Below are 57,671 nucleotides of genomic sequence, written 5' to 3' on the forward strand. Positions count from 1 at the left end.
AGCTCTGAAAGATCACGAATTCATTTGGACAAAAGTGAGACCTGGGCACTACTTCTGGCGGGTCAAAGCGCTGGGTTCTAACGAAAGTATTTTAGATACCAGTCCAATTAAGGAGCTCATCGTACAGCTTTCTCCACCTGAGCTAGATCCTATCAAATTAAGTGACGAGAGCACTGATCTCATCTCAAAATTAAATCAGGAAAAAAATATCCCTATTAGCTGGGCCAAAACTCCCATGGCAAGTGGCTATCGCATTATCTTGGGTGAAAGAAGCATATTAACCAGAAGAAGCGATTTCTTTCTGCCCCTGCCCCCAAATCAAGAACGGGAAGTTAAAATAGCTGCTGTCGATGAAAGCGGAACTGTTATCAGTGATTTTTCGACGAAACGTCTCTATTACCGGCGCAGTCTTCTCTTAAAGCCCCCTGTGCTTCTGCGACCTGCACCTGGAACAATTCTGCTCTCCTTTGACCCACAGCAAGCAACTCCTCTTCTCTTTTCCTGGAAGAAAGTTCCACAAGTAGAAGAATACGAGATTCAGATGGCCCGAGATCCACTGTTTGAGAAGATCATCTTTACCACAAAGACAATGACAAACAGGCTGATTTTCAACGGCATCCTGTCTGAAAGTGAAACCTATTGGCGCATAAGATCTCTGTTTGAAGCAAATGTCTCAAACTGGTCTGAAACGAACAGTTTTCAGGTTCAAGGATCGCTCTCAGAAGGCATTTAGAGTCAATCTAAAATCAGAATTGGATATGGAAATCTCAATAGGATTCAATTTATTCAAGAAAACTTCACCGTGTTTACGTCTTCTCCAAAATGGTCTTTGGTCCGATAAATTAATATGTTTAGAGTTTGGATCGCCTTCTTTTTATTTCCACTCTTTGTTTTCGGCTGCAGCGCCAACAAAGAAATTGCAGGCTTTTTGGGTGACGCCGCGCCAACGACCGAGCCGACAACCGGGCCGACTCCCGTGATTTTGGGAAACTTTGCAATTACAGGAGTCTCCGGCGGAACTGATGTGACAAAAGATGCTTGGCTCAATGGCAACAGTGCCAATCCTTCCATCTCTTGGACTACTTCCTCAAACGCCTCGTCGTATGACATCACCGTTTATGAATACGATGGCAGCACGACCAAATGTAGCTTGGTCAGCGTTTCGACTCTAAATAATGACTTTACCTCCTGCGGTCTGACAGACCAAACTTCCTACAAAATAAAAGTCACAGCCAAGACGTCAGGAGCTTCAATAAAGCAAGCAGATAATAATTTCTATATCTTCACATATTATTCTTTACCGGCAGGAGATAATAGCGTCTTTTCTCCTGCGACAGTTCCCGGAAATATCGAGGCAACATTTGATACAGCCTCGGTTGAATTGGGAATGAAGTTTCGGTCAGATATCGATGGCTATATTCTTGGTGTGAGATTTTACAAAGGAATAAATAACACTGGAGTTCACAGCGGCACTCTCTGGAATAGCACAGGAACTGCGCTCGCCACTGTGACCTTCACGGGAGAATCCGGCTCGGGTTGGCAACAGCAGCTATTCTCCAGTCCTGTGGCTATTTCAGCTAATACGACCTATGTCATCTCCTATCATGCCCCTGTTGGTCTATATTCTTATGACCTCAACTACTTTACTTCTGATGTCGCAAATTCTCCCTTGCGGGGGCTCGCAGATGGATTCGATGGAGACAATGGACTCTTTTTCTACGATCCCTCTCCGGTTTTTCCGACCAACACTTTCAATAAAGGCAATTACTATGTCGATGTTGTTTTCGGTCTGCCTTTCAACGCAGCTCCACTGCCTTTTTCGATCACCGGAATCACGGGAGGCACTGACCTTGTTCCTGACGATCAACATCAAGACGCAGTCGCAGGCCCAATCTTGAACTGGGCTGATACCTTGGGTGAGACTTCCTACGACGTCGCTATTTTTGCTGACGATGGAACAACCGTGATCTGTGCCACGGTGAATGTTGCTGCGGATGCCACTCAATATAATTTTGATTCTTGCAGTCTGCCTCGAAATACCTACTACAAAGCCAAAGTTCTGGCGATTGATGCGGCTGGAGCCACCAAAATGGCGACCAATGGTTTGTATCGATTCTTCGCGCCACCCTGAGACTCTTTCCCACCAGGTATTGGAAAATATGAACCAGTCGCGGTCTTGCAGGATCAATGATCAACGACATATGGATCAATGCTCTGCGAGTTGAAATTCATTTGAATTTCGGTGTAGTGTCCCCCACTCAATTTTATGTTCTCAATAAAAAGGGGGTAGACCATGGACAAAGCCTATAAACTCGTTTTACTTCGTCACGGTGAAAGCACTTGGAACAGCGAAAACCGTTTTACGGGATGGACCGACGTAGACCTCTCTGAAAAAGGTCGGGTTGAAGCCAAACAGGCTGGCCAGCTTCTCAAGAGCGAAAAATATGAGTTTGATTTTGTATTCACTTCAGTTCTGAAGAGAGCCATTCGCACTCTATGGACCGTGCTCGATGACACCGATCAAATGTGGCTCCCCGTTGTCAAGAGTTGGCGTCTGAATGAGCGTCACTACGGCAGCCTACAAGGACTCAATGTGGATCCCTACGCCTGACCCAAGGACAATAAAATGGTGACCAATGGTTTGTATCAATTCTTTGCTCCACCCTGGCCCCAGGTATGAGAAAATGGGAATTGGTATGGCGTCCTGATCTGGTCAGGTTCAATCCCGAAAACTGAAAGCCAGGAACTTAAACACAAAATTTGGGAACTTAATTCTCAATCAGCGAACGGACACAATCAATCACTCAATTCAAAATGAACCCTACTGGCCATGGACCAAACAATTTTGCGGACATGGTTGATCAAGTCTTGATCGATTTCTAGGTTTGGCACTTCGCTTCTTGCAGCCGCGTTCAAAGAAAGTTTATCCAAAGCCATTTTTAGCTCTGCTATCTTTAGTAGCAAATCCCGTGTGATTTCTCGCAGTGCTGGATGACCTTGCAGAATAGCTAATTTTTCCTCAAAGGCTCTCGCATACTTATACATCTGGTTTATTTTGTAAAAATTGAAACCTGACATCTCAATGATCTGCAATTGAGGTGGGAATGTCGAAACCGCGTACGTATAAAGTTCCTCCGCGCTGACGTCCCTGAATCTAATTCTTAAAATAGGATACCTATCAAGGGTCTTCAGAGATAAATGCGACAATTCATGTTCAATAATGGGAGATCGCCCATACGTCTCCAAATCCTGTATAGCACTCCTTCCAACAACTATCCTATAGCGATCACCAGAAAGACTCTCAATGTATCCGCCTTGGCTTTGCGAGTCTAGGTTTGAATTGACTTCAATGCGAGTATCTCGATCCTTCTTGATGGTCTCGTAAGCTGGGTCGGTGGGGCCTTTCAAGGTATCAAGAACATTTTGAACAGACCATGTCGCCCTTACCATACCTGTATCAAATGAAATCCCAGGAACACTTTCGATAATTGATACAGATTGACGGCATCCAGCTGCATCTGCCCCAGATGGACCCTGAAATGCAGCAACATTTAAAATAAAAAAAGACATGATCTTGCGGGCCATCATGTTAATATCCAGTGCAAACCAAGCGCCATTAGCCAGTCCTCGTTTTTATTGCCAAAACCATCAATACTTGTCCAAGCTTCGGTTCAAAACTGACAATTAATGGCCCACCCGCTCTACTCAAAAGTTAGAGAGCCCCAGAATCAATGCTCTGCGAGTTGAACTGTATACTATTTTAGGTGTACTGTTCCGCGCTCCAAAATATATATTCTCGATAAGGGGAGGTAAACCATGGACACCACCTGTAAACTCGTTTTGCTTCGTCACGGTGAAAGCACTTGGAACAGCGAAAACCGCTTTACGGGATGGACCGACGTAGACCTCTCCGAAAAAGGTCGGGTTGAGGCCAAACAAGCTGGACAGCTTCTCAAGAGCCAAAAATATGAGTTCGATTTTGTATTCACCTCAGTGCTGAAGAGAGCGATTCGCACTCTATGGACCGTGCTAGATGAAACCGATCAAATGTGGCTCCCCGTTGTCAAGAGTTGGCGTCTGAATGAACGTCACTACGGCAGCCTCCAGGGACTCAATAAGATCGAAACGACCGAAAAATATGGAGAGAATCAAGTTTTTACTTGGAGAAGGAGCTTTGATATCCCTCCCGATGCCTTGGTTCCCTCGGACCCCAGACACCCCTCTCAAGATCGCCGATACAAAGACGTTGATCAAAAGGATTTACCGGCCACAGAAGCTCTCAAAAACTGCCAAGACAGGGTCCTGCCTTTTTGGAATTCAGAAATCGCCCCAGCTATCAAAAGTGGGAAAAGAGTTCTCGTCGTGGCACACGGAAACAGCCTTCGAGCTCTGGTTAAACACCTCGACAAAGTCTCTGATGAGGCAATAGCCGATTTGAATATTCCAACGGGCATTCCCCTTGTTTACGAGCTAGACAAAGGTCTTAAGCCACTGAGGCACTATTACCTCGGAGATCCCGAAGCAGCCGAAAAGGCCGCCAAAGCCGTTGCCAATCAGTTCAAAAATAAAAAATGCGGAGTGTACGTGTCAAATCGGGTGGCGTAGGTGTCTTTGGGCGGGTGGAGCCGTACGCCCCTGACCCAAAGACAAAATGGTGACCAAAATAGCGAAAGACACCAAAGTAAGCCAAAATACACCCGCCGCCCCCCAGTTTTCAATTTATTTGGCCAAGCGTCGTCGGCGCAGCACCAAAGATAAACTTTTTTTAAAGGAGGGGGTTGTCCCGATTTGGTGGGTCATGTTATTCCTCCTTCTGTAAGTAGAACGGCTTCTAAATGACAGTCCTGGCAATGGTTGCCTTGGTCCTCTTTAGTGGCGCACCCGGCATTAATGGAGGCTTTATGGGTAAAAAACTCTACGTTGGCAATCTTTCTTATTCAACAACTGACCAGGAGTTGGCTGATCTTTTTTCTCAGTGTGGAAATGTTGATTCTGCTCGTGTGATTATGGATCGTGATTCTGGTCGCAGCAAGGGTTTTGGGTTTGTCGAAATGTCTAGCGACAATGAAGCAAATTCGGCCATCGAGAAGCTGAATGGATCTGACTTCGGCGGACGCAATTTGACTGTTAACGAAGCTCGTCCTCAAGCTCTCCGCAGCGGCGGTGGTGGCGGCGGTGGCGGTTATGGAGGCGGCGGCGGACGCGGTGGACGCGGCGGCGGTGGTGGCGGTGGACGCTACTAAATCTTGACCAAATTGATTGTTTAATTCGTAAACCCCAGAGTCATCTGGGGTTTTTTATTCCAATTCATTCGAGATTTTTTTGTCTAGTTGGAAATTGAATCTATTCCAAGTGTCTTATCTGCACGAATTTGGAAATGCAGCTCCACTTTATCAGCAACACTTGCCAAAATACCCATGCCTAGCTTTGGGGGAGATATTCCGAGTTCGGTAAATTTCCTTGTGACCGATCCGTTTGCAATATGGATCTTATTTTTAGAATCCAAAGTGACGTTTGCTGACACGGGATATGAGGAGCCGCCAATATCCAAATTCCCGTCTAACAAAAAGACCTTTTTATCCAACAAGGCCTGCCACTCTGACTTGGAACGTCCTGAAGTTTTGAAGCTAATTTGCGGGAAACTCTCTGCCTTAAGAATTTTTTGAACGTCTTTATCTCGTTCGCTTTCACCCGATTCAAAGCCGCGGGCCTGAACCTGCATCTCGAAATGATACTTTTCGTCAACTTCAGGAACAATCTGCGTAGACACCTGGCAATTATATCCGACAACATTAACGCGATGTATCATCAGGATTTTCTTTTTTGTTTTATAGGCCACACAGTGGGAGGCGTCATCAAAAAGAGAATCATTTGCCAGCGCAAGTTCCGATCCAATACTAAGAGTGGATACTGTGGCCCAAATAAGCTGTACTTTGATCAGGATATCTAACACAGACTACTCCTCAGGATTTCTCAGCGCAATAATGGCTATTGGACATTTTTAGATTCAAGCTTTTTGCTATCCACTTTTTGTTGCGCTTCTATGTCGTGTTTACGTGACGCCATTGCAGCATCACAAATATCGATTTTTTCGCTGTACTCATCTTCACGCTTTTGCAAGATCTGTTTGTATTCCTGAAAACGCTTGATTCGATCTTTGATAAATTCCTCGGATACCGCGACAATTTTTTTCTTTTCATCAATGCCGACTTCATACTCAGCTTCTTTGTCGGACACGCGGTCCATGGGTTCGGTCCAAATTAATTTCCCATCGCCCCCATAGGCTTTTGAGGTCAGTTTTATTCTGCACTGTTTTAAAACCCCATAGAGTCCCTCTGAACCGAATTTTCGGTTTCCATAAACACGATCTTCGGTTTCAAAAACTTCGTTTTGCAAGCGACGCAGTTGACGACAAGGTTCCCATCTTTTACTCCAATTTGTTCCTCTCCGCCGACGGAGGAGTTATTCTCAATCTCCGTGTCAATTTTTCTTGCACGATTTGGGTTGCTTGCACAACCAAATACCAAACAACAGGAAGCGAGAGACAGGATAATAAAACGCAAATTCGTCATTGAATTCCCCTTCATATTTTTCCATTTATTCGAATTCCCCAGTCTCACATGGTACCCTAGCCTAAAAATACTGGGAAAGTTCTTTTTCCCTATAATACCAAGCATAATTTACTTGAGCTTTTTCTGTTTAAAGTTAATCTTGAAAGCGTGCCCAGGCACTAATTTTCTCATCATTTGCATTGAGAACAGCTACAGACACTGTGACGCCTGCCCCTACCCAGGCGGCTGGGGGTGATATTTGAGTCCTCTATCTCTAAGTCTACAAAACCAGAAGTTTTTTTTCCAAGCGGGAAAGACACTTGATCTCAATTTTCGTCAAGAACAACTTAAAAAAATGGAAAGAGTTCTGATTGCCAATGAAAACCGTCTGCTAAAATCTTTGCATCTCGATTTAAAGAAGTCCGAAACCGAAGCCTGGTCCTCGGAACTCGCAGTGATCCTGAAAGAACTCCGATTTGCCCAATCAAAATTACGATCTTGGGCTCGGCCTCGAAGAGTTGCCATCAGTCCGTTTCTTCAACCAGGGAGGGGATATGTCCATGCCGAACCCTATGGCCAGGTTCTTATCATGGCCCCCTGGAATTACCCCCTTCATCTTTTGTTGTTGCCTGCTGTCGGAGCTTTGGCCGCAGGAAATGTTTTGACTCTTAAACCGTCCGAACTGGCCCCACACACCTCGAAGATCATTCGTGAGATCATTCAGGAAAACTTTCCCAGCGAATACATTTTAGTCTTGGAGGGTGACTTGGATTTCAGTCAAAAACTCCTTGAGCACCCTTTCGACTATATATTCTTTACGGGAAGCTCGCGGGTCGGAAGAATGGTCATGTCTGCAGCCGCTCATCACCTCACTCCAGTTACTCTTGAATTAGGGGGAAAAAGTCCCTGTATAGTCGATGCCAACGCAAATCTTAAGGTCGCGGCGCGGCGAATAGCCTGGGGAAAGTTCTATAATGCAGGGCAAACTTGTATCGCTCCTGACTATCTTTTAATTCACAAAGATGTGAGACGCCCGTTTCTTCATCTACTCGCCGATTCAATTGAAGAGTTTTACACAGTTCGTCCAAAAGAAAGCCCAGATTACGGGAGAATCATAAACAAATCTCACTTAGATCGACTCCTTGCTTATCTCAAAGACGGCGAAGTGCTGCTGGGCGGAGAGTTTGACCAGGAATCGAATTATCTTGCACCGACGATCATCATCAATCCAAACCGAAACTCCCCTCTCATGCGAGAGGAAATCTTTGGTCCCATCCTGCCCTGTCTCGAATTCTCTCATATCCAAGAGGCTCTGGAACTGATCCAAACCTGTCCAAAACCACTCGCTCTGTATTTGTTTTCCAGAGACGTTTCTTTACAAAAAAAGATCTTTAGCCAAGTGCAGTTCGGCGGAGGCTGCATCAATGATTGCCTTGTTCAAGCACCATCGCCTTCACTTCCTTTTGGTGGGATAGGTCCCAGCGGCATTGGCCAGTATCACGGGAAATACACATTTGAAACCTTCTCTCATCTCAAAAGCGTGCTAAAGAAATCCACCTGGTTGGATTTCTCCCTTCGGTACCCACCCTATAAAGACAAGTTAAAGTGGTTTCGGTTTCTTCAGTGAATCCAAACAAAAAGTTCTCGAGAGGCCTGAATCTAAGATAACAGGAGAGCGGCAGACGCCCCTCTTTCTACCTCAACAAACGAGTTTTTGCGCGTCTCGCGCACAACCAAATAGGAAAACCGAGATCCCCAAATAGCCCGAAGCGCTTCGCTCCATTTTTCAGTGAGAACTTCTCCCGATGTGTTGCCCAGCATATCATTGAGATAAGTCAACCCATAAGGTTCAACAACCTGCTTTCGAACAGTTTCATCCATCTTCCCCCGATTCATGACAAGTTCTGTCTGAATATCAGCGGCTCCCTCCACTGTTACTTCGATCGCGTATTCATGTTCATGAAGAGCTGAACACTTATTATAAAGAGATAGGTTTTCCTCCCAGCTCAAATTAGGATTATGATGGCGATGGACTGCCTGCAAGGAATAGGCCCTGGTGAGCAGCAAAGTTTCTTTGGTCTCCTCAACCAAAATGTCGACCCATGTCTTCTGTCCTTCGCAAAGCCGAAGTCGTGTCAGCCGCGCTGAGATCCCCATTTCGTTCAAGGTCCTCTTCATGTTTCTGAAAAGGAATTCAGCCAAATTTTCCAAAGTTGGATTCAACTCTCGAAACTCCGGAATCGTTTCATGAATGGATTGATGATCGAAAACTGCCGCCTGACCCCAGAGCAGCCGATGCATCTCCTCCTCAGATAGGATCCACCCCGATTCCGAATGGATATCGCCTTCCAGACTGATCCAGAGTTCAAAATTAAACCCCGCACCCTTTTCTGCCCCACTTGGACCAAAATGGAAGATATGATCCGCATGGCTCAGGTTCGCATTTTTGCAACGAACTGCCGCGCTAAAAAACACTCGATGACTCTTTACTGATCTCACTGGAGTGGTCCCATTTTGTGACTGTTCAAAAATCACTTTCTTCTGTCTTCAAGGCTCTGTCTTATCACTTTGATTTTCTGGTTCCAATCAGCCACGAGTATTAGCTGCTCTGTGCCATGTCGTTTTTGTTTTCGCTCATCCTGGCACATGGTAGTCTCTCCGGATTGTTACACATACAATTGGACTCAACAGATTTTCAAGAGGTTACCGCTATGGAAAAGTGCTGGTTGAAAAATTACCCTAAGGGTGTGTCTCCCGAAATAGATATCTCCCGGTATCAGAGCATTAACCAAATGTTCGATGAAAGTTGTCACAAGTTCGGCCCTAAAATAGCCTTTCAAAATATGGGAAGCACTCTTTCCTTTGAGGAACTTGACGAAATGTCGGCAGACTTCGCATCCTTTCTCAGAAACGTCGTCGGATTGAAGAGGGGAGATCGAGTCGCCATTCAAATGCCAAATCTCCTCCAGTATCCCGTGGTGATGTTTGGAGTGCTTCGAGCTGGCCTCATCGTCGTTAATACCAATCCTCTCTATACAGCCAGAGAAATGAAACATCAATTCCGCGATAGCGGAGCGAAGGCCATCGTTATCTTAGAAAATTTTGCCCACTTGCTTGAAGAAGTGCTACCTGAAACTGACATTAATACCGTCGTCATCACACAACTTGGTGACCTTCTTGGTTGGCCGAAATCAATGGCCATCAATGCGGCCGTTAAGTACATTAAAAAAATGGTTCCGGCCTACAGCATACCAAATGCCTATTCCTTTTATGAAGCTCTCGACCTGGGCGCAGAAAAGAAAATGGCTCCGGAAATTTGTTCAACTGATGATATCGCCTTTTTACAATACACCGGTGGAACCACTGGAGTTTCTAAGGGTGCCATGCTGACACATGGTAATATTCTCAGCAACATGCTTCAAATCGCCGCTTGGATGAAGCCTCAACTCGAAGAGGGCAAAGAAGTTGTCATTACGCCTCTCCCCCTTTACCATATTTTTTCACTCACAGTGAATTGTCTGACTTTTATTTACTACGGCGGAACAAACGTACTCGTCACGAATCCCAAAGATATTGGAGCTTTCATCAAGCTTCTACAGAAAACTCACTTTACCGTTTTCACGGGCGTCAACACCTTGTTCAACGGTCTGTTGCATCATCCTGAATTCGACCGTGTGAATTTCAAAGGAGTAAAAATCAGCGTTGCGGGCGGCATGGCTTTGCAAAAGAGTGTGGCCACCGAATGGAAGAAGCGGACCGGAACATCCATTGCCGAAGGCTATGGGCTGACAGAATCCTCCCCGGTCGCAAGTTGCAATCCGATTGATGGTCACGAGGTTTTGGGTTCAATCGGAATGCCTCTTCCAAGCACGGTCATGAAAATCATCGATGACAATGGAGACCCTCTCCCGCACGGACAATCAGGTGAATTGGCTATCTATGGCCCACAGGTCATGAAGGGCTATTGGCAGCACCCAGATGAAACAGCTAAAGTCATTATGCCGGATGGAGGACTTCGCACTGGGGATATCGCAACGATGGATGAAAATGGCATATTTCGAATTGTGGATCGTCTCAAAGACATGATTCTCGTTTCGGGATTTAACGTCTATCCAAACGAGATCGAGGAAGTCGTCAGCAGTCATCCTAAAGTACGGGAAGTCGCTGCCGTTGGCATCAAGGAAGAGCGATCTGGCGAATCAGTCAAAATATTTGTCGTGAAGAAAGATCCCACTCTTACTCCAGAAGAGCTCCTGGATTATTGCCGCGAGAATCTCGTCGCCTACAAGGTACCCAAACATATTGAGTTTCGAACCGAACTTCCCAAGTCCAACGTTGGCAAAGTTCTACGTCGCGCCTTGCGCGCAGAATTTCACTCTCCAACTGTTTAGGACGAACGCGAATGGCTACTGACAATCTCACTTCGACTCGAAAAGCCCTCCAAATAAATCTGGACGACTCCATTTACGGAGCCTTTGCCGAAATCGGAGCCGGCCAAGAGGTGGCCCGCCACTTCTTTACCGCCGGACGAGCGTCACATACGATTGCAAAAACAATGTCGGCTTATGATATGACAGTTAGCGATGCTATATATGGCAAAACAACACGCTACGTTTGTGAAGATCGCCTCATCAAAATGTTGGATCACGAATACGAACGCCTCACTTCTCGACTCAAAGAAAAGCGAGGCGACAACACTCGGTTTTTCGCTTTCGCAGATACGGTTGCGACGAGTAGTCACAACGAGACCTCGCGCTGCCATGGATGGATGGGTATCCGTTTTCAAACAAGACCTGGTGGCCCTCCAAATGAAATCATTCTCCACGTGAGCATGCTCGACCCGATGCGCTTAGATCAGCAAAATGCCTTGGGAGTCCTAGGTGTTAATCTTATCTTTTCTGCCTTTAACCATTTGCAAAACCCCTCCCTTTTCGTTTCCGAGCTCAATGATAATCTCGGATCAGCAAGAGCAGAGATTGATCTCTTGGTCTTTCGAGGCCCTGACCTTTCTCACATCGAGAATCGCGATCTTGCTTTAGAATTGGTCAGTCAAGGTCTCTCGAAAGCAATCTTATTCGGCCCCGATGGAAAACTTGTTCAGGCCGCAGATGCACTTTTTAGAAAGCCATTGGTTGTCCAACGAGGCACCTTTAGACCCGTCACTCGGGTTAATCAAGAAATTCTTGAGAAGGGTATGGAACAGCTTCACCTGATAGGTGATCTCGGTGGACAAGAACCTCTGCCATTAATGGAAATGACTCTTAAAGACATTGGTCAACAAGATCAGAGCGAAAGACGAGATATGCTGGAGAGAGTGGAAACACTTACGGCCATTAAAGCGGCGGTCCTCATCTCTCGGTATTCCCTTTTTTATGAGCTTAAGCAGTTCTTGCGACAGTGCACCCAAAGCACAATAGGCTTTGTGATCGGGGCCTCTCATTTGGAAAAAATAATGAATCCCGATTACTATTCGCTCCTTCCGGGAGGATTGCTGGAAGCCATGGGCCATCTCTTCGATAATAAAACAGGCTTTCTGGTTTATCCCTTCAAAAATATGAATAGCTGTATGACTGCTCGAACTTTTCACCCGGATCCCAAATATCACCACCTGTATACGCATCTTCTGGAAAACGGGCGAGTCATAGATATGATCGATTGTGATTCGATTGATGTCAGCATCCAGTCCTCTGATGTCAGAGGCTTGCTCAAAAAGGGTGGGTCCGAGTGGGAGAAATTGGTACCAGATTCAGTTGCTGACCTCATTCGCAAAAAAAGACTATTCCAAAATTGAGACGGTCAGACTCACCAAAGTCCAATAACCAACCTATTCATTTTGGACCGTTACAAAATCGTGCGTCTGGCTAAAAGCTCAACAATTTTAGTTGTGTGCTTGCTCTAGACAATGTCATGCAACTTGACAGTCGACCACCAAAACTCCCAATCATTTTCAGGTTATCTCTGGCCTTTCCATTGCACAATTAAACTGTGGGAGGTTGGTGAGGTGATGGAGAAGTATAAGGGGGTTCTCATTTTGAGCATTTTTTCCAACGCCGCTTTGAGTAGCTGCTCGGATCCCCGGATCTATAAGGAGCCGGAGAAAATTATCGAAAAGACAACCGCTGTGCTCGTCAAAGATTATTGCCCAACCGAAGGATATAAACTTGCCGAAATTTTTTCATATAATTCTTCCAGCATTTTTAAACCGAGCGAGGCTCGCTCAGTTATGGATTATGATCGGGATGGCCTGAGTGATGAATTTGAAAATCAGGAATCCATAAAGAAACGATTCAATGTCGGGTCTTCAAATTGGGACACAAACGGAGATGCCTATTCTGATTCCTTGATGTATGCGATTGGCTACGATCAAGAAAACCAGGTTCGCCTTTCCTCCTGCGCTTTTGCCTTCCAAGACACAGATTTTGATGATCTTCCAGACTGCGCAGAAGCGGTTCTAAGAACAGATCCGACTTTGCCGGACTCAGACCGCGATGGTGTTCCGGATGGAATCGAAATTCGCTTTGGAACCAATCCTCTCGATCCAATGGATGTAATTGCAGATTTTGACCAGGACGGTCTCACCGCGCTTCAAGAAATCAAGGCAAACTTGCCAATTCGATTCACCAACGACGGTCGTATTGCAGAAAAAGGCTATATGTATGAGGTCAAAACCTTCAATAATGGAACTCAAGATTGCTATGACATTCGAATCAGTAACATTCCCGTCATGAGGGTTTCGAACGGAAATCTTATCAAAATCTTTGCTGTCGAGAACAATACAGTCCCTACTCAGGGAGACATCACCAGGATCTCAACCTTGCAGGTACTTGTTCCGCGAGGAATTCAGGATCATCTGAGAGTTGTGATCAATAATGGAATTACCAATCAAGTGGTAGATGGAATCGCAGAACCTCTCATTCTTGAAGATGACACGGAGGATTTGTTATGAGATGGCAAAGTATTCTTTTTGGATTAGCTTCCATTGCCGCTTTCATCACTCTTACCCAACAGGGGTGCACCGATGTGAATCTGAAAACTAATGAATATATGCTGTACAAGGCGACCGAAATAGGAATCGATGTCTGTACAACCAAATCTGATACGATTCATAGCAACCTAAAATTTATGTTTATTGTGGATCGTTCCGGTTCAAATTTTCTTCGCTATGACTCCAATGACCAAGCAATGAAGGGAACTGACCCGACCGGAGTTCGTCGCTTTGACGCCATACTTCAATTCATTAGCCAGTTTCAAGCGGATCCCTTTGTTTATTGGTCAATGGTCAACTTTGCGAAACAGGTACTTGGCGCTCCTGATTTCCAAAAATTCACAAATGACAAGGCTGCATTTGCGACTTTCGTGGCGGATCAAAAAGCAAGAACTCAGGACATTGATGATGGATCTACGAATTACCAGGCCGCTCTTAATCAAGCTGTCCAGATGATCAGAGATGACATCGCAGAAGCAAAAACCCGAACTCCGATTGTCACCTCCAATTACGTTCTTTTCTTTATCAGCGATGGGGAACCTCTAGTGGGAGGCGTTCTCCAGAACGCCGAAAACATCATCAACAGCGTTCGGACCCTCACAGCATTTGAAAAAGATGAAAAAAAATATGTGGACGGTGTTCAGGTCAATACAGCCTACTACTACGAAGCTCCAGCGGTCGATAGGGCCAGAGATCTTCTCAACGATATGTCTATCGCTGGAAATGGCGATTTCTTAGAATTTGCAGATGGTGAAACAATTGATTTTAGCCGCTTCGCAGTGCCCATTCGAATTTCGAAATTCGATGTGAAGGAGCTTTGGATAACTAACATTAATACCGTTTGGCATGATAACATTTTGAAAATTGATACCGATGCAGATGGAATTGCCGATGACGTGGAACGTCTGCTAGGGTCTGTTCCTGATAAATACGATTCAGACGGCAACGGCGTAGGAGACGGTGTTGAATATAGGATTTCAGGCGGAGTCAGTCCTTGTAAAATGCCAAACTGCACCCCCGTTGGCGCTGATCCCTATACCACTTGTCGATCTGTCGAGCTTCCCGCCGGATCACCTACCAAATATGCTGATTCTGATCGAGACTATCTCAACGACTGTGAAGAAAAACTTTTGGACACAGACAAAGACGATCCGGACACCAACCATGACTATATTCCTGAGGATTTCGCATTTAAAAATGGAATTAAAATGAATGAGACCTCAAATGCGGGCTATTTAGATCCAGACTACGATGGAGTGAGCGATTACCAAGAACTTAAGTATAATACTCCAGCCCGTATCAATAACGCCAATGTACCCGGACACAAACTCCTCCGATACGTAGGCGGACTTGCCAGCTCGACGCCTGATCAAGACTGCTATCATTTCAACGTAACTGATATGGTAACTCGCACAAATGGAGACACGATTCGAGTGTATCTCATGGAAAACACCAAAACACTTGATGAAAAGCGAATCATGAGGTCTGCCCAAGCGAAAATGGTCGGGGGTGGACTCTATTTCTCAAACGGAGATTTTCATTGATATGTTTTATTTGGTTTTAATTTGTTCGTATTTTGTCGAAATTTTGATTTAACCAACCACCAACCACCAACCACCAACCACCAACCAATCAGACCTCCGGGATCTCCGGAGGTCTTCTTTTTCTCCAAAAAAATCCCTTTTGTCAGTCGAGAAAATGGAAATTTCCCTCTGTTTTTATCTCATTGTGAAACTGTGTTAGTCCTCCGACACTGTCAGAAAACTCACCATCATATTGGCCTCATCTGAAATCCATGGCACTTCACCGTGGCTCTCGCTTTGCAGAATGAACAAGTGGGTACTTTTTTTGGCTAGGACGCCAGAATGGGGGAAGCGTGAATCAATTTATCACATTCAGTTTAGTAGCAATCGGAATAGTTGCTTCGGGGTGCAGTTCAAATTTTCTCTCTTCCGATAAAGGCGCAAGCAGTGGCGTCGCCTTAGAGGACGAAGAAAATCTGGACGCGGGTATCACCAACCAGGCGCCAAAGATTAGCTGCCTCCTATCCAATTTGGACCAACCTCTACAGACTCGAGTCATTGACACTGTGGGAGAAAAGGACTCATTTTTTAGCTCCTACCCAGTTGAAGGGCAGAGAGTTTCATTTGATTGCTCTAAGACTCAGGATGAGACACCAAAAAGCGTATCCTTTTTCATCGATACTGATTACGACCCAGCCTCTCCTAACTGGACAGCACTCTCTGGCCAAATAGTCCTCGATGCAGGTAGAAAGCCAATGGCAATAAAGGCCATTGATGGGGCAGGACTCGTAACTATTAAGGCCTTCGCAATTGAGTCTCAGTGTGCTAACGGTGATCGTCCCGTCATTGCGGCAGCCTCCGTGAATATCACGGCTACGGCTAAACACAATTATTACAATTTCTCGGCCGCCGGGGCCGTCACTGGAGGAACCGGCTTTCAGTACGCTTGGGATTTTAATGGTGACTCGGTTTTTGACCCCTTCCCAATGCGCGAAACAAATGGTTCAACTTGGATTGATTCACCTGCTGCGAATAATGTTTACAGTATCTTCGCCTCGGCAGATTCTCGAGATCGCAAGGCCTTCTTGCGAGTTAGAAATGCCTGCAACCTCGAATCTGATACTGTCGCAGTTGATCTTCCAGATGAATTGCCAAATATTGAGAGAACTCTTGCTGCACAAGCCGTAAAAAAACCATACTACTACCTTCAAGCTGATATTTCGGGACTGGGCCCTCAAGCTGAAACCACCAGTATGTTTCAAAGAGTCAATGGCCCCTATCTTGCTACTCAGTATCTCGGTGACGCCTATCGCAGAGTGACTTGCACCTACGATTTTAGAACACTTGCGGAAAAAGGACGTTTTTCAATCCAGGGCTTGAACTGGTACCAAGGTGATGACCGTGCTGAACTTTCGGATGAATTCTTGCACGGGATGGAAATCAAACTTAGCAATATTCCAGATAACGGAGGACAGGCCTCTCAGACTTATGACCAAAGTGTGGGCGTCAGATTGAATAATGCTTTTTATAAGGTTTCTGCGGCCAGTGACGGTCTCGTAAGTGAAAATTACAACCGAATTGATACTTCTTGCACTGTCGAGATCACAATTGAGCGCGAAGAGGGAATGCTACCTTGTGCAGAAAACACAGATCAAGTCGCCTTTGAACCTCAAAGTGCCACGATTCTCTATGGCGAATTCAATTGCCCCAGCCTTACAAACACGAGAACAAATCGCGCCGTTGCAGCTAAAAACGGAAAGTTTTTCTGCGAAGTGGCTCCTGCTGACCAATGCGTTGGCAACGGCGGAGGCGGAGGCGGAATTCCACCCAGAGAACAGTAATCAATACAAAATTGAATCTTATAACTTGCAATTTAGAAAAGTCTCTTCCTCAAGAAGAGACTTTTTTCATTTTTTTAGAGCTTCAAAACAAAAAGGAAAGCCAAACAGAAAATGTGGGAATGATCATTTCATCTTGGTAAACGCCACTCAGGTATTTATCTACTTCGGTATCTATTGTATCTTGGGCATAGGTTGTCACTCCAGAAGCAAACGTCGTCGAGTTGGACGAAGAAATCGCCTTAACTAAGCCCCCCTCAATTGCTAAAATAAAACTGTTGCTCAGTCGATGAGTGTATCCAAGATGGGCAACCAAGTTATGAACTGTGGAGCTCACTCGTGGAATAACAGTCTGTGCAACTCCAAAGAAGTCCTCATTGAGAGCCCCTTCAAGAGTATCCATATCAGTGTCTGAACCCTTGCCAGCAAAAAGACCATAGCCAAAATCAACATAAACACCATTTTCATTCCCACCAAATTCATAGCCAACTCGTACATCCAAAGCAAAAGTATTGCCAAGGGCCGCCCCTACCAATTTTGCTGTTTTGTCTCCGTGTATAGACAATTCGGTCGCAACGGACCCATACGCGTCCGTGAGAAAGCGCGGTGAATATCCCACACCCACAATACCAAACCAGTTTTCAGGAAAATTTACTTTGCCTCTCACTTGGATAGATCTCGGAATTTCAGTCCCCAATTGAGCCTCAAAACCTTGAAAAAATTGAGCCCCAGCCGGACACCAAGTTCCACCCAGAGCAAGAACCACTGTGGCTAATAACTTCCATCTGTCCCATCTGATCGCTTGTCTCATTTGTCTCCCTCAAATATATAATTTCGCTTTTATTGATTTTAGAGTCCATCATTTCAAGTTGGACGTCGACTTTATTTTAATGCTAGAATTTGATAGGGTCGGATCGGCTCTCTCAGTTCAAGACGAAGGTCTGGAAGAAGATGACAGCCCTCTCTGGGTTCCTTTGAAATCAGAGAACTCTTGATGTCTGCGAAGGGAGATAGGAATTGGACAGGATCCACGTTCATCATATTTTAGTTGACCACGAATATGAGGCAAAAGACGTGCTCAGAAAAATAAGTGAAGGTGTCACTTTCGAAAAAGCTGCGGGGTTATTTTCAAAATGTCCTTCAGGTGAAAACGGAGGAGATCTCGGAGAGATTCGACGCGGACAAACTGTCCAAGAATTCGAAGAAGCAGCATTCCTCTTGAAGGAAGGGGAAATCAGTGGACCAGTCAGATCTCCCTTCGGCTACCATCTCATCCGACGAGTAAAATAAAAAGTCGACCGGATTTTAGTCGACCGGATTTTAAGCGATCTCAAATCCCTGCCCCCTTTCACACGTCAGTCTCTAGAGAAATCTCGCCCAAATTCACAGCTTCAAGCCAGTGAGCCAGGCACTGAACTATCTGTCCGCTTCCGCCAGCTTCCATCAAAACCCCGTCAGGTTTGTCCTTCCACGCATAAATATCAAAGTGAGCCCACGGAATTTTACCAATGAAAGACTCTAAAAAGAGAGCCGCAGTGATGGCGCCCCCAAATCCGTCGGCAGAATTCGTTCGCTCAGCAACTGACGAATTCAATTGGCTGCGATAGGGCTGATAAAGTGGCATTCTCCAAACCAAATCTCCCGCCAATTGAGATGATCTCCAGATCCCTGCGGCAAGTGTGTCATCATTTGAAAACATTCCTGCCACATCCGCCCCCAACGCGGCCTTTATCGCTCCTGTCAAGGTCGCCACATCAATCACAGCTTGAGGAGTTTCACCATCAATGGGATTGACAGCCAAATCCAATGCATCGGCCAAAACAAGTCGACCCTCAGCATCAGTGTTGTGAATTTCGATCTTTTGTCCGTTTCGTCCTTGAACAATATCTCCCGGACGAAATGCCAGACTTGAAACTGAGTTTTCGGCCAGAGCCAGATAGAAATCACAGGGGAGGCCGATCTGAGAGATTGCGGCCCACCAGGCTAGCCCCACCAGACTTGCAGACCCACCCATGTCTTTTTTCATCAACCGCATGGCACTGGATGGCTTAATATCCAAACCTCCTGAGTCAAATGTAATCCCCTTGCCAACGAAGGCCAAAGGACGTCTTGATTGATTGGTGGGCTGCTCCCGCTCCGGACGATATCGCAAATGAACGAGGCAAGGAGCAGAAGCTGCGCCGGCTCCCACTGCGGTGAGAAGCCCCATCCCAGCCTCGTTGAGTCTCTTCTCATCCCAAATTTCAACTTCCATCGAATTCACAGAAGCAAAAAGACTCCTTATGGCATCTGCGTAGCTTTGGGGATGAAGCCAATTCGGCGGCAGATTAACCAAGTGTCGACTCAAATTTGTGGCTGTGGCCAGTGTCCTCGCCCTTGTTAGTAACTCCTCGGGAATCTCAACGCCTCTGAGAGTCACTTGCAATTGAGTTTTTGGTGGCCAATCCATTTTCATTATTCTCTGAAATCGATAAGCCCCGAGTTCCAGGCCAACCAGCAGACCTAAAACCATTTCCTTGTCTCCGTCGACAAAATCAACTGTCAATCGACTTGCATTCTCCTCGACCAGAAATACAGAAAGAACCCCTCCCAAATCTCTTCCCTTCGAATAATTTGATGAGGCCAAGAAACCCTGATGAGTCACCTTTCCTTGAGACAGATTTGTGGCAATTTTCACCAACCACAGGGGACCGTTTTGACCAGAAAAACGATGGGCCTGGTTGGGTTTGGCTAAGACTTGTTCCCAGTCCCACGCAGACAGTTGCGGCTCAATGTTTTTGATTTGAGACAAATACTCGGATTCCTGAAAAATCAGTACACGCGCTTCATCCCTTTTGCCCGAAGGGGGCAGTTGGCCCTGCTTTGACCTCGAAGCAACTAGATTTTTCAAGCCTTCTAGCCAGCCTGCTGGATCACTTTTGATCTGTGATGATTTTAGAGCCAAAGGCCCCTCATTTTTCGCCATTGTGAAGTCCCCTCCCTCCCTTTTTATGTCACAGGGGGCTGTTAAGAACAACAAAACCCTCTACAAGAGAACTAATTTTGGCTAGAATTCTTCTATGTCGATCGCCTCTCTATCCAATCAATCATTTCTTAAATTGATGCAACTGAATGCAGAGAATCTCTTTCTTTACATGGACAGATACAACGGACAGGATCTCGATAAGGTATCCGAGATCGAATGGCAAAAATTCTCAACTTCAACTATTTCAAACAAAAGCCTAAAGAAAACCCAGGCCCTTGCCAACGCCATTCTCGAAGTAGATCCAGATATTGTCTTACTTAACGAAGTTGGTGGTGAGGAGTCCCTCAACAACTTTAACCAGCATTTTCTGAAGAAGAAATACCTTCCGATGATCGTTGAAGGAAATTCTGATCGAGGGATTGATGTTGGTTATTTAGTCAAAGAAGACCCGCTCCTTCAGTATTTGTTGATCTCACACAGACATCGACCCCTTGATTTTTCTTTTGAATATCAAAAAAATCAAGTCAAAGATGTTAACACAAAGCACTTCTTTTCACGGGATGTTCTCGAACTGAGGATTTTTCGAAAGGGAGAGGGAAGTCCCCGGTTCATTTGCTTCCTCACCCATCTTAAAAGTAAATTGGATCCGGATGGAATGGACCCTCAGGGGCGAAGCAGAAGAAGAGCCGAACTACAAACACTTGTAAAAATATACAACGAAGCCAACAATGAAATGAAAAACCAGGTCCCACTACTCGTTGCAGGAGATTTTAATGGACTTGCATACAGATCGGCATGTGAGAAAGAATTCGAAAGTCTCTACGAAAATTCCGATCTCATCGAGCTCTTCGATCTTATTGGAGGAGACGAAGAAGCGCGGACCACTCAAATTCAGTTTTTAAGAGACGGTCCCCGTCGCCTGCTGCAACTAGACTATTTCTTTTTGTCCCCAGCCCTGATCGACAGGGTCGACAGAACCTCTTCATTCGTTTACAGATACAAGAGCGATTTGGGAGTTTCACTTCCTCTGAGTACTTCAATTGAACAGAGACTAAGCCTTCCCTCAGATCATTATCCCGTCGTGTTGACTCTAAAAAATCCACTTCAGGATTGAGTTCTCAAAGGACAATCAAAAAAAATCCCCAGAGGATTCCCAGGGATTTTCTTAAAAAAACAAAAAACTTTATCTTCTATTTCTTCGCGTTTGCTTTCTGCTTTGTTTTTAATTCCTTCTCTGTTGATTTCTTGGTTTCCGCTGCTGCCTGTATGTCCAAAAGATTCACATCAAATACCAAAACCGAATTTGCAGGAATACCAGGACGAGCGCGATCACCATAGGCCAATTCAGGCGGCACATAGATTTTCCACTTTGCGCCCTTCTTCATCATTTTGAGGGCCTCCTGCCAACCTGGAATGACTCCGCCCAAAGGAAAGTTGGCGGGCTGGCCACGACTGTAAGAGCTATCAAATTCCTTACCGTCGATCAGCGTTCCTTTGTAATGGACAGTCACGAGACTATCTGCCGTAGGAGATCCTGCCTTTGCGTCCCCTTCTTCATCAATCTTATATTGAAGCCCGGATTCAGTTGTTTTAATTCCTTCCTTGGTTTTATTCGCAGAAAGATACTCATCGCCCTTCTTTTTGTTCTCTGTCGCCGCATGAGATTCTTTTTCTTTTCGTTTCTCGTACATGGCCTTCATGGCCGTCTGCATCTCTTCTTCTGTTAGGCGCGTTGCTTTATCACCCATCACGTCCTTAATGGCCAGAGCCAGTGCGCTTGCATCAACAGTGACCTCTTGGTCCTTCATGTTTTTTGCGAACTGATATCCGATGGCATAGCTGTATTTTGCCTCTTCACCGTTCAGGGAATACGAAGCGATCTTGTCACAGGCCACAAGCCCAAGCGTGATCGCAACCAGCACCCCAACTTTCAAATTTCTCATTCACTCTCCTTGGTTGAATCTACTGGCTAAGGCCAGCGGTTTTGGTACTCTACAGAGACTCAAGAAGTGGGTCAACAGGCCCCTTACTGAGCTTCATAGCGCAGAACATTAGGATCCCGCAAAACGGGGGAAAACGGCCAGCTTATCCCGAAGGTCTTTTGGAACCCTTTTGTCCAATATGCGTTCACAGTCTTCAATGCTGTGGCGACTGGAGAGATGGGTCAACAGTATTTTTTCTCCCTCAAAAAGAGGCAATCGAGGCAGCAACTCATCAAGGTGAATATGTCCCCAGTCCCGGGCATTCCTCACTGACTTATTCTCGTCAATGTAGGTGACTTCTATCACTAATATCCTGCTTTTCCTCACCCATTCACACTCATCAAAAAACTCAATTTTTGTGTCTCCTGAAAAGGAAATCTCCGGAGCGAGGTTCCTGACATTTACCTCCACCCCTCGACGCCTCTGCTCACGAATCTCTGCCTCGGTCAATGCAAGCAGATCGGGCCTGAGACTTTTTCGAATCTGAAAAACAGTGTAGCCCAGAGAATCTATTCGATGCATGGTACGAAAGGGTTTAACTACCAAATCATTTCGCAGAGTCACTTCATCGCCAAGCCCGAGAGGACAGAACTCAAACGAATACTTGTGCCCCTCCATCTCCTGCCAAAGTGCCATGATCCCCGTCATAAAACTCACCATTGAAACAGGCATGTAAAACTTGGCGGGCGGCAGATGGGCCAATGCTCTCTGTGAAATGATATAGGGGATCCCTGCCGCATGATCCATATGGCCATGGGTAATAAAAAACCGTGAGATGGGAGCGAGATGAGGAAACCCCTGGGCCACGTCAAAAGCGACGTCACACCCGAGCAAAGAATAGTGAGTCCCTACCCCCGCAAGAGACGAACCCCGCAGGATCCAAGACCCATGTTTCCAATCCACCAAAGGCAAAAAAGGCACCCCCCCTTTTTTTTTTACCATTAGGCTAAACAGCTACGTCTTCCGTGTCGATAGGAAGGCTTTGAAATTTTCGCTTTGAATGGTGACGCTTGGAGATATTTCTCTTTCGCCGATCATCCACTTGACGAAGAAGACGTTCCTTCGCCCGATTCAGTGCGATATAAAAGTCACGATGAGACTCCGAGCTCGTATAGGTTTTTCTGTTGTCTCTCACGTTCATGCGAACATTGAACAGATCATTCGCCTTAGAAAGATAAACCGAAACTGGACTCTCCCTCTTCAAGTGCTCAACCACTTGGCCCACTCTCTCCATAACGCCCTCTCTGATCGCCGAAGTAAGGTCAAAATCTTCACTGATGATATTGTGCATAAAGCCTCCCTTCAAGTTCTACTGCTGTTTTTTTCGCATCAAATTCTGTACCAGTCCAAACGTGCCACCGGGCATGCATAGGCACAAAAACGAGCCATCTATGAAAAAGATAAACTCCAGATGGGAATTTTTTCCTCAAATATCCTGTGCTCTCCTTACAAATGACAATGAATCAAAGTCTGTAATTTTGAAAGAGAAAATGGTTTATTGAGGTAAGCCGCAGCGCCTTCATTTAAAGCGGCCCGTTCCGTCACCTGATTTCCAAAGGAGGTGATAAGAATTACAGGAAGGCTGGGAATCACAGATTTGGACAATTTTAGAAATTCAAATCCGTCCATTTGTGGCATATTGATGTCCGAAATAACCAAATCAAAATGGTCCCCGTCACCCTTTTTCGTCATGTAAATGGCCTCAAGGGCACATAATGCTGAGCGAAATGTGGACAGTCGAAAACCCCTCGCCTCCAAAAATTCACATATCAGCTCCCGCATTTCACAATCATCTTCGACAACCAGAATGTGCTTAACAGATATCAATGTTCCCTTTATCGCATTTTCCATTTTTACCCTCCCCCAAAGATCATGGGACTTTATATCCCATTTCGAATTCGCCATTCCCTCTCAAATATCTCCAAACCCATTGAAAAAGAACTGACAAGAACTCAAGGCCCAAAACGACCACTTCCATCGATAAAAAGCAGAATTCATGCCACAAAAGCTGACAAGATAAATTCCAACGAGTAAATGAAATGGGGACGCCGCCACCCGCCCACGCCATCCGATGGAGAAAACGAGACATGGATAGGTTAGGTATCAACAACGATCCAAGGGTATTCGCACAATGCGTACACAGTTGCAGAGAGCCCGTTATGTTCATGGATCTCAGGGGACGCATGGTCTATGTGAACCCCGCTTGGGTGAAAACCTACGGGCATTCGGAAAAATCAGTCCTCGGACATTCACCGCGTATTATTCGGCATAAATATCTGGATAGAGATATCTACAGGAAAATTTGGGAACATATCCAAAATCCGAAGATCGGATTTTGGAAGGGAGAACTCGTGAGCCTCAGTGCCGATGGCCGAGAAGTCCCAGTGCTTCTCACCATCACTCCCGTTAAAAGAGAAGATGAAACGATCTCTGGATACATTGGCATCGCACTTGATCTTACGGAGGAAAAAAAACTACGTGCCCAGGTCGAACAGCAAGATCGAATGGCAACCATTGGAACCCTCACGAGTGGAATGGCCCATGAAATCGGCACTCCCATTGGGGTCATTCGTGGAAGAGCCGAAATGTTGCTCATGGATTGCCCACAAGACGAACGCCTCAAAAAAAACTTGGAAATCATCGTCAACCAGACGGATCGAATCTCCGGATTTATCAATTCACTCCTAAAGCTCAGTCGATCTTCAGGAGACCAAAAGCTTGAATCCGTAGATGCCCCACGAGTGGTAAAGGGAGTCCTTGAACTTTTGACTCCAAAGTTCCGCAAAGCTCACATCCAGCTCGAGTTCAATTCTGAAGAAAATCTCATTGCTCTCGCCGACATTGCAAGGCTGGAGCAAATCACGATTAACTTAGTCGTTAATGCAATTCATGCAATTGAAAAGAAACGAGAGACGGAACCGCTCTGTGAATCACATCACTTTATTCGCCTCAAGGCCTTCGGAAATTCAAATGCTATCCATATTTCGATCGAAGACAGCGGCTGTGGCATACCCAAAGAAAACCTAAAAAAGATTTTTGAGCCCTTTTTCACAACCAAATCAGCCGGTCAGGGCACTGGCCTCGGCCTGTCCATCGTGAATCGTCTCCTCGATGAAATGGGCGGCTCCATCTCTGTTGAAAGCACGGAGGGCAAAGGCACAAAATTTACTCTCAAGCTTCAGCGTGGGAGCTGAGACAGAGCCTGGTGTCCTTTTTCATAACGAAATGAAGAGCGCGGTCGAGAAGAAGAAAGGGATTCCACCTTCCCCTCACTAACCGCCTGGGATTCATCATTGACGAACCCGTACTCCCGTTCCTTGCGATACAGAGTACGGCGGTTGATTCCCAATATTTGCGATGCCTTTTCTTTTCTCCCGCCTGTTTTTTCTAAAACATATTTCATATATCTCTTCTCCAGGTCTCCCACTGTCGGCAAACTTGAAACTGCTGTCGCAAAAAAATCTTCCACGCTATCTGAACTGCCCGAAATCGGAAGATCAGTTACGTCTATAACTTCTTTGTTGGTTAAAACAACAACGCGCTCAATGATGTTCTCCAACTCGCGAACATTGCCATTCCAAGGGTAGGTCATGAGCGCTTCGATAGCGGCTGCCGTGAACCCTTTGATCGTGGATCCATTGGACCTTCCGTACTTTTGCAAAAAATGTCGAGCTAAAATGGGGATGTCCTCCCTCCGATGGCGTAAAGGCGGAATATGAATAGGAATCACAGCCAAGCGGTAAAACAGATCCTCCCGAAATCTCCCCTCTTTGATCGCTTCACCAAGGTCCTTGTGAGTTGCGGCGACAATCCTTACATCTACGTCTTTGTAACTGTTGTCCCCAACCGCTTTAATTTTCCTCTCTTGCAAGACTCTCAACAACTTAGCCTGCAAAGCCATGTCCAAATCACCAATCTCATCAAGAAAGAGGGTTCCTCCCTCTGCCTCCTCGAAAAGTCCTCGTTTGCGAACTATGGCCCCCGTAAACGACCCCTTCGCATGTCCAAAAAGCTCAGATTCTAGAAGGCTTTCGGGAATCGCCGTGCAATTGATCGCGACAAATGCCTTGTCAGCCCTCGCCCCACTTTCGTGGATGGCCCGAGCCACAATCTCTTTACCAGTTCCACTTTCACCCGTGATTAAAACATTTGCCGTTGCTTTCGACACCCTTTCAATCAAATCAAAAACCGCGTGCATCGACTTGGACTTACCTATCAATTTTCCCGTCGCGACGCTCTTTTGAACTTCTGAACGCAACACTTGGTTCTCAATTTTGAGACGACGTATCTGAACCGCCCGCAAAATCCTCACCTCTAACTCACCCAACTTAAAGGGCTTCACGATGTAATCGAAAGCGCCCACGCGAGTTGCCTCAATCGCAGACTCAATACTTCCAAACGCCGTAATGAGAATCACTGGAACCTCAGGAGCAAGCTTCCTCATTCTCTCAACAAGTTCAATGCCATCCATTTCGGGCATCTGAATATCGCATAGAATTGTGTCGACCGACTCCAAATGCCCTTCACTGTCTGAAGTTGCTTTCAAATACTCAAAGGCCTTTGTTGCCAAAGGAAATGCCGTGACTTCAAACCCACCGCGAGAAAGAAACTCGGTCACCATAGTTCTCATCTCACCATCATCATCTATAAGAACAATTCTTCCTTTAGTAGACATGAGACTTTTTTACTCCTTGTTAAGGTTTCAAACCAGAAAGTGAGCTATTTTTTCCCACTCAATACCTTTATATCACTTCAATTGCATCTGGTATCCTAAATGAGCACAGCCCGTGCCAATATGACGATCGTAAAAACGGCTAAGGACCTCATTCCGATACTGCAAAACAATTGATTATCTGAGAGAATTCAAGGGTGGGGGCGTATCATGTCGACCGATAAGGAAGAAAATATGGCGCAAACGGAGGCCGTCGACGGCCATTCTGGCGGGCGAGCTAAAATCCGATCAGAACAGGATTACAAATACCTGGATCAAGAATCCTACCGCAAAAAATTGAATATGGACAAAGATGGTCACCAAGAGTTGCATTTATTCATTGAGGGTATTCACTGCGCCAATTGTATGCACCGTATTGAAGCCCTTAAAGCCGCAATCCCTGATATTAAGGAGCTGCGCGTTAATTTGGGGGATCACTCGGCCCTTCTGAGCATCAGTCCAACAGGCTCCTTTTCAAAGGCCGTTCAGGCCATTCGAGATCTTGGTTTTGTCCCTTATCCCGAAGGACAGTCTCTTGGTGATCAGAAGAGCATTGAATCAGAAAATCGCAAACTCCTTATGCGGCTGGGAATCGCCGGTGCAGCAACCGCAAATATTATGTTATTAGTTATATCTATTTATGCCGGAGCTGAAGCTGAGCTTGCCAATATTTTTCACACGTTGAGTTTTTTCCTGTTTTTGCCCGTATTTTTCTATAGCGCTCAACCCTTTTTCAAAAACACTTGGGTGGCAATCAAAAATCGTCGCCCTTCCATCGATTTGCCCATCGCCATTGCCCTCAGCTTAGGAGGCGGAATCAGCACCTGGCATTTGGCGCGAGGGCAGGGAGACATTTATTTTGATTCTCTCTCTTCACTTGTTTTTCTCCTTTTGGGCAGTCGCTATCTTCTTGCACGAACCCATCAAAAATACCTGTCACCGTCATTTTGGAAGCCATTTTTGGAACTAAACACAGTTCGACGTTTGAACCCGAATTCAAAGTTCGCTGAAAACTTGGCTCCTGATGAGCTTAAAATTGGAGATATTGTGCAAGTCTTCGAAGGAGAAAAAATTCCTGTCGATGGAAAGCTCATTGAAGAAAGGGGCTATGTGAACGTCTCCATTCTTACGGGAGAGACCCGTCCCCAAAAAATTCTTAGAGGGGAATCATGCTTTGCAGGCACCGAATGTTCAAGCCCCTCATTGACTTTCATCACGACAGCAGTGGGTCATCAAACCCGTATTGGCCAGATTTTATCAAAAATGGAGAATGAATTTTTTTCGCGCACCCCTTTGGCGGCCCTCGCCGATCGAGCCGCTCAAATTTTTACTGTCTCCGTCTTATTGATTGGATCTCTGTTTTTCCTCTCTTACGCTTCGATTGATTTTCATGAGGCCGTTAATCGCACTTTGGCACTTGTCGTACTGGCCTGTCCCTGCGCCCTTGCCTTTGCGACTCCATTGGCCCAAAGCTTGTCTCTTCAAACAGCCTTGCGAAGAGGATATTTGATCAAGCGAGCCGAGAGCCTCGAAAAGCTTGCTAAGGTTGAAGAGGTCGTTTTTGATAAGACGGGAACTCTCACAGAGGGTGAATTTGAACTTCTTAACTGGTACCCTTCCCAGCCGCGCTCAGAAATTCTGGCCGCAATTTGTGCCCTCGAGGCAAAATGCGATCATCCTATCGCCAAAGCTTTTACTCAGGAACTTGACTCCTATCGAAACAGCGCCCCTGCCCTCACCGATTTTAGTGAGCAGATCGGAAAAGGCATTTCGGGAAAATTTTCTGATGGCTCTCAACTAGATATTTTCAGATCCAACCAGGATCTCGTCGATCAAAATTCAGAAAATATTCTTCTTAATGCAGTCGATATTGTCTGGAACGGTGAATTCCAAGCCACCGTCCTTTTCGGAGACCGTTTGAGAGGTGACGCGGCTTTCACTTTAGAATCCATCAAAAAAATGGGACTGCGTTTTTTTGTGTTAACTGGTGACAAAACTGCTCCAGCTCTTCTTGCCGCACAAAAATTAAGACTTGATCCAATTCATATTTTAACCCAGCAATCGCCAGAGCAAAAAAATACTTTCATCAAATCCCGAAAGCACGTTGCCATGGTCGGCGATGGCGCCAACGATGCCGTCGCCATGGCGAGTTCCTATGTCGGAATAGCCGTAAAGGGAAGCATGGAGGCAAGTCTCCGGGCGGCAGACGTTTATCTGACTCGATCCGGCGTTTCTCCAGTTCTCGATGTTCTCAGTATCGCACGCAAGTCTATGCTGGTCGTTCGTCGCAATCTTGTTCTTTCGATGATTTACAATCTGGCCTGTGGAACTGCGGCACTCATGGGCCATGTCAGCCCACTTCTCGCGGCCATTCTGATGCCACTCAATTCTATGATCGTGGTTTCCTCTTCAATCATTGGCACAAGTGGATTTCGTCCCACTGGCGACTTTGTGAAGTCAGAATCAAATGCAGGACGCGACGAAAGAACTGGTCATTTTAAGGAGGTCATCGCATGAATCTCTTTCTTTTTATGATCGGACTTACCTTTATGATGGTGGCGGGATTCGTCAGCGCATTTTTGTGGGCTGCGAGTTCGGGACAATTTGAAGACCTCGCAACCCCAGCTTACAGAATTCTTAAAGATGACAATGATGAACTTGAAAAAAATGGCCACAAAAACCATACTGAATTAAATTAAATTGAATTGAATTGAAACAGCTTTGACAAAAAATTAAGTGAGAGGAACATCGGATGAATTCAGCAAGCAAATCCTACTATGACGACGACATTGTTAAAATGTTTCTGTTCGCCACCCTCGGCTGGGGTGTGACGGCATTCCTGGTAGGACTCATCGCTGCATTGCAGATCAGCTTTTGGCAAATTAACTTTGGCCTCGAATGGCTTAGCTTTGGACGCCTTCGTCCTTTACACACGAATGCAGCGATTTTTGCCTTTGCCGGAAACATTGTCTTTGCCGGAATTTACCACTCCTCGCAACGGCTCCTCCGTGTCCGCTTGTTCAATGACTTTTTGAGCCGATTTCATTTTTGGGGTTGGCAATTCATTATTTTATCGGCAGTCATCACATTGCCCCTCGGTTTCAGCCAAGGCAAGGAGTATGCCGAACTCGAATGGCCCATTGACATCGCTATCGCCATCGTCTGGGTTGTTTTTGCGGTTAACTTTTTTGCGACCCTCTTTCGTCGAAAAGAAAAACATTTGTATGTCGCACTCTGGTTTTATATCGCGACAATTGTGACTGTGACGGTCCTTCATGTCGTCAATTCTCTCAGCATACCCATCGGCTTCATGAAGAGCTACACCGTTTGGGCGGGAGTGCAAGATGCGATGGTGCAATGGTGGTACGGACACAATGCTGTCGCCTTTTTTCTAACAACTCCCTTTTTGGGACTCATGTATTATTACCTTCCAAAAATAGCAAATCGCCCCGTCTATTCGTATCGCCTCTCAATTGTTCATTTTTGGGGACTCGTTTTTATGTATATCTGGGCGGGCCCCCACCATCTTCTTAACACCGCCATGCCTGATTGGGCTCAGACCCTCGGCATGGTTTTTAGCTTAATGATATGGGCCCCGAGTTGGGGTGGGATGATCAACGGTCTTCTGACTCTTCGCGGGGCCTGGAATTTGCTCAGAACAGAGCCTTCAATGAAGTTCCTCGTCGCTGCGATTACCTTTTACGGCATGTCGACTTTTGAAGGACCACTTCTATCGATTAAATCCGTCAATGCACTTGCTCACTACTCAGATTGGATCATCGGCCATGTTCACAGTGGTGCTCTGGGCTGGAACGGCTATATGGCATTTGGAATTGTCTACTATTTGCTTCCGCGATTGTACAAGGTTCCCCTTTTCAGCCTTCGACTCGCCAACATCCACTTCTGGCTAGGTACGCTTGGAATATTATTCTATTATCTTTCCATGGTCTCCGCCGGCCTGACTCAAGGATTGATGTGGCTCGCCCTCGATAACGATGGAGTTCTCATTTATCCGGATTTTGTTGAGACAGTAAACCGGATAAAACCCCTCTATCACATTCGAACGTGCGGTGGATTGTTTTTTCTCATCGGCACATTCATCATGTTGTACAACATTTACAAAACAGTTCGAAATGCCAAAACAATACAAAAGGAAGACATACCCAGCTCGGCTTATTACAAGCCGGATCCGACCTTAGACAAAGGGCATCGACGACTTGAGGGAATGGCCGCTATATTCACAGTCCTAACCGTGATCGCAATTTTGGTGGGATCCGTTATTTCAATTCTTCCCACTCTCTCCATGCATAGCTACGTAAAACCTGAGACTATCTCCAAACCTTGGACTCCTCTCGAACAGGCAGGAAGAGACATCTACGTGAGCGAAGGATGCTATGTTTGTCATTCTCAGATGATACGTAAACTCAGTTTCGACGTCGCCCGCTTTGGCCCCGCTTCAACCATCGGAGAATCCCTCTACGACCATCCCTTTCAATGGGGTTCCAAGCGAACGGGTCCTGACCTGGCTCGAGTTGGAGGAAAATATCCTGACCTTTGGCACTACAACCATATGATTGACCCGCGTTCCGTTATTGCACAATCACTTATGCCCGCCTACCTCTGGCTGGAGAAAAAGACGACAGACTTTTATAGTTTGCGACGCAAACTATCAGTATTGAAAACTTTGGGAGTTCCTTATGATGACGAAACAGTGGCCAATGCAGATAAAATTGCTGCAGAACAGGCCTTTGTCGTGGCAAACAGACTGTCCTCTCAAGGAGCCCCAGCAGGACTCGAAAATAAGCAAATCGTCGCTCTGATTGCCTATCTCCAAGCCCTCGGAAAGAAAGGTGGTGAGCAGTGAAAAATGAAGTCCTGAGTCGGTTTCCGCATATCGATTGGAGCCTCTGCGGCTTTCTCATTTTTGTCACAACTTTTGTGGGTGTCCTATTCTGGGTTTTCCGCCGAGGTTCAAGTGATCATTACAGTCAGATCTCAAAATTTCCGTTCGGGGAGGATCAGAAATGAAAAGGGAAGAAGACAATAGCCCCATCGAAGGGCACAATTACGACGGCATTCGCGAGCTTGACAATCCTTTGCCACGCTGGTGGTTGACTATTTTCTATTCTACGATCGTTTTTGCGGCCATCTATTACTACCATTATGAATTCGGATCAGGGCCCTCTTCGGATCAAGAGCTCACAAGAGAGCTAGATTCTCTTGAATTAAAAAAGCAAAAATCGGCCACTGATGCACCACAGCCCACAGCTGAGGATTTTAAAGCACTTCTTTCTGATCCTGAAACGCTGAAATTGGGAGCTGCAGAATTCGCCGCAAAATGCATGGCCTGTCACGGCGAGAAAGGCCAAGGCTCGATTGGTCCCAATCTAACGGACAATGCTTGGATACATGGTGATGGTTCAATTTCTGCAATCAGTCAGGTAATAAAAAGCGGCGTGGCCGAAAAAGGTATGCCGCCTTGGGGAGAAATGATTAAGCCAAAATTGATACTCCAAATTTCGGCCTATATTCGTTCGCTCAATGGGACCAATCCTCCTGGAGCAAAGGCTCCCGAAGGGCAGGTCTATCCCTAGATTAAGGATACTCAGATGAATCGCCACCCCCTCGAACTGCCTGAAGATAGCCTCGCCTCTCTGACGGCAGATGGATCTAGGTCGTATATTTATCCGGCAAGCGTGCTGGGTCGGTTTCAGCGCTATCGCCAGTCGCTGCATCTTGTATTGATTGCCTTTTTTTTGGTTCTTCCATGGATTAAGATTGGAGGACATCAAGCCGTTCTGCTCAATATCCCTGACCGACACTTTTCATTTTTTGGACTGACATTTCTCGCACACGACGCGCCGATTTTCTTTTTTATTCCAGCTATCTTTGCCCTTTGCCTGATCTTTGTCACGGCAATGTGGGGAAGACTGTGGTGCGGCTGGGCTTGTCCCCAGACTGTTTTTATTGAAACTATTTTTCGACGGATCGAAAGATGGATCGAAGGCAACCATCTGGCTCAACGAAAACTGAATCAAGAGAGTCTCAGCTTCACCAAAATTTGGAAAAAGTCTCTCAAGTGGGCCCTCTTCTTATTTTTTACCCTTATTATCACTCACACTTTTATTGCTTACTTTGTTGGTTCAAGTGAGCTCTTGGATATCGTCCAAGGGCCTCCCTCCGAAAATTGGTCCGCATTTGTGGCTATGGCCATACTTTCTGCCATTTTCCTTTTTGATTTTGGCTGGTTTCGCGAACAATTTTGCATCATTGCCTGTCCCTACGGACGATTTCAATCCGTGATGTTGGACCAAAAAACCATCAATATTTTTTACGATGAAAAAAGAGGCGAACCGCGTAAAGGTAAAAATCTTCCAACCGAACAACAAGGCGACTGCATCAATTGTTTTCGATGCGTGCAAGTTTGTCCGACAGGTGTTGATATTCGACGTGGTACGCCGCAGTTAGAGTGCATTGCCTGCACAGCATGCATCGACGCCTGCGACGAGATCATGGATAAGGTGGGTAAACCCAAGGGCCTCATCCGATACACTTCACAAGCGAGTCTCGAAGGAAGGTCCAAAAAAATCTTTCGGTTTATTGATTTTATTTATATTGGGCTCATCCTATTGACGATTTCTGGTTTTGTCCTCGCACTCTCTTGGCGAAACCCATTGCAGCTGACTCTGTTGAGGGCCAAAGATATTCCATACCGTTCCGTCACCTTGGATGGCGGAGCCCCCGGCCTCATCAATCATTTTAGCCTTCATATCGTCAATCAGAGCACAGAAAAGGCGACCATTAGTTGGAAAATTGCTGAGCCTTGGTCACGGGAAGGAGTGAGTGTTGTTTCGCAACTCAGCGACCTCTCTCTTGAACCCTTCAAAAATCAAACGATACATTTGTTCATCAAATTTCCGGTCAGCCTCCTTGAAAAATCCAATGCCAAAACTATATTGATAAATATCACAAGAGTCCTTGACCAAAAGGAAGACTCTTTTCCTATTGAAACAAAACTACTCGGTCCCTCTCCTGGCTCAGGCTGACATGAACTGGCCTACTTGATTGTTGTTCCAAACTCTAACGGCGCCTTAAAAGACTCAATCTCAACAGTTTAGCCAGCTCTCTGTTTCTTGGATGCAAAAAATCACCGAGGGATTGCAGCTGGAGCTGTACCAAAATCTAGAATTTTATATGGAACTACACACAGAATTTGGAAGCAGTCATTCACGGTCGGTGAACGAATACTGTACCAGGTTGCATTTCCACTAATAAGGAAAGGACAAGATTCTTGAAACCAGCCCCTGGGCCACTTTTGATAATATCCTTAAGCAGCTAAATGAGACAGGTTTTTCCCGATCCAGGCTCATAAAATAGTCGTAGTTACTGGATATCCTATAAACATTCTTAGGGAAAGTGGATCTCTGAGGGTCAACTGTTCTTTGTTAAGAAACAGAGGGGGGGGGGTGGATATTAATAGAAGCCCTCCCTCCATTTTTTTTTTTTTTAAGGGCGGAGGGGAGGGAACCCGCCCCCCCCCTCAAACCCAAAAACCCCCCCCCCCCCCCCGGGGGCCGCCCCCCCCCAAAACGCAATGTTTTTGGGTTTGGGGGGAGGTGGTTTTTTCCCCCCCAAACCAAGTCTCCACGAGGTCATCAGCTAATCCCAGCCTGCTTGCATGGAACGTCATTGGAACAAAACGCTCTTTCGCAATATAATGTGGAGTTCCAACTAACACACCCCCCCCCCCAAAATTGCCCCCAAGAACTTTCGTTGTTTTTAAATGTTGATTTCCCCCCCCCCCCCCACCCCCCCCCCCCGCCCCCCCCCCGGGGGTTGGGGGCGCCCCCCACACGCCGAGGGGGTCGGCCCCCCCTCCCCGGGGGGGCTCCCCCCCAAAAAAAAAAAAAAAAAAAAAAAAAAAAAAGGGGGGGCCCCCCCCCCCTGTTTTCCCCCCCACCAACAAACCCACCCCCCCCCCCCCCCCCCCCCCCCCCCCCCCCCCCCCCCCCCCAAAACCCCCCGGGGGGGGGGCCCCAACCCCCCCCAACCCCCCCCCCCACCAAAAAAAAGGAGTTGCCGCCCCCCCCAACCCCACCCCTTTTTCCCTTATTCCCCGGGGGCGGGCCCGGCCCCCCCGGCGGCCCCCCCCTCCCCCCCCACCCCGAGAAAAAAAACCCGCCAACACAACCCAAAACCACAATTTCCAAAATCCCCCCCCCCCCCCATTCCCCCCCGGCCCCCTCCGGCCCCCCCCCGGCCCCCCCCACACCCCCCCCACAAAAAAAAAACAAAAAAAAAAAAAAAAGGATTTCGCGACTAAATTTGCCGGGCCAGTTTCAACTCTAACGGAGATAGACATATCCATAGGGAGGAATCAATCCCCCCGCGCCGCCACTGCTGGTCGAGCAATCATTCCACGGAATTCTCACTCCGGATTCTGAATCAATGAGTCCCTGCTCTTCAAGAACCAGCGATCGATCGCTCGCTTTATGTTCATCACCTTTTTCGCGAATGTCTGATCTTCCCCCCTCACGATTTTTCTTCACTGTCTCACTCATCGCATCCGGCCCCTCAAACTTCATCTGCTTCAATTTTCCAACTGGAATTGCACAACTCCCCGAAATTTCCAGGGTCTCGCCAGAATAACTTCGCAGCACCAAATTCATGCGGTTATATTTTGAAAATGATTTCTTGTCGCGATCTCGAAAACTGAGACTGCGGGAGCCCTTTATTTCAAGACGCAATTCTCCCTCAGAAAAAGAAATGACCCTGCCCCCGCGGACGACAAAAATACCAAAAATCTGAAAACCCTCTGTGAGATTCTCTCTCGCTGAGCGATCCTCCAAAACAAGGTCTTGAAAAACCTTCGACTCGGGAGAGCTCTGAAAATAAAAACTATAAACTTCTTCACGATGAATCGTGCCATTGTCTCCAGACACTTCCCGAGTCCGCAAGCGATCCACATGTAACTCCACTTCTTCATCAATCTCTGCTCTCTTGCCAAGCACACTCTGGACATCTTTTCGCGGACGAAGATTGACCTTCAGCCCCTGGCTCCGAAAGCTCAAGGAGTCCAGTATGTTATTTTGACTTTTTCGAACAAAGCGCCCTTCACCCGAAACAAGAGCCTCGACGCGGCCGTCAGAACCCTTGCAATCCGAGTATTTCCAATAGTAGACATCCTCATCAGGCTTCAAAGAACTCAGAATTTTCTGAGGACCACAGCGAGCAGTCCCCATCAACTCCACAGCACTGAGTTCAGTCTCACTTGCAACTTTATAAGCATCGGCTTCCCGTTGAATAGCGCTCTCCAACAAAGATCGCGCTTGCATCAAACGTCCAATCAAAAAGTAGGAGTAACCGGAAATCGAATTCTCCGGAACAGACAGAGGCGTAACACGATGCTCTTTTGATCCCTTGGATTCAAACGTCTTATCTGGGGGAGTACAAGAGATCGAAATAAAACCGCTGTATGCGACAAAGATCAAATTCACAGCACACCGAGCTCTCCTACTCAAGTTTCTATCTTTCATCGATTTTCTCCAATTGCATTAATGTACCGTATCACCTGAACTCTCAACCAAGAGCTTGTTCTCAAGCATTCCATTAAAAAAATATTGAAGCAGCGCGCGCAAATGGAGATCAAGTCGGCCTCTCTTTTTTGCTTCCAAATTATTTCCTGCTCCAATAACGCGTCCCCCTTGATGCGTGTAAAACTCAGCTCCGCCGCCATTTTCATCTGTCTTAATCAGCCCGTCCTTGTTTAGATACCAATATCCCGTTTCAGTTCGATTCATCACCCAATCTGGTTGGCTGGAGAAAATTGATCGGCCAAATTTCGTCCACTTTTCTGGCCGAACACCCAACAACTGCATGATAGATAAGGGGATGTCTACATGCTGCGCGACCTGTTCAATATCTACAAAAGGAAGTTTGCCTCCGGGCCGGTAAAAGAAGATAGGCACTCGGAAGTGTCCTAAACTATCACCATAAGAGGCCTGATCCGATTTAGTTGTGTGGTCAGCTGTGATCACAAAAATCGTATGACGAAACCAAGGTCGCTTTTCTGCTTCGCTAAAAAATTGTCGAAGAGAGAAATCAGTATATCCAATGCTCTCGTGAATCTCTAAAGTTCCCTTTGGGAAACGCCCCGCATATTTCTTCGGAACACTAAATGGCTGGTGGGAGCTCAATGAGAAAATAACCGAAGCAAATGGCTCCTGCATCTTATCAATTTCTCTCACGGCATACTGAAAATAGGGCTCATCAAAAATTCCCCAATGTCCATCAGAATCCTCCTTGTGAGGATACTCATTCAATCCAAAATAATGCTGAAAGCCAGCTCTCTGAGAGAAACTATCAAAATACATTGTCCCATTTTCAGCGCCATGAAAAAAACCTGTCGTGTATCCCTCTCTTCTTAGTACGCTTCCGAGCCCTTCGATGCGATTAGATGAAAAATCGGATGTGATAAAGGGATCAGGCAACAGGCTCGGAATTCCTGAAAGCAAGCTAGGTATGGCTTCGATGGACCTCCGTCCATTTGCAAAGCCATTTTTTAAAAATACTCCCTTCGTAGAAAGTTCATCAAAAAAAGGTGTGTATCCGTTTCCACCATTGGCCGTGCCAACAAATTCGAGCGCAAAGCTCTCGAGGATAATTAACACGACATTCTCACGAGTCGGAGCGGATGCCCAGGTTATATTTGTGGGGAGATATTTATCCTGCTCACTTTTTGAGAAACTCTCAACGCGCCGTTGGACCCGAGTCCCTTTCGATCGTATCATGGTAAACGTAGAATTCAGTGCTAAGATCCCCAATTTATCCTGAGAAAAAATGAAAGCATTCGTCGATTTCAAAGGCTTGAGCTGCCAACCACCGCGTGCTGATAGGGCCAATACACTTGCCAAAATAAAGTATTCAAAAATGGGATGAACCCTTCGATATTTTTTGGATGGAACGAATGAAGGAAAGCTCCGGTATAACAGATAGGTCAATGCAACGGCCGCAAATGACAAATACCAATAATACACAATCACTTGAACAGCTTGATTCTGGATATCTCCGGCGAACTTCAGAAATGCAATCGTGCTTCTTTTACCTGTCAATTGATAGAGCTCGATATGAGCCAAATTGAAAGAGATAAACAACAAATTAACAACAACAAAATAGGAAAGGGTCAAACCCTTTAGGTAGGTCTTCTGCTGCCATTTGCTCGGAAAGGAAAAAAAAACAAAAACCGGAAGGTTTGAAAGAACGATCGCAACCAAATCAAACCTTAGACCTAGCAGAAACGACTCCGCCACCTCTATATTTGAAAAGCCTGCGAATAACCCCTGTTATAAACGTAGAAAATCAATCTAACCAAGGCGTAGACAACAAGCAAAGACGATAGAAGAAGTAGACTTCGGCGCAAAACGGGAATTTTTGAGGTTTTCAAATCACTATTCTCTCTACGCTTGAAATTTATCAGCGCAGAAGCCCTTGTCCAAAATCAAGACTCTGCTCTGCCTCTGACCCAAGAGTAAAACAGCACGCTGTAAGGCTCGCCTTGAACGGCCGAAAACTCTTTTCTCACGTCTTCTACCAGGTCGGGAGCAATGCGGCCAGCATTTATCAAAGCGGGAGCCGCACTTAATAACAGATCCCGAAAATAAGAGAAAAACCTCTCGCGATCCTGTGGCTGACGAGCGTCAAAATGAAGGCTGCGGTGTTCTGTCACAATATTTTTATACCCCGCCTGCATCAAAAGATTTCCCATCTGTACCCCGACATAGGGATGTCCCTTAATCGACCACTGATAATCATTGAACTCGATCCAGTATCGCAATATTGCCGGACTATAAGGGTCAACAAAAAAACTAGAATTGTTCACTTCCGACAATATGACTTCCGAACCGGGGATCAAATACCTTCTCAATTCTCGAAGTACAGCGAGAGGGTCCGGCACATGCTCTAAAAACCAGCATAAAAAAGCTCCATCAAAAGTCTGTCCCTTTAGAATCGCGAGGTCTCGGGCATCGGCCTGATGAAGCTCAAGCCGGCTGTCCAGAATCTCCTGGGCCAAGGTCGCTCTCGCTACTCTGAGCTGGTCTTCAGAAATATCGACGCCCACCAGTTTTTTAATCGAAGCAAATCTCTTCAAAAGAATTTTACTTTGCGCGCCAATTCCGCATCCGACCTCAAGCAATCTTGTGTCTCTCCTGAATTCCACCCCTTCATAAACATAGGGCTCAAGAAGGCGGGCTTGGTCTTCCAGTCGAGCTTGTTCTTGCGATGTGTAACCATGAAGATATTTTGATTTTGACACACTCTACCTCTCAAAAAGAGAAACGAATATTCTGCACATCTTTTGGCCAATGACTGCAACACCATTATGCGCTTAACGGCCAAGAAAGCCAAAGGCCCACACCACTAATTTTTGATCTGATTTCTGTTGCCAGACTCATCGCCCAGCACAATCCTCCGATAGATATTTACGGTGGAAAATACGCAAACAGATGATTTTTTTAACTTTGTGAGGGAATTGAAAATTTTGCCAATTTTCGCCTTAATTCTAAGTACTTGGGGCTGCGTTGGGCCAACCACTCCTTTTGGAGCAATCCATCGCCTCACGACCCCTTCTCAGTTAAAATTTGATACAGCAGTTGATCCCGCAGCTGATCCAACAGGCATGCAGCCCCCCTCCGCCTCAAAAGCGAAAATAGACAAGCAGGGCTTTTACGCGCCAGCTCCATCACCCCCAAGAATCGAATTATTTCCAAATCGCCAAGTGCTTCATAATCGCAGAGACCTCAAGGTTGTTATTTTTGATCCCAAAGGCATTGCTGAGGGCTCACGCTGGCGAATCTATTACAATGGCTACGAAGTCACCCACCAACTCGTACCGACGGTCAATGAGGTGGAATCCATCTCACGAAAGGAATGGACTCTGGAGTTTAAAAATCTGAGGGTTCGGGCTGAAAAGGACAACCATATTCAATTCGCTTATTTCACAAGCCCAAATCAACCTCCCGTTATTCGGTCTTGGTTGCCTCCCGAATGCCAAATGGATCAGATACAGCAGATTGAAACTACCGAGGATTTTACTCTTTCAGCTAATCTTCTCGATAGAATCGACAGACTCTCTCGCGACTTCAATTTTAATCCCAGTCTTCTTGCGGGCCTCGTCGCACAGGAATCAGCATTCAATCCTCAAGCCATCAGTTGGGCGAAGGCCATCGGACTCACCCAAGTGACTCCTATCGCGGACTTGGAAATCGCACGTTTCCAACCTCTTTGGCCTAGGTCTGCCTCAATCAGCCGCTTTCCAGCCGGAATTGTTAAGGGCCTGATTAACGCTGGAAAACTCACGGCCAGAGATGACTGGCGCCTCAACCCTGAATTATCGCTCCGGGGAGGACTGACATTCCTTAATTATCTTGCCGATTATTGGGCGAACGATTCTGTCTTTTCACAACTCAAGGAGAATTCTCCATTTCCAAAGCAACTTACCACTCAAATTATTCTGGCCTCCTACCAGTCAGGCGCTTCGCGTGTAAAAAAGGCCTTACTCGAAAATAATCAAAATTTTTTGGCTTCAGAGAGTTTAATTGAGGCGCGAAAGTACGTTGGTCGAGTGAGTAGTTACTGTTACCACTTTTCAAATCGAGAGGATCTCTATGCGAAATCGCCCTAAAATCCTCCTTGCCATCGCCTTCATATTTTTAGGCATCATCGTCTCACTTCCTATTCAAGTGGCTCTCCTTTATGGCCACGCCATTGACGAACTCGTCCAAATGTTAACAAAAATCTCTCTATTGAATTTCCTCGTCGCTCTCTCCCTTGTCATAAATATCCCGTTCATACTTCGCGCTTCTCGCTGGCTCTCGCTTAGCCTTCCCCTCTCTCTCATTGCCATTGGTTGGAACAATTGGGTGGTTGCATCTGTCGGGCATGATTTCTCCCCCTCAACGACTTGGGTGGCGACGTTGCTATTTGGCTTGCTTTGCGGGTTTGTCTCTCTTCCCGTTGTTTGGAAATTGATAAAATATCCCGAGCAGCGCTGGTGGCTTCAGGCCGTCCGAAAGGCCATTTCACTCCCCATGACCCTTGAGCCCGTTCGAGGCTCGAGCATAGACATGAGAACCTATGATCTCTCTAGAACGGGAGCTTTCGTCCAGGTTGACGACTGGAGCGAATTTGAGTATCCGATGCGTGAGGGAGATGTCATAAATGTTAAATTCACGATTGGAACCCTCAATCGAATTAGCTGCTCTGCTCAAATCGTGCGAAGAAACTACGAATCAGGCCATTATCCGGCCGGACTTGGACTGCGATTTATAGGGCTACAACGAGGCCATCATCGTCTCCTTCGTCAATTCGTCGAAACCCAGCCAGATCACGTGAGTCACTAAATATTAACTGATTTTCTTGATTGTTGTTTCATTCTTGATCTGTATGCCTTTTCAAGAAGGAAACTTGATGTCCCATTCTTTCTCTATGACCCCGATCGGGCATATCCGGTCCTGTTTCCCTGAAAAGTTTGGAGTGCCAAAGCAGGGGCGAATTTCTCCTCACAGTCATGGCGCTATTCACTTTTCAGCTCACATTGACGGGCCTGCCATGACCGCTGGACTCGAATTGTTTTCTCACTTGTGGGTTCTCTGGCTATTTCATCAGAACAAAAATAAAACTCTTCTCAAGAAGGTTCACCCGCCTCGAATGGGTGGAAAAAAATCGGGGGTCTTTGCCTCGCGAAGCCCCCATCGACCAAACGCGATCGGTATGACTGTTGTTCAGATTTTGTCGATTGAAGTCGACCGGATATTAATTAGTGGCTTAGACATGGTAGAGGGCACACCTGTATTAGATATAAAGCCCTATATCCCTCAGTGGGACTCTTACCCAGAAGCTTCTTCAGGTTGGCTGAATCACCAACCCGATTCATTCTGCCCAACAGAATTCTTATCTTCTGCGATGGAGGAACTCTTTGCTTACGAAAAATCAGACAGCCTCGAAATGCCCGCTTCAGAGGTTCTCCACGCCATCAGAGAATGCCTCAGCACGGACCCTCGACCGCCCGCATACAAGAAAATGGATCAGACAAGGCAGATGAGTGAAAAACCGATTTACGCTTTTCAAATCTATGGTTTGGACGTCAAGTTTCGCAAATGGAAAAATGGATTCTTGGTTACAAGAATTGATAAAATAAGAAACGAAGAGAGCAGAGCCACAGGACCCAGCCAGAGTGCAACCTGAATTCCCATCTCATCGCTGAGACGGCCCAATCCATAATGCATGATAACTGTCATCAAAGTTCCAAATGATATCGCAACCGAAAATGCGCGACTTGCTTGTTTTCCAAAAACTTGGGCAATCGTTTCAATGAATACCGGAAAGAAGGGCCCCAGGCTGAGACCGCACAATACCAAGAAGACGGGATGGTAAACGAGTCCAAGGCTGTAAAAGAGGCTTGAAAAAATCAGGCAATATGAGAGCACATGACGACCGGAGCTCTTCAGGGGACCAGAGCTCTTCAGGGGACCAGAGCCCACAAAAAAAACAAGTCGACTCAAAAACATCAAAAGAAAAAAACAAATGAGGGCTTTTGCCGAACTCGCGTCTGACCATTGGGTGACTCGCTTCAAATAAAGCACCATCCGTGTGGTAAGGGAAAGCTCCCCAACGAGATAGGTTGCCAATATCATTGCCATCCAGAGGCTCAGAATTCTTTGAAAACCCCCACTGGATGGACTCTCGACTCTGCCCTCCAAAGAGGTCTCCTTCCCAATGCTTTTGTCACGAGATGAGTTTGGGGGCACCTTTCGCAATCCTCGTCCTTTAGAAAAGTAAAAAAACGAAATAATTAGTATGATAAAAGGAATCCCGCTAAATAAAAAAACGATCTTGGTCCAGGGATATTTTAGTCCGATAGCGTAGGAAAAGATGAGAGGAGCTAAAAAGGAGGCCATCCCATAATTGCTATGAAGGCCAGAAAAAAGCCGTCTCCAATGCGATTCTGGTGAGCTTTCCTGAATCAGCACGTGCTGAGCAACTGATCCAATTCCCTGACCAATTCCTAGAACTCCGGAGGCGAGCAACACAGAAAAATAGTTTCCGCCAAGACCCAAACCCACAAATCCAAGGCCCATAAAAAATAAACTTCCCCGCAAAACTCGCATTGATCCCGCCAACGGAATCAACCACCGGCAGGAGTAGCTCGCCATAAAGCTCAGCAGAGAGGTCACAGAAAATAGCCAAGAGCCTGAGGTGTCCGTCAAGTCAAGGTCCCGTAACACCAACGGAAAAAAGGACCACGAGCATTATCTAAAAAACCAAGGGCAAACAATGAGGCATACGCAAAGAGAACACAGGACCACCGCAGTTCCACATTACGCATTTCTAGCCAGAGCCGCATGTTTGACTTTATCCTTTTCATCCGCAACAAATCGACTACCATCGTCATGAGAGCCAATGAAATATGGGTTTGATCTCTCCACCAAAAATTGCCACAATGGCCCGGGACTAAAACTTAACCAGATATTGTTAGCACGGGCACGGGCCACTTCAGAGTACACCAAGTGAACCGACACCACATCTCGTATTTCGCTTTAAGATGGAGATTTATTTGTGGGCACGACTGTTGATGCAATGAATCCAGTGGAGGAAACTCTTAACCAAAGTGCTACTTTGGAAAGTCATCTCCACCCGAAAATATCGGAGTCTTTCTGCGTTCTGCCTTGGATCCAACGTTTTATTAATCTTGGCGGTGAACATCAGATTTGTTGTACCTCTGAAGAGTATGGCAATTCGATTCGTTCCAGCTTTGGAAGAATTCTAAAAGTCAGCAACACGACTGACCCAGACAAGGTTCAAAATGCTTCAAGCCTCATGAGAGTTCGTCGACAGATGTTAAAGGGAAGGTGGCCCGCCGCTTGTGCCAGATGCAAAACCGTAGAAAAGTGTGGAGGAAGAAGCCGACGACAAATCGAAAACTGGCGATTCTCGGACAGAATTACAGAAATCATAAAAAGCACTAACAAACGCGGACGAACAACAATCCTTCCCTCCTATCTAGACCTCCGACTTGGAAACTTTTGCAATCTTGTTTGTCGCATGTGCAATCCGAGAGCAAGTAGGAAATGGTCTCTTGAATGGAATCGGGTCAAATTGACCTGGGAAAAACTCATTTTTATTAGGTGGCGCTATAAATATGACTGGTATCGGAGAGAAAAGTTCAAACCCTTTCTCAAGGCCCTCCTTCCCCATATCAGGAATTTTCATGTGGCCGGAGGAGAACCTCTCATTATTCCTGAAACGCTGGAACTCTTAAAGGAGCTACAAAAAACCGGCATTTCCAGTAGCACGGAAGTTTCTTTTAACACAAACCTCACAGTCCTCAATCAGGATCTTCTGAAGTGCTTGAAAACTTTCAAAAGAGTTTTCTTTTATGTGAGTGTTGATGCTTACGGCGAACTGAACGACTACATACGCTACCCAAGCAAATGGACAAAGATTGTCGATCGCGTTCATGAAATTTCGATGTGGGCGAAGGACTCTCCCTTCGTCATCCAGTTTAACGTGACTGTACAGATTTACAACATTCTGAGGTTAGACGAACTCATCGACTGGATTCAGTCACTTGATTTGCCTGGAGTCGGCAACGTCCCCAATCTCACGATTCTAAATAATCCCAGCTATTATGACATACGCAATCTCCCCACCAATCTCAAACACGAGGTCACACAAACCATTGAAAAGAGGAGAGTCGACTGGCTCTCTGCAGCTCCCTCCTATGCTCGAGATGGTTTTGCGGCCACGCTGGATTCAATTATTGAACATTTGAAATTCCCTCCCTCCAGCCGCTGGACTTTCTCTCACTTTCAATCCGTAACAGCCGCTCTGGATGCATCAAGAAAGCAAAACCTAGAAAGTCACCTCCCCGAAATGGTGGCCCCCCCAAGGAAGGGGCTGCACGAGCCTCATCAGACTCCGTTAGGAGTGCCACAGAATTCCGCTTTTAAATTGTAAGCGGTTGCTATTCAGAGGTCCCTGAAGGCTTCACACAGGCGACCTTCACAAAATTATCCTTTCCAACTGATGAGAATGAATGTGAATGGGGGCGCACAAGGCCGACCAAAAGTCTCTCATCGTTGCAACTGAACAGCTGCCAGTTGATATCTGGCCAATTCGCCAGCATTTCTGCCACGCCCCTGTGAAGTGACAAGAATTTCCTTTATGGGGATCGCAAAATCAAAATCAACCACAAGCTTGTCACCCCTCAACATAGGACCATGAAGCTCTGACAGCGCACGCCTACTTCCATCTCGAAGCTCAGCAACAGCCTCAATTATCTCTATTGATCCAGCAAGACACGAAATCTGTATTCCAACAATATTGTTTTTGTTTACTGGAAACGAAACTCGACGATGGCTCTGACCAAGAATTTCGTCAATGCCCAAATCCACAGGGACTTCGTGATACGGCCGAGATTGCGATGCCGGAGCTGTAGAAACAAGTGTCACCCGCATATTTTTTCGAGGAGGAACAGCCGTAGGCGGGGCGAGCTCAAGAGGGGCGGCGACATCCGTATCGATATTTTTTGACAGTTTAGGGGCGGCAGAGGCCGGCTCAGCTTCAGGCTCAACCACTTGCTCGGGTTGCCGTTCAACTTTGGGCTTAGGCTTAACTTTGGGCTCAGGCTTAACTTTGGGCTCAGCCTTAACTTTGGGCTCAGCCTTAACTTTGGGCTCAGGCCGTTCATCGACCGGAAGAGGTGACTGCGCAGGAGCAGTCTTCTCCGGAATTGGAGATTGAGGAGGGGGCGAGGACTCCGCTGCATCCGGTGAAGAAGACTCCGCTGCCCGCGATGAATCTGAATCAATTCGCAAGTTTCCAAAGTTCTCATTAATTATCCTGAGATGAAGTTCAGCGCTACGAATAATAAAGTGCCCCCTCAACTGAATCTCCCAAGAACCCCCTTCATCGGTCTCTTCTTTGTTTATGAGCTCGACCTGATCATAGGTTTCAAGGTCTTTAGACAAGAAAGATCCACGCGCCTTTGCTATTGATTGAATGAAAAGGGAATTCTTATCCAACAGAAGTTCGGCTTGGGCTTTGCCATCAGCCGATTTTGCCACTATGACCACCTTTTCGATAACATAAGACCCAAACTGGGCGAGTGGATATCGACGGCTAACCTCTTGATTTAACTGAATCTCGGCTGTCCCTTCTTGCTTCTGATCCCCTACCTCCATGTCTCCGTAGTCCAAATCCAACAAAAAAGTGTCTCCGGTGCTCAGGTGAGTAGGTGGACCCGATTTACCTCCTTGAGCATGACATTGGCTATTGTAAAAAAACAATCCCACACCAAAAGCAACCAAACAGAATATCCATTTCATGAGTTCCAAGCCTCCAAAGGGATAACATAGGTGAGCGAACATGAAGCACCAATCATGCCACAGCCTTCTTTAAAAAAAGCTGAAAACAGAATCCCTCAGATGGTTTGCTGTGAAAAATTCACTCTGAGTGAAAATAAGAATGACATAAGCTGGTCTGCTTGATTGTTGTTCCAAACATCAGGGGTGCCTTTCTGAACCAAATCTCAGGAGACCAGGATCTTCAAACATGCGTCCGGCAGCAGCGCTCACGTTGTGAGCACTGCACCAAGCCGAACTCGATCCTGAACCCCTGAGATTTGGTTCAGCCAGCTCCCTGTGTCTTGGACACAACAGATTCACCGATGGCTTGCACTCCAGCCGATGTATTAAAATCTAGATCTTTCTTTTCGAAGCCTTCATCGTGAGATGATCTGATGGTTATGATAATCTACATAGAGGTCAATATGATCCTTATAAGACAGTTCCTTGCCCATGCTCCGATTGCAATGACGCGAGATCTAAACTCATTGCAATTGCGAATAAGCACATCTAACATCGATGGAACAGGCAATTGGGTCTGCCTTAAACGCCGCTCGCAACGAGGTCGTTCTGATGGCTCCTACCAAACTAAAGGTGGGAGTGCGCCTTGAAAAACCCCGAGTCAAAATTGATTAACCGCTATCTCCGCTGGACATTCTTCAGTGCCATTTGCGGCGTTCTTGCTGGTATTGCATCATCTGTTTTTCTGATTTCTCTTGAATGGGCTACAAACACTCGAGATAAGGCGCCCGTTATTATCTGGGCGCTCCCCCTTGCTGGCTTTTTTATCGGATGGACCTACCACCACTTCGGTAAAAATGTGGCGGCAGGAAACAATCTGATTCTCGATGAAATTCATGATCCCAAAAAAGTAATTCCGGTCCATATGGCTCCCTTTATACTTGTGGGAACAATCCTAACGCATTTGTTTGGCGGCTCAGCAGGTCGCGAAGGAACAGCCGTACAGATGGGAGCCTCGCTTTTCAGATCAACTGACACATTTCTTTAGAATCGAGCCCGAGGAGCGAAAGATCCTGCTCGCCGCAGGAGCTGGAGCTGGGTTTGGTGCAGCCGTTGGTGCGCCATGGGCTGGAGTGGTGTTCGGCATGGAAGTAATTAATGTCGGCAAGCTCAGGCTTTTTGCCTGGCTTGAGTGTTTCGTCGCCTCCTTTGTTGGATTCGGTGTTTCACATCTTCTTCAAGCTCCTCATTCCCAATTTCCGTCTATTGAGATTCCTTCGGTTGAATTGAAAACTCTTTTTTTTGTCGGAGTTGCGGGAATTGCGTTTGGCATCTCAGCCAAACTTTTTGCCATGAGTACTCATCTTGTAGAAAGAACCGCGAAACGATTCATATCCTATCCTCCTTTGAAGCCGCTCATTGGCGGATTCCTGGTTGTGACTCTTTTTTATCTCGAAGGTACCTATCGGTACGTGGGCCTCGGAATCCCCTACATCCAGGACGCTTTAACGAATCAAGTGGGATTTAATGAACCCTTTCTCAAATCTATTTTCACATCTCTGACGATAGGAACCGGATTTAAGGGGGGTGAATTCATTCCACTCGTCTTTATTGGAACAACGCTTGGAAGCGCCCTCGCTCTAATTTTGCCAATTTCCTTTTCCCTTCTAGCCGCTGTCGGATTCGCCGCTGTTTTTGGAGGGGCTTCCAATACGCCGATAGCCTGCACCTTAATGGCCATGGAGATTTTTGGCTACCGCATTGGCCCATTCACTTTTGTTGCGTGTTTCGTGAGTTATTACTTTTCGGGTCATCAAGGTATTTATGCCTCCCAAAGAATTCATATTAAAAAACATCAAAAACTCTTCTCATGGTTGACCTCATGTTATTTCATGCTCAAATCCTCACGAAATAGAGAATAGAGATGGAAGGGAAAAGCCAAAACACCATTTCCCAGAATCCCACTGTCGTAAGACTTGGCGCAGGTTTAACTCGACGGATTCCACAGCGAAAATTGGTGTTATCTTTGAAATTGACAAAGGAGTTTCTTCACCGAGTCAATCCCAAGTACAAAGTGAGGGATCTAGATGATCTCAGGAATAAAATTAATCCTCAGGCTGGGTGAACATACGAATCCGATGAAAGCATTCTTCCAGTTTGACGAGATCATTTTTTCCCTCTGGACGGCGGTCTCTTAAGTTTCCTGTGTAGTTTGAAAAGAAGCATCATAAGCAGTAAATCCAGCAGGACTAAATACTGGCAATAGAGACATTCAGTGACAACTGGACTTTTAATTTCAGAGACTGAGATTGGGAGATTTTATGAAAATTAAATGGTTTTTTGCAGTTTTAATTTTTACATCAGTTCAGTACTTGATGGCACAAACACCCCTATCGGTTTCTGCTGATTTTGATCGAACCATAGTTGAGAGTTTCAAAGGCGATACTTTTGCTATCCGAGCCGTTACAGAAAAGTTTTATTATATGAAAATGCAGCAGTTAGCTAACAACGATGATTCCAAATGGGAAGCCAACCGCAAAAAATACTGGGAAAGTCTTTATTGTTCACAGTTTGTCGTTGGTAAATCACCAGATGCCCTGGATAAAGTCGCTAAACTTCGAAAAGTATTTGTCGGTCTGGATGGCTTAAAAACATATGATGCAGACGAGACGGCTAAATTGATGTCGAATAGAGAAATGCGACGAAGAACATTTAAAGGTTTCGATGCCGTTGAGAATAAAGACAAACATAAATTTTGCCCGTTTCCATTGGCTAAAGACTTTATAGCAGCTCGGCAAAAAGAATTTACCGAGTCTAATAGCAAGTCACTGACTCAAGCTGCGAAGTTTGAGTACCTTCATCCAAAACTACAATCTGTGGCAAAAGAAATGACTGAAAGAATGAGTGAAGGCAAACCTCCGACGTCCAAACACATTGAAGAGACTTCCATTTCTATGATTACTAAAGTAATTCCCATCATGGAAACCAAGGCAAGTCTTGAGTTTCTGCCGGCGATTGAAAAAAAATGCCCCGGCGCCGTCGAAAAAATATGGGCAAAATGCAAAGACGACAAACTTTACCGCATGCCCACTTTTTCAAATTTGGCTAAACAACTCTGCTTCCAAGATCATCAAAACGAAGCCCCAGCCGCCTGCAAATAACTACCTGGCACATCTCTCGGCTTTTCATCATGATGATAATCTCTCAGAACAGGGGTTCTCAGGAAATGAAAGCCCCTTCTTCTTAATGGGGTGGTGACCTCACTGCCTCTTTTCACAGCCAATTAAACGTTCTTGAAGGCACATGATCCGGTAGCGGCGGCTGATTTTTTCAAAGATATTTTCGTGAGCTCCGCCGATTTCAGGGTTTCTCTTCCATTCATTTGTTGCCGCAGGATTTCACGAAGGGTCACCGTATTTTTTCCTCCCGGAAGATATTGTTTCAGATCGAATTTATCAAATGGATTTTCACTTCGTTTTCCGTTTTCAAGAACACCACTAAAGCTGGAATATCCCTCTCGAGATTCGGCTCCAAGAGGACTTGAAGTATAGCCTCCTCCTCCGCTCACACCCTTTAAAACGTCAGTGTCATAGCCGGGGCCTCCGTAGCCACCACCCCCTCCAGAGTAGGGCATAGCACTTCCTCCGCCGCCTCCGCCCCCGGCAAATCCTCCACCGTTATTGGGGAACTCTAAGCTTACGTTTTTATTTGATTTAGGTTCTTTATAGTCCACACACACACAATGACACATGTGTTAAATAAAGTCTATCTATATAGCGAAATAATCTTGATAATGTACGTCCTGATACAGAAACAGCCTCGTGCTTCCTGCGCTCCAATCGTGTGCCTTATATCCCCCTGGCTTAAGCCAGGGGCTTTACGTCACGCATGGTAATTCAGTTTGTTAACCCCATCTTCGCATCCAGGTTATCTTTGGTTGTGATAAGCCAGATCCTATTCTACCGCGGATCTAAACATTTCCTTTGGGTATGATATTTGCTATAAATTAACTCTCAAAGAGGTGAGCTGTGAAGTACTTTATCTTGGGTTTATTTTTTTCTTCCTTGGTAGCTGTTGGCGACGGAGCGCAACTCCAAATTGTCGACATTGGCTTTCGTGAGGCCAATTACTATATTGGAGTTGAAATTAGTTCCCCCGGAGAGGAGTATACCTTTTCTCTTTGTAGTTCCACCAGCGCCCGCTGTTTTCCCATCAGTAATTGCAATTATCATCAAGAAGATCTGGTTGATGAAGTCGAATCGATCAAAGATGAATCAGTTAAAAGTGACTTCAGTTGGATATTCCTGAGGTCAGATCACTCATCAGCAAACCTGGCACCTTTTTTCGCGGAATTTAGGGAGCTTCTTCGCCGAGCCAATCCTAAGTGTGAAGTGAGGGACCTAGATGATCTCAAAAATAGAATTGATTCTCAGGCTGGGTGAAGAGTCGCTTCCGATGGCCGCACTTTTCCTTCCGACTTGAAGGAGTTTGTTGGCCAATTCTCACTCACTTCCACCATCTTCATGATTGTCGAAATCATTGGTACCAACGGATGCCGTAAATCTAATAACATTGCTGTGGATGGTACCAAATCGATGGAGCGCACTGTCCGCTCGCAACGGACAGAAAGACCTGCAGAACCTCCGTCACAACACACCATTGCATTATGTGGACTTTCATCATCACCAGATCACCTGACAGTGAAGGCTTCTAAAAGAAAGTCTCGATTTTAATACAGCGGCTGACCCCCGATCCATCCGTGAATCTGTTGTATCCCATTACGACTTGATCAAAAGTGGTGAAGTCGAACCAATCTTCTTGATAAACCAGGTATCAGTAATGAATCCTGAAATGCCCCCTCACATTTAAAACCGATGACGGCATCCAATGCCCCCAAAAGAGCTTGATTGAAATAGCCAAAATGAGAGAGATTGTCCGAAAGGAGGAGCCTTGCCTGAGGATTTACAATGTGAAGTCTTGACTCAAAAAGGCGGTTGGAATCGCAGGAAAACAGGCCGATAAACGGAGACTTGATTTGGGATTTCTTTATCGCCTGTACCATTAACTTTAAGCCTGCCTCGCGAGCCCGATACCAGTTGTAATCCGTTATTCCTTTTCCAACGTAGCGAGGGGGTCTAAAATCAGGTCCTCCGCCAGCTCGTGAGTGACCAACGTAGAAAACCGCGTCAAAAGAAAGAAGTCCGCGGATAAACGCAGTTTCTGCATTTAAACTCTTCTCCCTTTGCGGTTCTGCAAATTCGTTCTTGTTATCTCGATCCACAATACTAAAAGAACTATTCTCCAATTCCAGATGAACAAGAATTTTTCTCCCCACCTCATCAATGATTTTTTCTAAACCTCCGCCCCTTGTACTCTGAAAACCGCAGGCAAAAAGCTGATTGGAGCGACAGGGTTTTGTGATTTCCGCTATCAGAGCCGCCCTCTCGAATTCATCTGATGTGAGACCATCCTCATTGTCATTGTAGCCAAATACCACCATTATATTCAAAACGCCGCGGTATATCGCCTCTTGATATTTCTCAAAGCACTGAAGGCTCCTTCCCTCGGATCTCAAACCATTCTGCATGCGATTGTTAAGGGCCTCCAAGCTAATACTCTTGTTTAACAGATCCTCCCCAAGAGAAGGATCCTGCCCTCTGGATAATGCGGATTGAAACAGACCACAAATTGCAACACACAGGAATGCCTTGCCAAGACTCCAAAACCCCATATCCCCCCCAATTTTTAAAAAATCAGTTTCCCCCTTTTAACCTTCTCTCCTAAGACCTCCTGTATCTTGCTTCTCAGATCAATTTGAGTTAATCAACAATGGCGCTGTTCTCGTAAAAACTTCCCTTCGGAATCAAGCTGGCGAACTCCGGGCATTAAAAAAATTTCTCTAAATTCAAGTTTCTCTGCTGTGCCTGGACTCCCCCGACTATTGCCATACTTTATGCTTTGAGCTAGTCTCCAGTTTTGGGAGGGTTTTATTCTTGTTAATAATAGTCAGACGAATTTTTTTATTCACCTTAGTTAACGTCTTCGTCGCCGCTACTATTTCGATCATCACATCCATTTTTGCGGCGCTGTTCAGCTTTGATCTGAGTCGTTACTCAGGAATCCTCTTGTTTTTTTGTTTTTCGGAATGGGTTGCGCTTTTGTATCTCTCGCTCTTTCAAAAATTCTATCCAAATGGGTGTTTGGGATCAAAATCATTGATCCCGAGACAACGGATCCCGTTGGCAAGCAACTCATTGAAATGGTTCTCGAGTTGTCGAACAAGTTGGGACTTTCCAAAATGCCCGAAGTAGGTGTTTATGAGTCGGAAGAAGTGAATTCTTTTTCGACTGGTCCATCAAAAGACAATAGCCTGGTGGCTCTCTCTACGGGTCTCGTACGAAGAATGAGTAAAGATCAAGTCGAGGGCGTTCTTGCTCATGAAATTGCTCATGTTGCCAACGGAGACATGGTCAGCTTGACTTTAATCCAGGGAGTCGTGAACGTCATGGTGGTGATTCCCTCAAAATCAATCGCGAAGGCCTTTAGCTCTCCCTTTAAAAAGGATTCCACTCGCAATATCATTAACTATTCATTGTTTATGAGCCTCCAAATCGTCCTTGGCTTGCTTGGAATCCTGGTGGTAAACTATTTTTCTAGAGATCGCGAGTTCCATGCGGATGCTGGTGGAGCAAAACTTGTGGGACGCGAAAAAATGCTCTCAGCCCTTGTCGCCCTATCTAAGTCAAGAGAGCTTATTGACCCCAACCATACCTCTTGGGCATCACTCAAGATCTCAAGCGAAACAAAAAAATATTTGAAGTTACTCTCGACTCATCCCCCCATGGACGAACGCCTACACAAACTCGAAGCAACAATTGCCGGATCTTGAATACTGTTTTGGGCCATTTCAATTCTTGTGAGTCCACTAATAAGGGAATATCATCAAAGTCATGCGTGCTTTTTTGCCTTTCTGTCTTATTGTAGTCATTTTTTTGGGCTGTTCCACTCACCCCGTGGATATCCTGCCACCTTCTGAATTTGAATATTTGCCCCCAAATCTTGATTTTATCGGAGACAGAGATCGACAAAGCTTAGATCTTCAACTGCTTGGAGTTGCGGCCAAATACCCAGGAAAAAATGTGCAGTGGTGGTCTGCCTATCGACGCGCCCGCCTTTGGGAAAAGGATAAACCGGGAACCTCCTGTCTTCTCTACCTTGATCTTTCTCAAAATCCACACTTCCCTATCAATCAGATAGCCCTTTTAAGGGCATTTTCCACCTGTGATCGTGATGATTTGGCAAAGTTCCGCATTGACCGCCTAGATCAAAGACAGTTCCCTGAGTGGATTAAGCCATTGTCTTTGGATATTGCGCTCCGAAATTCACGTCGAGACAAAGACATCGAAGCCAACTATGATTTGGCTCTTCAAAAATCAAAGTTGGCAGTCAGCTACGAAGAAAAAGTTAAGCTCGCTCAAGAGGCAGTTAATATTGCTCCAGCTCTTGCGGACCCAGGAAAGTTGAATCTCGCTCAAGCGAGGCTCTATCGGATCGCACCACGATTTAAACCCGATCCCCGATTTAACGAGTATCTGGACGTTGCCTACGATTATCGCAGAGCGAGAGAGTTCGACAAAGGCGAGACTCTTTTATCAGAAGGTCTACGATAGCGAACATTCTTCCTTTGACAACAAAGTCAAAGCCATTAAAGGAATCCGATCGGCATATAAGGTTGAGCAGAAAAAACCGGAATATTTGCAAAAAACCCTGGCTTTGTCCTCTTACATAGAAAAATCTTGGCGCGCCCAAAAACGCCCTTCTAAATTGGTCACTCAACAATATCACGAAGCTCAAATCACATTGGCAAGAACCTATTGGACACTTGGGAAAGCAAGTTCTGCTCAAAAAATTCTTTTCTCCTTGGCTAAGAAACTCAAAGGAAAATACCCTCTTGATGAAATTTATTGGCTTCAGGGACGAATGGCAGAAGAGCGCGGGCATTACCAAGAGGCCTCCGAGTGGTTTGAAAAGGGGATTGGAGAAATTAACGAAAAAAAGCAGCAAGATTCTCTTGAGCGTATCCTTTGGTATCAGGCCTGGAACCTACGTAAACTCCGGAAATATTCGGAAGCCCATTCTGCACTTGAAGTCCTCATAACCAAGGCGGGAAGTGAATTCTCGCGCAGTCGCTACACTTACTGGTTAGCTATCACAAAAAAGAATCTCGAAAAATTTGACGAAGCTAAGATTCTTTTGGCCAGCCTCATCAAAGAGGATCCCATTGGGTATTATGGCCTTATTGCTCACAGAGAACTCCAAACACCTGTTTCTATACCTGGCCTCAACTCCTCTGAAGCCAAATCAATTGAAAATTCATTTTCTCCCTCTCAGTCGGATGATCTCATAGAAAGACCCTTTGTCGAATGGCTTATTTCTGTCGGAGAAAAGGATGTGGCCAACCTCTACTTAGATCACGTCTCTGCAAATTATCGAAAGAGACCAAACCAAGAAGAAGGAGGATGGGTTCGACTTTTCCGCTATTATGCGAGCTCTGGAGTTTATTTGGGCCTCTACAATCAGTTGGGACTTCTCGAACCAGCACAAAGAAACTCTATTCTTAATCATTTTCCCCATCTCATTTTTCCAACTCCCTACAAGGAATATGTCGCAAATGCTTCCAATCGATATGGTGTTAGTTCTGATCTGATCTACTCAATCATGCGCCAAGAGTCAGCTTTTGATCCCATCGCACGCAGTCAGGCCGATGCATTTGGACTGATGCAACTGCTCCCTGAGGTCGCTAGAAATACGGCCAGACAGGTCCAATTTGAATTTGAAAATACGGAGGAATTGTATGAACCTCACATCAATATTCCTCTGGGTTCAGCTTACCTGCGCGAGCTTTGGGACAAGTTTAATGGCCAGTTTATTCTGACAGTAGCGAGCTACAACGCCAGCGAGGAGGCCATCTATGGCTGGCTGCGCACGCGCTTTCGCGGCGACACTCTGGAGTTTATTGAAGATATCCCCTATGAAGAGACCCGTTCCTATGTTCGCCTTGTCATGCGTAATCTGGTCTTCTACAGCCTCATCAATTCCGGAGGAAAGGCGATGCCATTCCCCGAATGGACACTGGCGCTGAGCATTCCCTCATCCCAGAGCAATCCGTGATTTGTCTCTCTGGGATTCTCCAAGAGGTTCTCAATTATTTGGGGCTCCGTCCAATATCCAATCCTCGATAGCTTGCCGCTCATGCAAGGGAACTAAACCCGAAGGGGGCATGGGATTTGCGGCATTGTTCATCCGACTGAGAAGACTACCTGAAATTGGATCAAACGGAACAAACACAAAATGATTCAACATATCTTGATAATTGAGAACATTCAAACCCGCCCTAGGATTGCTTGCTCCATGACATCCCACACAAGCGCGAGAAAAGGTTCCACCTGAAGCGACCAATTGGCTAAAGCGTGCTGGATTAAAAGTGGTTGTCACCAAAGAACCAAAGCTCATTCCCATTGTATCTGAGTCGTTGATCATTCTTTCGCGAATCAAAACTTCAGTAGACAAATCGCGACTCTGGTTCGCCGGGACTTTCCGATTGACCGATTTCCAGGTCGTTCCTTCCTCATATATTATCCCATTGATGACGATCCGCAAATCTGTGATCTGCAGAGCCATCCCCCCAGCAGATAATTTTGGGTTTCGAAAATTATAATTCATTTCGCCGGTGGGTGTAGTGAAAGATCGCACCTCAATCTGAAGTTTCGCACCAGCAAATGTCGAGTTTCCCGGGGCCATTTCCGTCTCCAAATCAAATATTTTCACAACATAGCTACTCGTCGCAGAAATAACTTTCTCAACAGTTGCCAAGCGCGGAGTATTTGGCGGCGGATCTCCAGACGGCGGATCCTCATCGTCTCTTTGGCTATTGGTCAAACATTCATTGTATTGATTCTCCACCTCAAGCCAGGCAGCCCTCGTGCTATCAATAACTCCTGAATGTTGTGAACCCGTGTAGGGGGCTTTATGTGAAGAATTGACGGCAAAATCAGACACTTTTTGAAAGCCGGCGCCTGAAAAAGCGTCAAAGGACAGCTCTATGTTACTATCGGCGAAGGCGCCTTTCCCCTCGCCACCGCTCACATGGCAATTTATGCAGTTGGCTTGCAAGAACGGTCGGTAGCCACTTTCAAATTCAGCGCGGAGCAAAGCTCCACAAACGCCTCTTCCGTAACCCAATTGTTCTCCGCCCTTTTCAAGTGAACCGTCGCTGTGGGTAGGCGCACACCCAGCCATTAGAAAAAAAATACCTAATGGAGCCACCGTCCTCAGACAATAAGTGACAAACACATCAAATGCTTTCACTCCTTTTGACCTCATTGGCATCTTTAAATTCCTCACTCCCCGGTTGACGTCGCGAAAAACAACTGAACCCTAAAATCAAAACAAGGTGATATTTGCCAAATCTGCTGAGCTAAAGACGGTTGGTATGACTTTACTTACCAAATTCAATTGTCCTGAAAATTTGAGATAGTTAACAAATACGCCAGCAGCTGCCCTCTCCGCTGTTCCTCCAGTTGTAAATTTATCGTTTGCAGATTGACCGGCAGTGAAATTTCCAAGCTGAAAATTCTTCGTCGGAGGCCTTCCGGCGGGATCATATGCCACCATATAGACGACTCCTGCACTGCCTCTGTCGCTATTCCAAGGGGCTGTCGTCGAATTGGAAACTGTCGAGGAACAGGACCCATCAGTCGTCACGTAGATAAATACCTTTTGCTGCATGAGAGCCGCCGTCTGCAGGACGCGACCGATGAGTTGACCGGCCTCTCGGTCTCGGCCGTCACCACCCGAGCGAGTGTTGTCATGATAATCAAAGCCGCCCAATTCCAAACTGGCGGCGCTCGCATTGCCATTAATCGTATTATAAACCATGGATCCAAAAACAAGGGCCTGACTATTGTCAGCAGCTGCGCCGCATTCCAGACCGCCGCAATACCCCGACTTGTCTGTCGAAGATCCAGCGAATCATTGGTTGAACCAATAACTTCATTGTTTTTTTGACCTGCACACTCAATTAGATTTTGAAGATTCTCGCCTCCACTTAAGTTGGCAAGATTCCGAGCCTGCTCCATACTCAGTTTGTCGATAGATTTAAAAAGCGAAATTTGTTGATTTCGATTCAGTCTGCCAAGTGCGTTTGTGAACCCCCCTGCCGCGCCAACCAAGTCTTGATACCGGCTTACCACCAGTGGCACCGGAGGCTTGACAAAGGCCTCTGACTGATTGATTCCGGTTGCGGACCCCTTGCGACCGAGTTTTGGCAATTTAGCACCGACCCGTCCGGCCGCTGCCACCATTCCAGATGCATCTATTTTGTTTGAATCAGTGTCATCACGTAGCACGACATTGACTCCAACAAAGGCTGTTTTATCCAATGTGGATGCCACTGCCGTCTCCTTGATTCCCGCAAGTAATTTGGAAATCCCATTTCCTGCAAAAGGCACATTCCCAAAAGCGCGCTCAATTGGTAGACTGCCCCCAGCTCCCAAACCCATTTTGTCGTAGGAAGGCAACAACTGTCCTCCTGCGTCCATCGGGACGAAATTGGATCCAAGAGATGCTCCGCCCGATAAATTGATGGTAATAAAGGGAGCCAGACCTCCAGCAGCAAGACCTGGGGCACTTTCGCATGTTGCTGCGAAAGCCACTTCACTCCTTGCCAAAACATTGGAAATCGATGGGAGAA

Annotated in this window: 49 protein-coding genes and 2 pseudogenes (2 of these 51 only partly in view); 30 read left to right on the top strand and 21 right to left on the bottom strand. The window is 46.1% G+C overall.

Annotation, left to right across the window (positions count from 1 at the left end; translation table 11 throughout):
- From IPJ71_05670 to IPJ71_05680, 3 genes and pseudogenes are all read left to right on the top strand, one after another.
- Window positions 1–733, top strand: the 3' portion of a protein-coding gene (locus IPJ71_05670; protein MBK7843173.1) for a hypothetical protein. The gene continues 860 nt to the left of window position 1, outside the view; the window shows 733 of its 1,593 coding nt (coding positions 861–1,593); its start codon lies off the left edge, out of view; its stop codon occupies window positions 731–733.
- Between the two features lie 114 nt (window positions 734–847).
- Window positions 848–2,131, top strand: a complete 1,284-nt coding sequence (locus IPJ71_05675) for a DUF4082 domain-containing protein (protein MBK7843174.1) — start codon at window positions 848–850, stop codon at window positions 2,129–2,131.
- 162 nt (window positions 2,132–2,293) lie between these two features.
- Window positions 2,294–2,593, top strand: a pseudogene (locus IPJ71_05680) (2,3-bisphosphoglycerate-dependent phosphoglycerate mutase).
- A gap of 203 nt (window positions 2,594–2,796) precedes the next feature.
- On the opposite strand, the gene IPJ71_05685 reads toward IPJ71_05680, so the two are convergent.
- Window positions 2,797–3,588 carry a hypothetical protein gene (locus tag IPJ71_05685; GenBank protein ID MBK7843175.1) on the bottom strand — a complete coding sequence of 264 codons (792 nt, stop codon included), beginning with the start codon at window positions 3,586–3,588 and terminating at the stop codon, window positions 2,797–2,799.
- Window positions 3,589–3,816: 228 nt separating this feature from the next.
- Here IPJ71_05685 and gpmA point away from each other — a divergent pair, with 228 nt between their 5' ends.
- Both gpmA and IPJ71_05695 read left to right on the top strand, forming a co-directional pair.
- Window positions 3,817–4,605 (top strand): 2,3-diphosphoglycerate-dependent phosphoglycerate mutase, encoded by a 789-nt coding sequence (gpmA, locus tag IPJ71_05690; GenBank protein MBK7843176.1) that lies wholly within the window; start codon window positions 3,817–3,819, stop codon window positions 4,603–4,605.
- A 296-nt stretch (window positions 4,606–4,901) separates the two neighbouring features.
- Entirely contained in the window at window positions 4,902–5,243 is a 342-nt protein-coding gene (locus IPJ71_05695; GenBank protein MBK7843177.1) for an RNA-binding protein, read from the top strand.
- Window positions 5,244–5,326: 83 nt separating this feature from the next.
- Here the strand turns inward: IPJ71_05695 and IPJ71_05700 are convergent, their stop codons facing one another.
- On the bottom strand, window positions 5,327–5,953 hold the full coding sequence (locus IPJ71_05700) for a YceI family protein (protein ID MBK7843178.1): 627 nt from the start codon (window positions 5,951–5,953) through the stop codon (window positions 5,327–5,329).
- Window positions 5,954–5,988: 35 nt separating this feature from the next.
- Complete coding sequence (locus tag IPJ71_05705; protein MBK7843179.1) at window positions 5,989–6,396, bottom strand: hypothetical protein; 408 nt, start codon at window positions 6,394–6,396, stop codon at window positions 5,989–5,991.
- Window positions 6,397–6,810: 414 nt separating this feature from the next.
- Between IPJ71_05705 and IPJ71_05710 the strand changes: the two genes are divergently transcribed.
- A complete protein-coding gene (locus tag IPJ71_05710; protein ID MBK7843180.1) occupies window positions 6,811–8,178 on the top strand; it encodes an aldehyde dehydrogenase in 1,368 nt (455 codons plus the stop codon).
- A 32-nt stretch (window positions 8,179–8,210) separates the two neighbouring features.
- On the opposite strand, the gene IPJ71_05715 is transcribed toward IPJ71_05710, so the two are convergent.
- The gene (locus IPJ71_05715; protein MBK7843181.1) at window positions 8,211–9,086 is read right to left on the bottom strand and encodes a 6-carboxytetrahydropterin synthase; all 876 of its coding nucleotides are present in this window, start codon (window positions 9,084–9,086) and stop codon (window positions 8,211–8,213) included.
- A 176-nt stretch (window positions 9,087–9,262) separates the two neighbouring features.
- On the opposite strand from IPJ71_05715, the gene IPJ71_05720 reads away from it, so the two are divergent.
- From IPJ71_05720 to IPJ71_05740, 5 genes are all read left to right on the top strand, one after another.
- Complete coding sequence (locus IPJ71_05720) at window positions 9,263–10,942, top strand: AMP-binding protein (protein ID MBK7843182.1); 1,680 nt, start codon at window positions 9,263–9,265, stop codon at window positions 10,940–10,942.
- A gap of 11 nt (window positions 10,943–10,953) precedes the next feature.
- The gene (locus IPJ71_05725) at window positions 10,954–12,342 is read left to right on the top strand and encodes a hypothetical protein (protein ID MBK7843183.1); all 1,389 of its coding nucleotides are present in this window, start codon (window positions 10,954–10,956) and stop codon (window positions 12,340–12,342) included.
- Window positions 12,343–12,552: 210 nt separating this feature from the next.
- Window positions 12,553–13,497, top strand: a complete 945-nt coding sequence (locus IPJ71_05730; GenBank protein ID MBK7843184.1) for a hypothetical protein — start codon at window positions 12,553–12,555, stop codon at window positions 13,495–13,497.
- Complete coding sequence (locus tag IPJ71_05735; GenBank protein MBK7843185.1) at window positions 13,494–15,080, top strand: VWA domain-containing protein; 1,587 nt, start codon at window positions 13,494–13,496, stop codon at window positions 15,078–15,080. The genes IPJ71_05730 and IPJ71_05735 overlap by 4 nt, the downstream gene beginning before the upstream one ends.
- 332 nt (window positions 15,081–15,412) lie before the next feature.
- Window positions 15,413–16,900 carry a hypothetical protein gene (locus IPJ71_05740; protein ID MBK7843186.1) on the top strand — a complete coding sequence of 496 codons (1,488 nt, stop codon included), beginning with the start codon at window positions 15,413–15,415 and terminating at the stop codon, window positions 16,898–16,900.
- Between the two features lie 82 nt (window positions 16,901–16,982).
- Here IPJ71_05740 and IPJ71_05745 read toward each other — a convergent pair whose 3' ends face one another.
- Entirely contained in the window at window positions 16,983–17,708 is a 726-nt protein-coding gene (locus IPJ71_05745; protein MBK7843187.1) for a hypothetical protein, read from the bottom strand.
- A gap of 206 nt (window positions 17,709–17,914) precedes the next feature.
- Here IPJ71_05745 and IPJ71_05750 point away from each other — a divergent pair, with 206 nt between their 5' ends.
- A complete protein-coding gene (locus IPJ71_05750; protein MBK7843188.1) occupies window positions 17,915–18,187 on the top strand; it encodes a peptidyl-prolyl cis-trans isomerase in 273 nt (90 codons plus the stop codon).
- Between the two features lie 58 nt (window positions 18,188–18,245).
- On the opposite strand, the gene IPJ71_05755 is transcribed toward IPJ71_05750, so the two are convergent.
- Window positions 18,246–19,862 (bottom strand): leucyl aminopeptidase family protein, encoded by a 1,617-nt coding sequence (locus IPJ71_05755; protein ID MBK7843189.1) that lies wholly within the window; start codon window positions 19,860–19,862, stop codon window positions 18,246–18,248.
- A gap of 94 nt (window positions 19,863–19,956) precedes the next feature.
- On the opposite strand from IPJ71_05755, the gene IPJ71_05760 reads away from it, so the two are divergent.
- Window positions 19,957–20,976 (top strand): hypothetical protein, encoded by a 1,020-nt coding sequence (locus IPJ71_05760; GenBank protein ID MBK7843190.1) that lies wholly within the window; start codon window positions 19,957–19,959, stop codon window positions 20,974–20,976.
- Window positions 20,977–21,052: 76 nt separating this feature from the next.
- On the opposite strand, the gene IPJ71_05765 is transcribed toward IPJ71_05760, so the two are convergent.
- The 4 genes from IPJ71_05765 to IPJ71_05780 all read right to left on the bottom strand — a co-directional run bounded on the left by IPJ71_05765 (window position 21,053) and on the right by IPJ71_05780 (window position 23,695).
- A complete protein-coding gene (locus IPJ71_05765) occupies window positions 21,053–21,805 on the bottom strand; it encodes an FKBP-type peptidyl-prolyl cis-trans isomerase (protein ID MBK7843191.1) in 753 nt (250 codons plus the stop codon).
- A gap of 108 nt (window positions 21,806–21,913) precedes the next feature.
- Window positions 21,914–22,786, bottom strand: coding sequence for an MBL fold metallo-hydrolase (locus IPJ71_05770; protein MBK7843192.1), 873 nt, complete (start codon window positions 22,784–22,786; stop codon window positions 21,914–21,916).
- Between the two features lie 4 nt (window positions 22,787–22,790).
- Window positions 22,791–23,135, bottom strand: coding sequence for an HPF/RaiA family ribosome-associated protein (locus IPJ71_05775; GenBank protein MBK7843193.1), 345 nt, complete (start codon window positions 23,133–23,135; stop codon window positions 22,791–22,793).
- 155 nt (window positions 23,136–23,290) lie between these two features.
- Entirely contained in the window at window positions 23,291–23,695 is a 405-nt protein-coding gene (locus IPJ71_05780) for a response regulator (GenBank protein ID MBK7843194.1), read from the bottom strand.
- Between the two features lie 236 nt (window positions 23,696–23,931).
- Here IPJ71_05780 and IPJ71_05785 point away from each other — a divergent pair, with 236 nt between their 5' ends.
- Window positions 23,932–25,038: a PAS domain S-box protein gene (locus IPJ71_05785; protein ID MBK7843195.1), complete on the top strand. Its 1,107-nt coding sequence runs from the start codon at window positions 23,932–23,934 to the stop codon at window positions 25,036–25,038.
- Here the strand turns inward: IPJ71_05785 and IPJ71_05790 are convergent.
- On the bottom strand, window positions 25,023–26,519 hold the full coding sequence (locus IPJ71_05790; protein ID MBK7843196.1) for a sigma-54-dependent Fis family transcriptional regulator: 1,497 nt from the start codon (window positions 26,517–26,519) through the stop codon (window positions 25,023–25,025). The genes IPJ71_05785 and IPJ71_05790 overlap by 16 nt on opposite strands.
- A 207-nt stretch (window positions 26,520–26,726) precedes the next feature.
- Between IPJ71_05790 and IPJ71_05795 the strand changes: the two genes are divergently transcribed.
- The 6 genes from IPJ71_05795 to ccoG are packed head-to-tail and all read left to right on the top strand — an operon-like array spanning window position 26,727 to window position 33,601.
- Entirely contained in the window at window positions 26,727–29,072 is a 2,346-nt protein-coding gene (locus IPJ71_05795; protein MBK7843197.1) for a heavy metal translocating P-type ATPase, read from the top strand.
- A complete protein-coding gene (gene ccoS, locus IPJ71_05800) occupies window positions 29,069–29,254 on the top strand; it encodes a cbb3-type cytochrome oxidase assembly protein CcoS (GenBank protein MBK7843198.1) in 186 nt (61 codons plus the stop codon). Before IPJ71_05795 ends, ccoS begins: the two co-directional genes overlap by 4 nt.
- Before the next feature lie 53 nt (window positions 29,255–29,307).
- The gene (ccoN, locus tag IPJ71_05805) at window positions 29,308–31,419 is read left to right on the top strand and encodes a cytochrome-c oxidase, cbb3-type subunit I (GenBank protein MBK7843199.1); all 2,112 of its coding nucleotides are present in this window, start codon (window positions 29,308–29,310) and stop codon (window positions 31,417–31,419) included.
- Window positions 31,416–31,583, top strand: coding sequence for a cbb3-type cytochrome c oxidase subunit 3 (locus tag IPJ71_05810; protein ID MBK7843200.1), 168 nt, complete (start codon window positions 31,416–31,418; stop codon window positions 31,581–31,583). The genes ccoN and IPJ71_05810 overlap by 4 nt, the downstream gene beginning before the upstream one ends.
- The gene (locus IPJ71_05815) at window positions 31,580–32,149 is read left to right on the top strand and encodes a c-type cytochrome (GenBank protein MBK7843201.1); all 570 of its coding nucleotides are present in this window, start codon (window positions 31,580–31,582) and stop codon (window positions 32,147–32,149) included. Before IPJ71_05810 ends, IPJ71_05815 begins: the two co-directional genes overlap by 4 nt.
- A gap of 15 nt (window positions 32,150–32,164) precedes the next feature.
- Window positions 32,165–33,601, top strand: coding sequence for a cytochrome c oxidase accessory protein CcoG (ccoG, locus tag IPJ71_05820; GenBank protein ID MBK7843202.1), 1,437 nt, complete (start codon window positions 32,165–32,167; stop codon window positions 33,599–33,601).
- 1,299 nt (window positions 33,602–34,900) lie between these two features.
- Here the strand turns inward: ccoG and IPJ71_05825 are convergent.
- The 3 genes from IPJ71_05825 to IPJ71_05835 form a co-directional block, all read right to left on the bottom strand.
- A complete protein-coding gene (locus IPJ71_05825; protein ID MBK7843203.1) occupies window positions 34,901–36,091 on the bottom strand; it encodes a hypothetical protein in 1,191 nt (396 codons plus the stop codon).
- A gap of 18 nt (window positions 36,092–36,109) precedes the next feature.
- Complete coding sequence (locus IPJ71_05830; protein MBK7843204.1) at window positions 36,110–37,864, bottom strand: sulfatase-like hydrolase/transferase; 1,755 nt, start codon at window positions 37,862–37,864, stop codon at window positions 36,110–36,112.
- Between the two features lie 188 nt (window positions 37,865–38,052).
- Entirely contained in the window at window positions 38,053–38,868 is an 816-nt protein-coding gene (locus tag IPJ71_05835; GenBank protein MBK7843205.1) for a class I SAM-dependent methyltransferase, read from the bottom strand.
- 207 nt (window positions 38,869–39,075) lie between these two features.
- Between IPJ71_05835 and IPJ71_05840 the strand changes: the two genes are divergently transcribed.
- The 3 genes from IPJ71_05840 (at window position 39,076) to tsaA (ending at window position 41,798) form a co-directional block, all read left to right on the top strand.
- Window positions 39,076–40,236: a transglycosylase SLT domain-containing protein gene (locus tag IPJ71_05840; GenBank protein ID MBK7843206.1), complete on the top strand. Its 1,161-nt coding sequence runs from the start codon at window positions 39,076–39,078 to the stop codon at window positions 40,234–40,236.
- The gene (locus tag IPJ71_05845) at window positions 40,220–40,954 is read left to right on the top strand and encodes a PilZ domain-containing protein (GenBank protein ID MBK7843207.1); all 735 of its coding nucleotides are present in this window, start codon (window positions 40,220–40,222) and stop codon (window positions 40,952–40,954) included. The genes IPJ71_05840 and IPJ71_05845 overlap by 17 nt, the downstream gene beginning before the upstream one ends.
- Before the next feature lie 67 nt (window positions 40,955–41,021).
- On the top strand, window positions 41,022–41,798 hold the full coding sequence (gene tsaA / locus IPJ71_05850) for a tRNA (N6-threonylcarbamoyladenosine(37)-N6)-methyltransferase TrmO (protein ID MBK7843208.1): 777 nt from the start codon (window positions 41,022–41,024) through the stop codon (window positions 41,796–41,798).
- On the opposite strand, the gene IPJ71_05855 is transcribed toward tsaA, so the two are convergent.
- Entirely contained in the window at window positions 41,684–42,838 is a 1,155-nt protein-coding gene (locus IPJ71_05855; protein MBK7843209.1) for an MFS transporter, read from the bottom strand. The two genes, tsaA and IPJ71_05855, sit on opposite strands and share 115 nt — an antisense overlap.
- Window positions 42,839–43,169: 331 nt before the next feature.
- Between IPJ71_05855 and IPJ71_05860 the strand changes: the two genes are divergently transcribed.
- Window positions 43,170–44,570 carry a radical SAM protein gene (locus tag IPJ71_05860; protein ID MBK7843210.1) on the top strand — a complete coding sequence of 467 codons (1,401 nt, stop codon included), beginning with the start codon at window positions 43,170–43,172 and terminating at the stop codon, window positions 44,568–44,570.
- Between the two features lie 116 nt (window positions 44,571–44,686).
- Here the strand turns inward: IPJ71_05860 and IPJ71_05865 are convergent, their stop codons facing one another.
- The gene (locus IPJ71_05865; GenBank protein MBK7843211.1) at window positions 44,687–45,940 is read right to left on the bottom strand and encodes a hypothetical protein; all 1,254 of its coding nucleotides are present in this window, start codon (window positions 45,938–45,940) and stop codon (window positions 44,687–44,689) included.
- Window positions 45,941–46,589: 649 nt separating this feature from the next.
- Here IPJ71_05865 and IPJ71_05870 point away from each other — a divergent pair.
- Window positions 46,590–47,841, top strand: a pseudogene (locus IPJ71_05870) (chloride channel protein).
- Window positions 47,842–48,240: 399 nt separating this feature from the next.
- Window positions 48,241–49,080, top strand: a complete 840-nt coding sequence (locus IPJ71_05875) for a hypothetical protein (protein ID MBK7843212.1) — start codon at window positions 48,241–48,243, stop codon at window positions 49,078–49,080.
- Between the two features lie 122 nt (window positions 49,081–49,202).
- Here IPJ71_05875 and IPJ71_05880 read toward each other — a convergent pair whose 3' ends face one another.
- Window positions 49,203–49,652 (bottom strand): hypothetical protein, encoded by a 450-nt coding sequence (locus tag IPJ71_05880; protein ID MBK7843213.1) that lies wholly within the window; start codon window positions 49,650–49,652, stop codon window positions 49,203–49,205.
- Window positions 49,653–49,947: 295 nt separating this feature from the next.
- Between IPJ71_05880 and IPJ71_05885 the strand changes: the two genes are divergently transcribed.
- Window positions 49,948–50,361 (top strand): hypothetical protein, encoded by a 414-nt coding sequence (locus IPJ71_05885; GenBank protein ID MBK7843214.1) that lies wholly within the window; start codon window positions 49,948–49,950, stop codon window positions 50,359–50,361.
- A gap of 347 nt (window positions 50,362–50,708) precedes the next feature.
- On the opposite strand, the gene IPJ71_05890 is transcribed toward IPJ71_05885, so the two are convergent.
- Window positions 50,709–51,650 carry a hypothetical protein gene (locus IPJ71_05890; protein MBK7843215.1) on the bottom strand — a complete coding sequence of 314 codons (942 nt, stop codon included), beginning with the start codon at window positions 51,648–51,650 and terminating at the stop codon, window positions 50,709–50,711.
- 414 nt (window positions 51,651–52,064) lie between these two features.
- On the opposite strand from IPJ71_05890, the gene htpX reads away from it, so the two are divergent.
- The 3 genes from htpX (at window position 52,065) to IPJ71_05905 (ending at window position 55,090) form a co-directional block, all read left to right on the top strand.
- Window positions 52,065–52,808: a protease HtpX gene (htpX, locus tag IPJ71_05895; GenBank protein ID MBK7843216.1), complete on the top strand. Its 744-nt coding sequence runs from the start codon at window positions 52,065–52,067 to the stop codon at window positions 52,806–52,808.
- A 61-nt stretch (window positions 52,809–52,869) separates the two neighbouring features.
- Window positions 52,870–53,589 carry a hypothetical protein gene (locus tag IPJ71_05900; protein MBK7843217.1) on the top strand — a complete coding sequence of 240 codons (720 nt, stop codon included), beginning with the start codon at window positions 52,870–52,872 and terminating at the stop codon, window positions 53,587–53,589.
- Complete coding sequence (locus IPJ71_05905) at window positions 53,519–55,090, top strand: DUF3808 domain-containing protein (GenBank protein MBK7843218.1); 1,572 nt, start codon at window positions 53,519–53,521, stop codon at window positions 55,088–55,090. The genes IPJ71_05900 and IPJ71_05905 overlap by 71 nt, the downstream gene beginning before the upstream one ends.
- A gap of 30 nt (window positions 55,091–55,120) precedes the next feature.
- On the opposite strand, the gene IPJ71_05910 is transcribed toward IPJ71_05905, so the two are convergent.
- From IPJ71_05910 to IPJ71_05920, 3 genes are all read right to left on the bottom strand, one after another.
- On the bottom strand, window positions 55,121–56,287 hold the full coding sequence (locus IPJ71_05910; protein ID MBK7843219.1) for a hypothetical protein: 1,167 nt from the start codon (window positions 56,285–56,287) through the stop codon (window positions 55,121–55,123).
- Window positions 56,288–56,362: 75 nt separating this feature from the next.
- Complete coding sequence (locus tag IPJ71_05915) at window positions 56,363–56,707, bottom strand: hypothetical protein (GenBank protein ID MBK7843220.1); 345 nt, start codon at window positions 56,705–56,707, stop codon at window positions 56,363–56,365.
- A protein-coding gene (locus IPJ71_05920; GenBank protein ID MBK7843221.1) for a hypothetical protein crosses the window boundary here: on the bottom strand, window positions 56,680–57,671 show its 3' portion. 127 nt of this gene lie beyond the right edge of the window; the window shows 992 of its 1,119 coding nt (coding positions 128–1,119); its start codon lies off the right edge, out of view — the gene reads right to left on this strand; it ends in the stop codon at window positions 56,680–56,682. The genes IPJ71_05915 and IPJ71_05920 overlap by 28 nt, the downstream gene beginning before the upstream one ends.

The organism is Bdellovibrionales bacterium (assembly GCA_016714165.1).
In the GTDB taxonomy this organism is placed as follows: domain Bacteria; phylum Bdellovibrionota; class Bdellovibrionia; order Bdellovibrionales; family UBA1609; genus JADJVA01.

Excerpts from the sequence above, each read along its gene's own strand:
- IPJ71_05865 (MBK7843211.1), bottom strand. The coding sequence starts at position 45,940 with ATGAAATGGATATTCTGTTTGGTTGCTTTTGGTGTGGGATTGTTTTTT.
- IPJ71_05795 (MBK7843197.1), top strand. The coding sequence starts at position 26,727 with ATGTCGACCGATAAGGAAGAAAATATGGCGCAAACGGAGGCCGTCGAC.
- IPJ71_05675 (MBK7843174.1), top strand. The coding sequence starts at position 848 with ATGTTTAGAGTTTGGATCGCCTTCTTTTTATTTCCACTCTTTGTTTTC.
- IPJ71_05785 (MBK7843195.1), top strand. The coding sequence starts at position 23,932 with ATGGATAGGTTAGGTATCAACAACGATCCAAGGGTATTCGCACAATGC.
- IPJ71_05915 (MBK7843220.1), bottom strand. The coding sequence starts at position 56,707 with ATGCAGCAAAAGGTATTTATCTACGTGACGACTGATGGGTCCTGTTCC.
- IPJ71_05780 (MBK7843194.1), bottom strand. The coding sequence starts at position 23,695 with ATGGAAAATGCGATAAAGGGAACATTGATATCTGTTAAGCACATTCTG.
- IPJ71_05770 (MBK7843192.1), bottom strand. The coding sequence starts at position 22,786 with ATGGTAAAAAAAAAAGGGGGGGTGCCTTTTTTGCCTTTGGTGGATTGG.
- tsaA (MBK7843208.1), top strand. The coding sequence starts at position 41,022 with ATGTCCCATTCTTTCTCTATGACCCCGATCGGGCATATCCGGTCCTGT.
- IPJ71_05845 (MBK7843207.1), top strand. The coding sequence starts at position 40,220 with ATGCGAAATCGCCCTAAAATCCTCCTTGCCATCGCCTTCATATTTTTA.
- gpmA (MBK7843176.1), top strand. The coding sequence starts at position 3,817 with ATGGACACCACCTGTAAACTCGTTTTGCTTCGTCACGGTGAAAGCACT.
- IPJ71_05815 (MBK7843201.1), top strand. The coding sequence starts at position 31,580 with ATGAAAAGGGAAGAAGACAATAGCCCCATCGAAGGGCACAATTACGAC.
- IPJ71_05685 (MBK7843175.1), bottom strand. The coding sequence starts at position 3,588 with ATGATGGCCCGCAAGATCATGTCTTTTTTTATTTTAAATGTTGCTGCA.
- IPJ71_05875 (MBK7843212.1), top strand. The coding sequence starts at position 48,241 with ATGAAAATTAAATGGTTTTTTGCAGTTTTAATTTTTACATCAGTTCAG.
- IPJ71_05725 (MBK7843183.1), top strand. The coding sequence starts at position 10,954 with ATGGCTACTGACAATCTCACTTCGACTCGAAAAGCCCTCCAAATAAAT.
- IPJ71_05890 (MBK7843215.1), bottom strand. The coding sequence starts at position 51,650 with ATGGGGTTTTGGAGTCTTGGCAAGGCATTCCTGTGTGTTGCAATTTGT.
- htpX (MBK7843216.1), top strand. The coding sequence starts at position 52,065 with ATGGGTTGCGCTTTTGTATCTCTCGCTCTTTCAAAAATTCTATCCAAA.
- IPJ71_05765 (MBK7843191.1), bottom strand. The coding sequence starts at position 21,805 with ATGAGAAATTTGAAAGTTGGGGTGCTGGTTGCGATCACGCTTGGGCTT.
- IPJ71_05720 (MBK7843182.1), top strand. The coding sequence starts at position 9,263 with ATGGAAAAGTGCTGGTTGAAAAATTACCCTAAGGGTGTGTCTCCCGAA.
- IPJ71_05775 (MBK7843193.1), bottom strand. The coding sequence starts at position 23,135 with ATGCACAATATCATCAGTGAAGATTTTGACCTTACTTCGGCGATCAGA.
- IPJ71_05755 (MBK7843189.1), bottom strand. The coding sequence starts at position 19,862 with ATGGCGAAAAATGAGGGGCCTTTGGCTCTAAAATCATCACAGATCAAA.
- IPJ71_05900 (MBK7843217.1), top strand. The coding sequence starts at position 52,870 with ATGCGTGCTTTTTTGCCTTTCTGTCTTATTGTAGTCATTTTTTTGGGC.
- IPJ71_05760 (MBK7843190.1), top strand. The coding sequence starts at position 19,957 with ATGTCGATCGCCTCTCTATCCAATCAATCATTTCTTAAATTGATGCAA.
- IPJ71_05790 (MBK7843196.1), bottom strand. The coding sequence starts at position 26,519 with ATGTCTACTAAAGGAAGAATTGTTCTTATAGATGATGATGGTGAGATG.
- ccoG (MBK7843202.1), top strand. The coding sequence starts at position 32,165 with ATGAATCGCCACCCCCTCGAACTGCCTGAAGATAGCCTCGCCTCTCTG.
- IPJ71_05825 (MBK7843203.1), bottom strand. The coding sequence starts at position 36,091 with ATGAAAGATAGAAACTTGAGTAGGAGAGCTCGGTGTGCTGTGAATTTG.
- IPJ71_05695 (MBK7843177.1), top strand. The coding sequence starts at position 4,902 with ATGGGTAAAAAACTCTACGTTGGCAATCTTTCTTATTCAACAACTGAC.
- IPJ71_05745 (MBK7843187.1), bottom strand. The coding sequence starts at position 17,708 with ATGAGACAAGCGATCAGATGGGACAGATGGAAGTTATTAGCCACAGTG.
- IPJ71_05735 (MBK7843185.1), top strand. The coding sequence starts at position 13,494 with ATGAGATGGCAAAGTATTCTTTTTGGATTAGCTTCCATTGCCGCTTTC.
- ccoS (MBK7843198.1), top strand. The coding sequence starts at position 29,069 with ATGAATCTCTTTCTTTTTATGATCGGACTTACCTTTATGATGGTGGCG.
- ccoN (MBK7843199.1), top strand. The coding sequence starts at position 29,308 with ATGAATTCAGCAAGCAAATCCTACTATGACGACGACATTGTTAAAATG.